This is a genomic window from Nibrella viscosa (genome assembly GCF_039541875.1).
In the GTDB taxonomy this organism is placed as follows: Bacteria; Bacteroidota; Bacteroidia; order Cytophagales; family Spirosomataceae; genus Nibrella; species Nibrella viscosa.
This window is the reverse complement of the sequence record NZ_BAABHB010000003.1, coordinates 698,109-755,779: the sequence shown is the minus strand read 5'-3', so window position 1 is coordinate 755,779 and position 57,671 is coordinate 698,109. Positions and strand designations below refer to the sequence as shown.

Annotated in this window: 44 protein-coding genes and 1 pseudogene (2 of these 45 cut by a window edge); 28 read left to right on the top strand and 17 right to left on the bottom strand. The window is 55.7% G+C overall.

The genetic code is table 11. The features are described 5' to 3' along the window. The 5 genes from ABD931_RS11760 to ABD931_RS11740 form a co-directional block, all read left to right on the top strand. Positions 1-572, top strand: partial view of a hypothetical protein gene (locus tag ABD931_RS11760; protein ID WP_345267231.1) — the 3' portion only. The gene continues 376 nt to the left of window position 1, outside the view; the window shows 572 of its 948 coding nt (coding positions 377-948); the start codon falls outside the window, past its left edge; its stop codon occupies positions 570-572. Between the two features lie 184 nt (positions 573-756). Next, positions 757-2,235: a PP2C family protein-serine/threonine phosphatase gene (locus tag ABD931_RS11755; RefSeq protein ID WP_345267229.1), complete on the top strand. Its 1,479-nt coding sequence runs from the start codon at positions 757-759 to the stop codon at positions 2,233-2,235. Beyond that, entirely contained in the window at positions 2,232-6,302 is a 4,071-nt protein-coding gene (locus tag ABD931_RS11750) for an FtsW/RodA/SpoVE family cell cycle protein (protein WP_345267227.1), read from the top strand. The genes ABD931_RS11755 and ABD931_RS11750 overlap by 4 nt, the downstream gene beginning before the upstream one ends. Before the next feature lie 177 nt (positions 6,303-6,479). Beyond that, positions 6,480-7,268, top strand: a complete 789-nt coding sequence (locus ABD931_RS11745; RefSeq protein WP_345267225.1) for an FHA domain-containing protein — start codon at positions 6,480-6,482, stop codon at positions 7,266-7,268. Between the two features lie 95 nt (positions 7,269-7,363). Further along, positions 7,364-9,049, top strand: coding sequence for a serine/threonine protein kinase (locus ABD931_RS11740; protein WP_345267223.1), 1,686 nt, complete (start codon positions 7,364-7,366; stop codon positions 9,047-9,049). A 10-nt stretch (positions 9,050-9,059) separates the two neighbouring features. Here the strand turns inward: ABD931_RS11740 and ABD931_RS11735 are convergent, their stop codons facing one another. Next, a complete protein-coding gene (locus ABD931_RS11735; protein ID WP_345267221.1) occupies positions 9,060-9,692 on the bottom strand; it encodes a DUF2306 domain-containing protein in 633 nt (210 codons plus the stop codon). A gap of 134 nt (positions 9,693-9,826) precedes the next feature. Here ABD931_RS11735 and ABD931_RS11730 point away from each other — a divergent pair, with 134 nt between their 5' ends. The 6 genes from ABD931_RS11730 (at position 9,827) to ABD931_RS11705 (ending at position 19,914) form a co-directional block, all read left to right on the top strand. After that, on the top strand, positions 9,827-11,110 hold the full coding sequence (locus ABD931_RS11730; RefSeq protein WP_345267219.1) for a PQQ-dependent sugar dehydrogenase: 1,284 nt from the start codon (positions 9,827-9,829) through the stop codon (positions 11,108-11,110). A 280-nt stretch (positions 11,111-11,390) separates the two neighbouring features. Beyond that, positions 11,391-15,467 (top strand): sensor histidine kinase, encoded by a 4,077-nt coding sequence (locus ABD931_RS11725; RefSeq protein ID WP_345267217.1) that lies wholly within the window; start codon positions 11,391-11,393, stop codon positions 15,465-15,467. Between the two features lie 128 nt (positions 15,468-15,595). Further along, positions 15,596-16,273: a hypothetical protein gene (locus tag ABD931_RS11720; RefSeq protein ID WP_345267215.1), complete on the top strand. Its 678-nt coding sequence runs from the start codon at positions 15,596-15,598 to the stop codon at positions 16,271-16,273. A 164-nt stretch (positions 16,274-16,437) separates the two neighbouring features. Then, positions 16,438-17,544 (top strand): sensor histidine kinase, encoded by a 1,107-nt coding sequence (locus ABD931_RS11715; RefSeq protein WP_345267213.1) that lies wholly within the window; start codon positions 16,438-16,440, stop codon positions 17,542-17,544. Between the two features lie 3 nt (positions 17,545-17,547). Then, complete coding sequence (locus tag ABD931_RS11710; RefSeq protein ID WP_345267211.1) at positions 17,548-17,934, top strand: response regulator; 387 nt, start codon at positions 17,548-17,550, stop codon at positions 17,932-17,934. A gap of 12 nt (positions 17,935-17,946) precedes the next feature. Further along, positions 17,947-19,914 (top strand): response regulator, encoded by a 1,968-nt coding sequence (locus tag ABD931_RS11705; RefSeq protein ID WP_345267209.1) that lies wholly within the window; start codon positions 17,947-17,949, stop codon positions 19,912-19,914. Positions 19,915-19,923: 9 nt separating this feature from the next. On the opposite strand, the gene ABD931_RS11700 is transcribed toward ABD931_RS11705, so the two are convergent. Beyond that, complete coding sequence (locus tag ABD931_RS11700; protein ID WP_345267207.1) at positions 19,924-20,571, bottom strand: START domain-containing protein; 648 nt, start codon at positions 20,569-20,571, stop codon at positions 19,924-19,926. 507 nt (positions 20,572-21,078) lie between these two features. On the opposite strand from ABD931_RS11700, the pseudogene ABD931_RS29435 reads away from it, so the two are divergent. The 3 genes and pseudogenes from ABD931_RS29435 to ABD931_RS11690 form a co-directional block, all read left to right on the top strand. Further along, a pseudogene (locus ABD931_RS29435) lies at positions 21,079-22,002 on the top strand (DUF8426 domain-containing protein); the annotation flags it as partial. Between the two features lie 183 nt (positions 22,003-22,185). Then, on the top strand, positions 22,186-23,088 hold the full coding sequence (locus ABD931_RS11695) for an McrB family protein (RefSeq protein WP_345267205.1): 903 nt from the start codon (positions 22,186-22,188) through the stop codon (positions 23,086-23,088). After that, positions 23,069-24,391: an McrC family protein gene (locus ABD931_RS11690; protein ID WP_345267203.1), complete on the top strand. Its 1,323-nt coding sequence runs from the start codon at positions 23,069-23,071 to the stop codon at positions 24,389-24,391. The genes ABD931_RS11695 and ABD931_RS11690 overlap by 20 nt, the downstream gene beginning before the upstream one ends. An 11-nt stretch (positions 24,392-24,402) precedes the next feature. On the opposite strand, the gene ABD931_RS11685 is transcribed toward ABD931_RS11690, so the two are convergent. The 6 genes from ABD931_RS11685 to ABD931_RS11660 all read right to left on the bottom strand — a co-directional run bounded on the left by ABD931_RS11685 (position 24,403) and on the right by ABD931_RS11660 (position 31,054). Continuing rightward, positions 24,403-25,137 carry an SDR family oxidoreductase gene (locus ABD931_RS11685; protein WP_345267201.1) on the bottom strand — a complete coding sequence of 245 codons (735 nt, stop codon included), beginning with the start codon at positions 25,135-25,137 and terminating at the stop codon, positions 24,403-24,405. An 8-nt stretch (positions 25,138-25,145) separates the two neighbouring features. Beyond that, entirely contained in the window at positions 25,146-25,691 is a 546-nt protein-coding gene (locus tag ABD931_RS11680) for an SRPBCC domain-containing protein (RefSeq protein WP_345267199.1), read from the bottom strand. Next, complete coding sequence (locus tag ABD931_RS11675; protein WP_345267197.1) at positions 25,673-27,109, bottom strand: BamA/TamA family outer membrane protein; 1,437 nt, start codon at positions 27,107-27,109, stop codon at positions 25,673-25,675. The genes ABD931_RS11680 and ABD931_RS11675 overlap by 19 nt, the downstream gene beginning before the upstream one ends. Before the next feature lie 75 nt (positions 27,110-27,184). After that, entirely contained in the window at positions 27,185-27,763 is a 579-nt protein-coding gene (locus ABD931_RS11670) for a Crp/Fnr family transcriptional regulator (protein ID WP_345267195.1), read from the bottom strand. Between the two features lie 47 nt (positions 27,764-27,810). Then, a complete protein-coding gene (locus ABD931_RS11665) occupies positions 27,811-28,524 on the bottom strand; it encodes an START domain-containing protein (RefSeq protein WP_345267193.1) in 714 nt (237 codons plus the stop codon). After that, entirely contained in the window at positions 28,517-31,054 is a 2,538-nt protein-coding gene (locus ABD931_RS11660) for a TonB-dependent receptor (RefSeq protein ID WP_345267191.1), read from the bottom strand. Before ABD931_RS11660 ends, ABD931_RS11665 begins: the two co-directional genes overlap by 8 nt. A 162-nt stretch (positions 31,055-31,216) precedes the next feature. On the opposite strand from ABD931_RS11660, the gene modA reads away from it, so the two are divergent. The 3 genes from modA to ABD931_RS11645 are packed head-to-tail and all read left to right on the top strand — an operon-like array spanning position 31,217 to position 33,548. Beyond that, positions 31,217-31,996 carry a molybdate ABC transporter substrate-binding protein gene (modA, locus tag ABD931_RS11655; RefSeq protein WP_345267189.1) on the top strand — a complete coding sequence of 260 codons (780 nt, stop codon included), beginning with the start codon at positions 31,217-31,219 and terminating at the stop codon, positions 31,994-31,996. Continuing rightward, entirely contained in the window at positions 31,993-32,673 is a 681-nt protein-coding gene (modB, locus tag ABD931_RS11650; protein WP_345267187.1) for a molybdate ABC transporter permease subunit, read from the top strand. The genes modA and modB overlap by 4 nt, the downstream gene beginning before the upstream one ends. After that, the gene (locus ABD931_RS11645) at positions 32,670-33,548 is read left to right on the top strand and encodes an ABC transporter ATP-binding protein (protein WP_345267185.1); all 879 of its coding nucleotides are present in this window, start codon (positions 32,670-32,672) and stop codon (positions 33,546-33,548) included. Before modB ends, ABD931_RS11645 begins: the two co-directional genes overlap by 4 nt. Here ABD931_RS11645 and ABD931_RS11640 read toward each other — a convergent pair. Both ABD931_RS11640 and ABD931_RS11635 read right to left on the bottom strand, forming a co-directional pair. Next, positions 33,528-33,860, bottom strand: coding sequence for a winged helix-turn-helix domain-containing protein (locus ABD931_RS11640; RefSeq protein WP_345267183.1), 333 nt, complete (start codon positions 33,858-33,860; stop codon positions 33,528-33,530). The two genes, ABD931_RS11645 and ABD931_RS11640, sit on opposite strands and share 21 nt — an antisense overlap. Before the next feature lie 50 nt (positions 33,861-33,910). After that, the gene (locus ABD931_RS11635; protein WP_345267181.1) at positions 33,911-35,314 is read right to left on the bottom strand and encodes a sensor histidine kinase; all 1,404 of its coding nucleotides are present in this window, start codon (positions 35,312-35,314) and stop codon (positions 33,911-33,913) included. Positions 35,315-35,544: 230 nt separating this feature from the next. Here ABD931_RS11635 and ABD931_RS11630 point away from each other — a divergent pair, with 230 nt between their 5' ends. After that, positions 35,545-36,942, top strand: coding sequence for a PQQ-dependent sugar dehydrogenase (locus ABD931_RS11630; protein ID WP_345267179.1), 1,398 nt, complete (start codon positions 35,545-35,547; stop codon positions 36,940-36,942). Between the two features lie 64 nt (positions 36,943-37,006). Here the strand turns inward: ABD931_RS11630 and ABD931_RS11625 are convergent, their stop codons facing one another. The 7 genes from ABD931_RS11625 to ABD931_RS11595 all read right to left on the bottom strand — a co-directional run bounded on the left by ABD931_RS11625 (position 37,007) and on the right by ABD931_RS11595 (position 46,894). Next, positions 37,007-38,020, bottom strand: a complete 1,014-nt coding sequence (locus ABD931_RS11625) for a hypothetical protein (RefSeq protein WP_345267177.1) — start codon at positions 38,018-38,020, stop codon at positions 37,007-37,009. An 86-nt stretch (positions 38,021-38,106) separates the two neighbouring features. Beyond that, entirely contained in the window at positions 38,107-40,122 is a 2,016-nt protein-coding gene (locus ABD931_RS11620) for a HAMP domain-containing sensor histidine kinase (RefSeq protein ID WP_345267175.1), read from the bottom strand. Between the two features lie 67 nt (positions 40,123-40,189). After that, the gene (locus ABD931_RS11615) at positions 40,190-40,945 is read right to left on the bottom strand and encodes an SDR family NAD(P)-dependent oxidoreductase (protein WP_345267173.1); all 756 of its coding nucleotides are present in this window, start codon (positions 40,943-40,945) and stop codon (positions 40,190-40,192) included. A 1-nt stretch (position 40,946) separates the two neighbouring features. Beyond that, positions 40,947-41,396 carry a hypothetical protein gene (locus ABD931_RS11610; protein WP_345267171.1) on the bottom strand — a complete coding sequence of 150 codons (450 nt, stop codon included), beginning with the start codon at positions 41,394-41,396 and terminating at the stop codon, positions 40,947-40,949. A 119-nt stretch (positions 41,397-41,515) separates the two neighbouring features. Next, positions 41,516-44,749: a S8 family serine peptidase gene (locus tag ABD931_RS11605; RefSeq protein ID WP_345267169.1), complete on the bottom strand. Its 3,234-nt coding sequence runs from the start codon at positions 44,747-44,749 to the stop codon at positions 41,516-41,518. Between the two features lie 162 nt (positions 44,750-44,911). Further along, complete coding sequence (locus tag ABD931_RS11600) at positions 44,912-46,549, bottom strand: catalase (RefSeq protein ID WP_345267167.1); 1,638 nt, start codon at positions 46,547-46,549, stop codon at positions 44,912-44,914. Between the two features lie 24 nt (positions 46,550-46,573). Then, entirely contained in the window at positions 46,574-46,894 is a 321-nt protein-coding gene (locus tag ABD931_RS11595) for an HPF/RaiA family ribosome-associated protein (protein WP_345267165.1), read from the bottom strand. 195 nt (positions 46,895-47,089) lie between these two features. Here ABD931_RS11595 and ABD931_RS11590 point away from each other — a divergent pair, with 195 nt between their 5' ends. From ABD931_RS11590 to ABD931_RS11545, 10 genes are all read left to right on the top strand, one after another. Further along, on the top strand, positions 47,090-48,091 hold the full coding sequence (locus ABD931_RS11590) for a bifunctional heptose 7-phosphate kinase/heptose 1-phosphate adenyltransferase (protein ID WP_345267163.1): 1,002 nt from the start codon (positions 47,090-47,092) through the stop codon (positions 48,089-48,091). A 171-nt stretch (positions 48,092-48,262) separates the two neighbouring features. Next, entirely contained in the window at positions 48,263-49,402 is a 1,140-nt protein-coding gene (locus tag ABD931_RS11585; protein WP_345267161.1) for an FIST signal transduction protein, read from the top strand. A gap of 3 nt (positions 49,403-49,405) precedes the next feature. Next, complete coding sequence (locus ABD931_RS11580) at positions 49,406-50,935, top strand: ATP-binding protein (RefSeq protein ID WP_345267159.1); 1,530 nt, start codon at positions 49,406-49,408, stop codon at positions 50,933-50,935. 29 nt (positions 50,936-50,964) lie between these two features. Beyond that, positions 50,965-51,336, top strand: a complete 372-nt coding sequence (locus ABD931_RS11575; RefSeq protein WP_345267157.1) for an Hpt domain-containing protein — start codon at positions 50,965-50,967, stop codon at positions 51,334-51,336. A gap of 138 nt (positions 51,337-51,474) precedes the next feature. Then, positions 51,475-52,740, top strand: coding sequence for an AGE family epimerase/isomerase (locus tag ABD931_RS11570; RefSeq protein WP_345267155.1), 1,266 nt, complete (start codon positions 51,475-51,477; stop codon positions 52,738-52,740). A 111-nt stretch (positions 52,741-52,851) separates the two neighbouring features. Next, positions 52,852-53,925: a fatty acid desaturase family protein gene (locus tag ABD931_RS11565; RefSeq protein ID WP_345267153.1), complete on the top strand. Its 1,074-nt coding sequence runs from the start codon at positions 52,852-52,854 to the stop codon at positions 53,923-53,925. 135 nt (positions 53,926-54,060) lie between these two features. After that, on the top strand, positions 54,061-55,443 hold the full coding sequence (locus ABD931_RS11560; protein WP_345267151.1) for a glycosyl hydrolase: 1,383 nt from the start codon (positions 54,061-54,063) through the stop codon (positions 55,441-55,443). Continuing rightward, complete coding sequence (locus tag ABD931_RS11555) at positions 55,440-56,273, top strand: sugar phosphate isomerase/epimerase family protein (RefSeq protein WP_345267149.1); 834 nt, start codon at positions 55,440-55,442, stop codon at positions 56,271-56,273. Before ABD931_RS11560 ends, ABD931_RS11555 begins: the two co-directional genes overlap by 4 nt. Positions 56,274-56,294: 21 nt before the next feature. After that, positions 56,295-57,440 (top strand): Gfo/Idh/MocA family protein, encoded by a 1,146-nt coding sequence (locus tag ABD931_RS11550; RefSeq protein ID WP_345267147.1) that lies wholly within the window; start codon positions 56,295-56,297, stop codon positions 57,438-57,440. An 83-nt stretch (positions 57,441-57,523) separates the two neighbouring features. After that, positions 57,524-57,671, top strand: partial view of a 3-ketoacyl-ACP reductase gene (locus ABD931_RS11545; RefSeq protein WP_345267145.1) — the 5' portion only. 623 nt of this gene lie beyond the right edge of the window; 148 of the gene's 771 nt are visible here — the first part of the coding sequence; it begins with the start codon at positions 57,524-57,526; its stop codon lies beyond the right edge, outside the window.

The window sequence follows — 57,671 nt, the reverse complement described above, 5'->3', positions numbered from 1 at the left end:
GGGGTGACATCGGGTTTATCGGCCGACTGCTCCCCGGCAGCAGCCCGAAAGAAGAGAACCTGCGGGTAACGTTTATTCCCCGCCAGACGGGTATTGCCGAGACGTTCGACATCAGCCAGAATATCCTCCAGGGCTTTACCTTTTATAGCGAAGGGTATTATGAGGTACCCTACGCCGAGGAATTGCACTACGACGAAAAGCAACTGAACAACAGTGTACAGGCCGGTCTGGCCCGGCTGGAGACAATTGTGCCCGACAAAGCGTATTCCGGCAAAAAGATAGAGTTTCTGATGAACAGCGATGATCTTGTGGTATCGGGGCAGGATGAGACCCGCGACAGTCCGGACATTTTCCGCATCCCGTCCGACTGGGTCAATACCCCACACCTGCGCATCCGGCACAACAAAGCAGACAATACATTCTACCTGGCGTCGTTCGGTGAGAAAACCCTTGTCAATGAGAAGGAGGTTCCCAGAAGCGACGTAAACGCCCCCTCGTGGGTTGAGTTGCCCATCAACTCCCGCATCGTGCTGAACGGCATCGTCGGAGTCAATATATTTAAATCAGTTTGAAGTCTGTAGTTTGAAGTTGGCTCCGCTTATTAAACTTTATGGTGGCAAGCAGAGCAACTACAGACCGCCGGGTGGCACCGTTCAAACCCCAAACCTCAAACTTCAAACTAAAAAATGTCCCTAGCCCTACTCGGTATCTGCGCCCTGCTGTTAGTGGTGCACTTTGTGGAAATACGAAATACGCATGAGCGGAATGGCTGACAACTTCTTTGGGTTAACCGATACCGGACGCGTCCGGGACAACAATGAGGATGCGTTTATTGCCGAACCCATCGGGAACGGCCGGTATGTTCTGGCCTGCGTGATTGATGGCGTAGGCGGATACTCAGGCGGTGAGGTGGCGGCCGCCATTACCCGGCAGTCGATCCTCGATGACGTTACAACCGTACCCGATGATTGGGTAGCTCAGTTGCGCCGGGCACTAATTACGGCTAACCAGAAGGTGTATGCCGAAAAGCAGCAGGTGCGCGAATACAACAGCATGGCCTGCGTGCTGACGCTGGCGGTGGTGGATATCGAAAATAACCTGTTTCACTACGCGCACGTCGGCGATACCCGGTTGTACCTGCTGCGCGACGATACGCTGGTCAAGGTAACCAAAGACCACTCCTTTGTGGGCTTTCTGGAAGATACCGGCCGCCTGACCGAAGAAGCCGCCATGAACCACCCCAAGCGGAACGAGATCAACAAAGCCATCGGCTTCGGGGGGGAGATCAACACGCAAGAGGATTATATTGAAACGGGTCAGTCGCCGTTTCTGCCGGGTGATCTACTGCTGCTGTGCAGCGATGGTCTGAGCGATCTGGTCAACAAAGGTGAAATGACCGCCATTCTGCGGGCCAACAGCTCGCTGGCCGAAAAATGTGCCCAACTCATAGCAGCCGCTAACGCCAAAGGGGGCAAAGACAACATTACGGTGGTGCTGGTCCGCAACAATAAAGCGCCGGTGTTGCAGGAAGCGACTCGGCCGGCGGAAGTGACCAAAAAAAACGACGAGCCGTTCGTTGAAACGAGGCCCGTTGACGCCGTCACGGCCGCGCCGGCTCAGACGACCCAAACCAGCCAAAAGCCGGTATCAAAACCTCAGCCGAAGCCGAAAAGCAGCCGGGGGATTATTACCCTGTTATCGCTGCTGTGCCTGGCTTTCCTGGGCACCACACTGTACCTGCTCTGGCAGAACTGGCAGCGTGACCAAGCCGAAAAATGGCAGGAACGGCCAGTACCCGATCCTCAGCAGCAAAAACTTCAGCAGGCGATCAACACCTTCACGGGCGATACCCTGATGCTGGCGGATACGGCCTACCCCCAGCCGATCAGGCTTATAACAACGTTGCGCATTATGCGGGACTCGCTGTATATCAAGGCACCCGACAACCTCGTCCTGGCAGGTGACAGTACGTACAGCGAGCCGGCCATTCAGTTGTCGGCGCAGTGCCGGTATATTGTGCTGGATAATATCACAGTAGATGGGTTTCAGGTTGGTATCTCGGCACCGAATAGTGCACTGCATCTGAAGAATGTCCGGTTCCGGAATTGTCTGGTACCGGTGCAGACTCAGTTTTTATTTCGCGATAATCAGTACGTAACGGGTCCGTTACCGGTTACCTTGTTTCGGACGGACTCGGTGCCGGTGGGGAGTGGTAAAGCAGTAAAGAAATTATGATCCAGGAATTGCCCCGGAAGACACAGACTAGCGGCCGACGAATCGAGCGGACATTTTTAATCCTGATCACGCTCGTACTGGGCTGGCTGTTCGTCAACCTATATACCGAATTGCAGCGCGGCTTTCAGGACGTAGGCAAGCGCCTGGCCGACGGCACGATGGTCAACCTCAACAGCGACAAGATCGGGCAGCGCATCCGTACCCTGCTGGAGCGGGGCTTCTATTTTGAGGATCGGCGCGACATCAACCTGATCCAGTCCGTGATTGCCGACCGGCTCAACCCCGCCGAAGATCCCATCGACAATATCGGTGAAGTCAACAAGCGCAAGTACTACGTACTGGCCGAAGATGCGGCCACCCGCGGAGGCACTTATTTCCGCCGGCGGGTAGCGGCTTCCCGCTCCCTGCTGGGATATACCGGCAAGGATTCCATACGCTTTGTGCAGGAGCGCAGCCGCCCCCCCCAGTTACCGGCCGCTACCGACGTAGGACTGGGAGCGCACAGCATCACCGGCAACATCATCAGCGAAACCGACCAGCCGGTGCCGGGGGTACTGGTGCGGCTGGAGATGATTCTGCCGCAGGATAGCGCCTACAGCAATCAGGTGACGGAAGTAGACCGGCTGAAGACCGAACAAGGTACCGGCTTTACCAAGACCTACGTGCTGGATTCGCTGGGGAACCGGCAGCTCACCAGCCTGACGGCCTATGCCCGTACCGACGCATCCGGCAACGTTGCCTTTCAGCACCTGCCCGACGACAAAGCGTTTGAAGTGTTGCCGCTGCAACCCAACTACCAGTTTGGCGTTACGCAGGGCGTGCAGGAGCTTAACCGCGACAAAGCCTTCACCTTCCGGCAGGCCCCGCACACCCTCCGGCTGCTGACCACCCGGGATTTTAACATCCTGAAGAAAGAGAAATCGCTGATTGTCCGGACGCCGGGCGAGTTTAACCAGTGGTACTGGATCATTGTGGGCAGTTTCTTCGGCTGCTTTCTGCTGCTGCACCTGCTGCTGAGCGTGCGTTTCCCGGATGCCGATCAGTTGATTCTGCCGGTGGTAATGACCCTGACCGGCATTTCGTTTCTGGCCCTGCTCAGCTTGCAGGACCCGCTCCGCGACCGCTTTCTGGCCCAGAGTACGCTGACGTATTTTGGCCTGGGCTTTCTGGTCATTCTGCTCCTTCAGTTTTTCAACCTGCGCCGGTTTACTGCCGACTCCGGTGTATACCGGATGTTTGTCTTCCGGGGTCTGTCGAAAGCCGCTCATGGCTGGCAATGGGCTGCGCTGGCGCTGGGACTGCTGGCCCTGACAATCGTGTTCGGGACGGGACCGCAGGGCAGCGGGGTAAAAGTAAACCTGTTTGGTTTTCAGCCGAGCGAGTTTGTCAAGTTCGCCATTGTCCTGTTCCTGGCCGGTTTCTTTGCCGCCAACGAAACGTTTATCAGCGAATACCGCACCTGGCAAAAACGCAGTTCGTTTCTGGCGGTGGTGCTGGTGGCTATTCTCGCGGCTATCCTGCTGTTTCTGGTGCTGGGTGACCTGGGACCGGCCATCGTGGTTTGTTTCACCTTTATTATCCTCTTCTCGTTTTCGCGGGGCGACTTTCTGTTCATGGCGGGTTCGGTCGTGGCCTACGTGCTGGTCTCCTGGCTGGTGGATCAGGTCTGGCTGGCTACAGCCATCACGGCCGCTATGGTACTGGTTGCCATGCGGGTGATCCGGAAACAGTTCAGCGAGTCGGCGGTGATGGCGCTGGTAGTCATGGCCAGCTTTCTGCTGCTCGACCAGATTCCGTACCTCGACCAGCTCATACCCGGTCCGGTGCAGCGCCTGACCGACCGCAAGGCTATCTGGCAGGATGCCTGGAACAATGAAGTCTACGGCGGTGACCAGGTAGCCAACGGTATCTGGGCTATGGCGAGTGGCGGACTGACCGGTCAGGGTGTCGGCGAGGGCTTTGCCAAAACCATTCCGGAAGCGCATACCGATATGATTCTGCCGGCTATCGGCGAGGAGTTCGGCTGGGCGGGTATTGTATCCATCTTTATTCTGTTTCTGCTGTACCTGCACCGGTCCATCCTGATTGGCCGGCAAACCGGAGCGCCGTTTCTGTTCTATGTCTGCGCGGGCATCGGCGTCAGTACCTTCGTACAGTTTCTGCTGATTGCGGGTGGCTCAACGGGTGCCTTACCCTTATCGGGCGTATCGCTGCCGTTTATCAGCTACGGGGGGTCATCGCTGATTGCTAATTTGCTGGCGGCCGGTTTTCTGCTGTCGGCGTCGTCGCTGCGGGGTACGGCCGTGCAGATGACGTATATCGCCGGGCGGCAGGACCGTAATCTGGTACCGGCGCTGGCGGCTGCTCTGGCGGGCATTCTGCTGCTGACCGTCAGCGTATCGCGCTATCTGTTCAACAACAAAAAATGGGTGGTGCAACCAGCCCTGGTGGCCGACCGCAGCGGTAGCCGGATGTTCAGCTACAACCCCCGCATTACTATATTTATGAACCGGCTCCAGGCCGGCACCCTTTACGACCGACAAGGGCGTATTCTGGCCACGAGCAAGCCGGAACTCATTCGGCTGCAGCGCAACACGCTGGCGACCGCCGGTGTGACCAATTACAACCTGGACTCCGCCCTGCACAAACGGCTCGACCGCTATTATCCCTTTGCCGAACACATGTTCTTCTGGACCGGCGACGCCAACACCGGCGTGTTCAACGGCAGCACCAACGGTTATTTTGCCGAGTACGAACATGCTGCCGAACTCCGGGGTTTCGAGACGCCCACGAAGAGTTTTCCGGTAACCGCCACCCGCTACCGCGAAGACCGGTTCCTGCCACGGGGTGTGCGGGAGATGACCGTTACCCAGCGCGACTACAGCGCCCTGGCTCCGCTGCTGCTGGCGGGCATCAACAGCAAAGAAGTGGAACAGTTTAAGAAACGAAACCGGGATGTGCAGCTCACGATGGATGCCGACCTGCAAACCAGTCTGCAAAAATCGCTGGCCGTGGACGATACCGTCAGAAAGAGCCGGGCGTCGGTGGTGATTATGGATGCCGGCAACGGCGATGTGCTGGCGTCGGCCATGTATCCGCTGCCGCCCATCACCAACTGGGATCAGCTCACCATGACAGCCGCTGAACAGAACCGGCTGGCCGGCTGGATGACCACCGCCGACCTCGGTTTTACCTATGCCTCGCAACCGGGCTCAACAGCGAAGGTAGTTACCTCGCTGGCAGCTTTGAATAAACTGGGACTGGCGGCAACGAAAAAGAATTTCGTGGTACACCCCCACGAGCGGATTCGGACCAAAGGATTCGAGCCGGACGAGACGGGCCTGATCAGCCTGGAACGGGCCCTGGTGAAATCCAATAACGTCTACTTCATCAAGATTGCCAACGAAGAGCATCTGGAGGAGGAAATGGCGAAACTATACCTGAAAACCGGCATGTTTCTGCGGGGCGTCGGCGGGTATTTCTACGAAAAAGAACCGGTCGAGAAAGCGCAGGAAGAACGCTGGTGGGATCTGTGGCGACGGACGGAGTTCAACACCAGGCCCCGTTACAACCCCAACAACATCCGGCGCACCCGCGCTAAAGGCATCTCGGGTATGTCGTGGGGCCAGGGCGAGCTGATTGCCACCCCGGCGGCCGTGGCCCGGCTGGCCGCCGGCATCGCCAACGGGGGTATGCTGGTGCCCAACCGGTTTGTAATGAAAGTGAGCAACGCGACGCAGCCGGTGAAGCCACCGGTGCAAATCGCCAATGACCCGCAGTATGCCGCCATCCTGAGCGACTATATGCGCAAGCAGAGTGCCGGTAAAGTGGCGCAGTTAGGCATTACTGTGGCCGGTAAAACCGGTACACCCGAACGCATCTGGAAAACCAACCGCATCAACGACGGCTGGTACGTATTCTTCGCACCAAAAGCCAACGGCCCCGGTCATATTGTTACCTGCGTCCGGCTGGAGTCGACCCGCGGCTCCAGCAATGCCGTCAAACTCGCCGGCAAACACGTGGTGCCGCTTTTGCTGCAAAAGGGTTATATTAAGAGCTTTGAATGATTTCGGATATGGGATTTCGGATTGGGGATTTGTGGTTTAGTAATGTATAGCCATTTTCATTGAAAAGCTTAATGATGAAGCCATATTCAATCCGAAATCCCCAATCTCCACAGCGTAGCGACGCCCGGCGTCGCTACGCCCGACCAAAATCCGCAATCCCAAATCCCCAATCCTTTTATGTTTAATTTCTTTAATAAAAAAGCCGATAATGGTCCGAAGGATGTAAAAGCCATTCGGGATACGCTGCTGCGCTTCATTAAAGAGCAGTTACAGAAAGCCGAAGGTGGAGAAGGCCACGCCATTAAAGGCTTGCAGCTTTACATAGCCCCGCCGGCCGACGAGCAACATTTATACGAGGCCGCCGTCTATCAGGCCGATGAAGGGCGGTTCAGGGCCGAAATCCAGAAAATCGCTGACGATTTCGCCATCGATCTGCCCGAGAACTGGACGTATGAGACCAATTTTGTGGATAGCCTGCCGTCTGAAGGCCGAAAAATACCCGGTCTTGACGCGTCGCTGTACATCAATACCCGCATTGCTGCGATGCATAAAGTGTCGACAGCCTATATCCGGGTCCTGAACGGCGAGGCCGAAAAAGAGGAATACACGCTTACGTCTACCGGCGGTAAAATCAACATTGGCCGGGAGAAAAAAGTACAGCAGGCCGACGGCTTTTTCCGGGTAAATGCCATCGCCTTCCCGGCCGACAGTTCCCACGAAAGCAACAAATTCATCAGCCGACAGCACGCCCATATCGAGTGGGACCCCGAATCGGCCTCATTCATGTTCTTTGCCGACGAAGGGGGCGTTCCCCCCCGAAACAAGATCAAGGTCCGGTCGGCCGCCGATGAGCAACCCGTCAAGCTCCATTCCACGCAGGTCGGCCACCGGCTTCAGGAAGGTGACCAAATCATTTTAGGCGAATCAGCAGTTTTGGAGTTTAGTTACTCATCGGGTGTCGTTTAAGGTTTAACGTTTAAGGTTTGAGCGGGGCCGCCCGGCGGTTGCTTCGCCATTTGAACGTTAAACGTTAAACCTTAAACCTCAAACGACTTTCAATTATGGCTAAAGTATTCACGATAACGGAAGGGCTGGAGAATATGGGTGCACTGCGCACCGGGGGGCAGGGCTCGGTCTATAAGGGCCGGCGCATTGGGGAGATCATTACCGCCGTGAAACTGCTGCCGACACCCATTCATACCGAAAGCACCGACGATAAAAATTACCGCGACTTCCAGAATGAAGTCGACAAGCTCAAAAAGGTAAACGAGCAGCCGAACCCCAACGTGGTCAAGATCCTGAACTCCGGGCTGACGGAAAGCGGTTCGTTTCCGTTCATCGAAATGGAATTCATCGAAGGCCCCGACCTCGAAGAACTCCTGAAACCACCGCACGAGCCGGTGTTCAGCATCCGGGAGGTGATGAAAGTGGCTGATCAGCTGGGCAATGCCCTGGCGCACTGCCATAAAGTAGGCGTACGACACGGAGATATCAAAAGCAACAACGTTAAGTTCAACATCCACACCGGCAACTATGTGCTGCTGGATTTTGGGCTGGCGGTGATGTCGGATGAGCAGCGCCGGACCAGTCTGCGCCATGCCGGAGCTATTGAATTTATGGCTCCGGAGCAGAACGAAGGGCAGATGCTGTTTCAGACGGATGTGTACAGCTTCGGGGTGGTGCTGTACGAGATTCTGGCCGGCCGGGTGCCCTTTCCGCTGACGGACAAAGGCGAAACCGCCCGCAACAACGTAATGGTGGCGCATATGGAAACGCCCGTGCCGGATGTGCTGGCGCTACGCCGGCAAAACCTGCCCGCCAGTTGGGCCGACGACCGCAAAACGAGGGAAATGCAGGTACCAGACTGGCTGCTTACGGTTATCGGCAAATGCCTGGAGAAAAAGCCGGAAAACCGGTATCGGAACGGTATGGAACTACACGAGGCTATCGTCTCCGGGAGCACCCTGGCCTTACAGCGCAACGAAGCCGGGGCCGCCAGTGCTACCGTCCTGCAAACCGAGAATGAGCGCCTGCAAAGCCAGATCCGGCAATATGAAGAAACGACGACCCGGCAGCAGCGTGAAATCGCCCGACTGAACGAAACCCTCGCCCGTGAGGAGGCCGACCGGAACGGATTACGAAATAGCCCGGTAACTTACGCACCGGAGCCGAATGATGACTCATCGGTGATTCGCATCCCCAAAGCCACCTTTTTTGCTGCCCTGCTGGTGCTGGTCGGCCTCGGTGCGTTTGCCGGGTACAGAATGTACGCCGACAAACCTGCTGGTGGGGCCAGATCGGCGCTTTCATCGCGGGATACAAGTACAGCAACGGATACGCCCGAACAAACCACTGGTGGCTATACGGTAGAAAACGAAAGTGCGCGGGATGCCGGCAACCAGGCCCGGCCAACGGAGGAAGCCACGGATACCCGAACAAACACGCCGGCTACGCCACCCGCCCAAACGAATACCACACCGGAGCAAACAACTGAGACATCCGACAACGAATCGGACGATAACAGCGAGGTACGACTATACACCGTGAAATCTGATTATGCGCATTTTCACACGGAGCCGGACGCCAGTACCCGACAGCCTAACATCCACATCAACCGCTGGAATAATGCCCGGCTCCGGCCGCTGGACGATCGGAACGGGTTTATCCGGGTAGAGTACACCAATGATCAGGGGCAAACGACCCGTGGCTGGCTCGATAAGCGGGACCTCCGGCAAATAGAGGAGTAGGTAACCCGGTCTATGCATATTCCCGGCGAGGCCTCCGTGCCGATTGGCGGCTCAGCCACCATTCGACCACCAGCAGATTGGGCACCCAGCACAACCAGGCCACAATGGGGTAAGCCGTGGAAAAAGGCAAATGCAGCAGCGCCAGTTCGACCGGCAGAATGATGCGCAGCGTAACCGCAGCCAGTGTGGTGGCGTAGCTCCGGTACATCCAGCGCCGATGCGTTTCGGTCTGTCCCTGCCGAATGGCCCGGTATGCCCGAAAGGTAGTGTAAAACCAGGCTACCGCCAGCAGGGCAAAACCGGTGGCCGCCACCCAACCGGTACTGGCGAACCCGGCGGCATAAAATGCGCAAACGCTCCCGACCAGTATGCTACCTACATAAACCTTGCCCAGGCTTCGGTGCAGTTGCCGCCGGCGATTTCGGATGCGGGTCGAGAACTGGAACGGACCAAGCGCCAGGGCCACCGCTCCCAGACCAATGTGCGTCCAGAAGGCAAGCCGCCACAGGCTATTGTCGAGGGGCTTCTGCCGGAGAAAGCCGGGTTGGTACGAAGGCACAAAATAGGTCAGGGCGTACAACACCACCCCGAAAATGAGCAGTAAGGCCAGATAGGTGCCGGTTTTCTGAAAGAACGTCAACATGGCAGTGGATGATTAACAACCTAATTTACCACAAAAATTCCGTTTCAAACAGGCGGCTGGTCATTCCTGCTTTCAGATAAAGGTTAGAAAATGACATGGGCCTACTTTGGTAAGCAGTGTACTTAACCCTGATCATGAACCAGACCTATTTGCGTACCGCGCTCCTGCTGACCTTACTGGCAGGTTACCAGGCACCCAAGGCTTTTTCGTCCGACGATAAACCTACCTCAGCCAAAACCCCTAAAGCCAAACCGGCTCCTGAAATAAAAACGCCCGCCGGTTTCTCGGCTTCTATCATCGCCGAGAACCTGGGACCGGCCCGGCATGTCGTCGTCAGCAAAACAGGCGACATTTACGTTAAACTATCCAAACTGAAAGACGGCAAAGGCATTTACCGCCTGCGCGATACCGACAAAGATGGGGTCATTGACGAACGAACCGGCTTCGGCGACTATCCCGGCACCGGCATCTACCTCAAGAACGGATACCTGTATACTTCGTCCAACACCAGCGTCTTTCGGTATAAGTTAAACGACAAAGAGGAGGTACTACAGCCCGACCAGCCTGAAACACTGGTAACGGGTCTGCTGGCGAAAGGCCGCGACGAGTCGAAGTCGATTGTGGTGGATAACCAGCAAAACATCTACGTCAACATAGCGGCCTACAACGACCCCTGCCGCGAACCCGGCACCGGCAAAGGGCTGATGCCCTGCCCCACCCTGGATTCGGCCGGTGGTATCTGGCAGTTTCGGGCCGATAAGCAAAACCAGACCTACGGCGACGGCCTCCGTTACGCTACCGGCCTGAAGAATGTAGTCGGGCTGGACTGGAACGCCAAAACCAACACCCTGTTTGTGATGCAGCACGGCCGGAACCAATTCCACGATTTTTATCCGCAGTATTATACACCTGAGCAAAGCAGCCTGCTACCCGCCGAAACCATGTACGAACTGCACAAGGGCGACGATGCCGGCTGGCCGTACATTTACTACGACCAATTTCAGAAAAAGAAAATACTCGCTCCCGAATACGGCGGTGACGGCAAAAAGACCGGTGGTGCCAAAGCCATCAATCCCGTAGCGGCTTTCCCGGCTCACCTCGGTCCAAACGGCCTGTTGTTCTATACCGGCACCATGTTCCCCGAGCGGTACCGCAATGGTGCGTTCATTGCCTTTCATGGCCAGTCGCCGGAGCTGAAGAAGGGCTATATGGTGGCGTTTGTGCCGTTTAAAAACGGAAAACCCTCAGGTCCCTGGGAGATCTTTGCCGACAACTTCTCTGGTATCGACCTGGCCAAACCCACCGGTCCGGTGCAGCACCGCCCCTGCGGCCTGGCACAAGGTCCGGACGGCTCCCTCTACGTCACCGACGACCTGAACGGAACGCTCTACCGGATTTCCTATTCGCGTCCGCAGTAACGTTCGTTTTAACTCCTGGAAGGAAGCAGTATATAACCTGATTGCCATTAATACCCTACCCCGGAGGACCAGCCCAAAAGCATGGTCCTCCGGGGTAGTTATTTTTAGGGAGCAACCTTTGGTTACCGCCACCCATTTTACCGTCACCGGCCAGCCCCTTCTTAACCAATTCCTGGCCGGTATTCAATTCTAACGTTTTCCTAACGCCCGTTTTTAGGTGCTCCGCCACAGGCATACGTACATTTACCTGTCACCGTCACTGCTTAATCTGCCGGATACCATGCGCACCCTACTCCTACTGGTTCTGCTGACGCTGCCTGATCCTGGTTACAGCCAAGCCCCGAAACTTCGTTTCGACCAGCTCACCACGGCCGATGGGTTACCCGATAACTCGGGATTCTCTCTGCTGCAGGATCGCCTGGGCTTTATCTGGGTGGGTACTCAAAACGGACTGACACGCTATGACGGTACGGAAATGACGGTATACCGTTACGAGGAGCATAACCCCTACAGTTTAAAGGCCCGCCTGATCACAACGTTGCTGGAAGACCGGAATGGCGACATATGGATTGGTGGAGAAGGATTGTACCGCTTTGAACGATCTACCCATCGCTTTTACGATCATACGCCAACTGGTGCCGAATCGCCAACGGAGCCAGGTCCGTGGGTTTGGTGCCTGCATCAGGACCGGCAAGGCCAGATCTGGGCCATCTGCATGAACTATAAACAACAGCATCTGGTGCTGAACCGGTTAGACCCCAAAACCGGCCGGTGGACCTTTTACCGCCATACAGGCCAGCACTCATCGGGTCTGACCCATTCGGCCATTTACGATCAGGGTTTTGAAACACTCCGAGAACTATACGGTCTTGAAGAGGACAGGCAGGGCAACATCTGGGTCATTACGACCGACAAAAACAAACCCGGCAGCACGTCAGTGCTGCATCGCCATAACCGGGCACAGGATCGCTTTGACATCTTCCGGCCTCAGCCATCGGGTTCGACACCGGCTACCCTTGCGCAACCATCTGCGCTACGAGCAGACAGCCTCGGAAATCTGTGGGTGGGAACGCTGGGAAATGGGCTATTTCAGGTTAATACCCGCACCGGGAAAATCATAGCGCACTACCACCAGAAATCTGCTCCGAAACAACGGTTAACAGCCGATACCGTGCTGGCACTCTATAAAGATAAAACAGGAAGCTTATGGGTAACCACCTCTCGAGGCCTCGACGAGTTGAATTTTACAACCGGTCAGATTATTCATTACCAACCAGAACCGACTAATCCTCACACGCCCAGTGGCCTGGTTTTGGTACCTCTTCAGGAAATGCCTAATGGCGATATGTGGTTTGTTTCGCCGAAAGGACTGGATTGTTTCGTGCGCCGGCACCATCACTTCATTCAATACCAAAATAATCCGACAACACCCAACGGACTCTTGTTAGGTGGTGGCGTTTACTCCTTTCTGGTAGACCGGGCTGGTTTAGTATGGATTGGCACCTGGGGCGAAGGTGTTTTAAAACAGAAGCACAGGCCTATTTTTACTCGCTACACCCGTGATACTACCTTAAAAAATACCTTTTCAGACAAAATCATCAGGTTTGTTTACGAGGCCCCGTCCGAACCGGGTATACTTTGGATCGGTACAGGAAAAGGCCTGGACCGCTGGAACAAAAAGACGGGAGTCATTACCCATTTTCAACATGAACCGGATAAGCTCTCCTCCCTGGGTAAGGGGCAGGTTACATCAATTGTCGAGGATGCTCAAAAACGCCTTTGGATCGGCACCTGGGGTGGCGGACTCTGCCTGCTGAACCGCCAGACAAATACCTTTACCCGCTTTACAAATGATATACCCAAGCCTGCTGGGCTAAGCAGCCTTTATATCTCGTCTGTACTGGCTGATCAGGAAGGCACGCTCTGGATTGGCACCTATCAGGGAGTAAACTGCTTTGATCCCGACCAGGGGCGAGTCGTCAAAACGCTCTACAAAGCAGACACTACCCATCATCCCGCCCTCCTGCGCCTGCTGGATAGCCTAACGGCCTCGGCTCAACCGCCGGCTGCTATCTTACGTCCTGATTCAGGTCCTGCTAAAACGCTTTCCTTTACCTGGCCCAAAAAAGGTGCTGTTCTGGTCATGGCCATGGGACAGCCAACGTCTTCGACCCGTCGGTGTTATGGTTGGATCGAAGACAGTAAAGGGCGGGTAATCTGGCAAATGAGCCACTCACGCAGCCGATACGCAGGAGGGGCACCCGATAACAGGCTTCAGGTAGAATCACTATCGTTACCGGCCGGCAACTACCGGTTATGCTATTGGTCTGCCCAACCGAATCCTTCCGGAAACTGGCCTTTCCCACCGCCGGATCGACCGGCCTGGTGGGGTATTCAACTGTTACCACTCTCCCCTGCTCAGCACAGACAGTTGGAGCCATTAACCCGAAAGTGGCACCTCGACGGTTTACGGGAGGATAATATACTAAACCTCATGGAACATCCGAAAGGAGCGATCTGGATTGGAACGAACAACGGAGGGGTAAGTAGGTATCAGCCTAAAACAAACGTCCTGAATACGTATTTTGATTACACAAAAGGCCCAAATAGTATTGCCGCTCTCGAAAAAGATACCTCCGGGCAAATATGGGTGGGAGACTACCACAGCGGCTTATTGAAATTGGCACCCCGGCAAGGCGTAGTGCAACATTACAAGGCGGGTCTGCCCAGCCCCTCGGTGCATACGATTCAGCGCGATAGCCAGGGACGTCTGTGGGTTAGCACCCACAACGGCATTTGCCGATTTGATCCGGCTACCGGGAGTTTGCGCAGCTTTAATCCTGCCCAGGGTTTTCCGGATATACGGTTCTACCGGCGAAGTACCAAAGGCCCCGATGGCACCCTCTACTTTTTCTTTGGGGGATCAGAAGGCTTTATTGCCTTCCATCCCGATGCGATACAGCCGGATAGTGTGCGGCTCAATGTGGTGTTAACTGATCTGGATATTTTCAACACGCCAGCCTCAATTGGTCCGCAACAGCCTCTACAAGCCCACATCTCGCAGGCAGATCAGGTTACGTTAGCGTATGATCAAAATGACCTGACCTTCCGCTTTACGACGCCTTATTTTACCGGTGCAGCCCAGGTTCAGTACGTATACCGACTGGAAGGGTATGACCAGAACTGGACCGCACCCAGCACAATGCGGCAGGCCCGCTATACCGATCTGAGTCCCGGTACCTACACCTTTCAGGTCAAAGCCGCCAATGCCGATGGGGTCTGGAATGAACAGCCTACATCAATAAAAGTAGTTGTCTATCCGCCCTGGTGGCAAACCTGGTGGGCGTATCTCCTCTACGGGATAGTCCTGGTGAGCAGCCTGCGGGGGTATGTTCACTTCCGCTCCCGCACCCTGCGCCGGCAGAACCGCCTGCTGGAAGAGCAGGTCCGACAACGAACAAGCCAGATTGAACACCAAAAGGAAGAAATCCTTGCCCAGAAAGAAGAGATACAAACCCAGCGAGACCATCTGGAAAACGCCCTTACTGAGCTCAAAGACACTCAGAACCACCTAATCCAGAAAGAGAAAATGGCATCACTTGGGGAGCTCACTGCCGGCATTGCCCATGAGATTCAGAACCCCCTCAACTTTGTCACCAACTTCGCCGAAGTGTCGGTAGAGATGATTGATGAACTCAAAGAAAAGGTCCGAGCCGGGCGGCCCTCGGATGTGCTGCCGCTGGCCGACTACCTCAGCGAGAACCTGCAAACCATTACGGAGCAGGGGCAACGGGCAGCAGCTATCATCCGCAGTATGCTCGACCATGCCGGTACGCCCTCCGGTGAGAAACAACCCACCGACCTGAATGCGCTGGCAGATGAATACCTGCGGCTGGCCTATTACGGCATGCGGGCTAAAGACCAGGGGTTTACTGCCGATCTGCGGCTGAATTTAGACCAGGCTCTTCAGCCCATCAGCGTAACACCACAAGACATGGGCCGGGTGCTGCTCAACCTCTACAACAATGCCTTCTATGCCGTGCAGCAAAAGCAGCAGCAACAACCCGACTACCAGCCTCAGATTGACGTGACAACACAGGTGGAGAAGGGCAAAGTAGAACTGCGCGTAAAAGATAACGGCACAGGTATACCGCCGGAGATCATCAACAAGATTTACCAGCCCTTCTTCACCACCAAACCTACGGGAGAAGGCAGAGGCTTAGGGCTAAGTTTGAGCTATGATATTGTGACCAAAGGACATGGTGGCGAGATGCGGGTAGAAACTGAGCCTTGTACGGGTACCGAGTTTATCGTGATCTTACCCTATAGTACAACAGATTCCGCTGCACTGGGTTAGCCCACGCCCTCCGTTGCATTTTGTCCCAAATGCAAAAGCAATTGGCCGAAAAGTAAAAGTCGATTACGTTGTTATGCCGTAGGTTTGTCTACGTCAAACACATTGTTGAACCTCAACTGCTTACAACTATGTCTTCCTCTAAAACAATACAGGCAACAGGTCTTTTCCTTTTGGTGGCGTTGTACCTGCCCTCCCTCACTACCGCCCAACCGAATACCTACTTTTCGCAGTCTGCTGCGGCCGAAAAAGGATACTGGAAGTTGTTTACCGATAACCAGAGCCGCAGCACCCACGTCAGGTTTTTCGATGCGCAGAACCAGCTCGTCTACGAAGAAGTCCTGGCCGGTAAGTACATAAAACTCACGGATCAGAACGTAGACCGGCTCAATCAGCTCCTTGATCAGGTTATGGAGAGCCGGCTGATTGCCGCCAGCCTTAAAGCAACTCCACTGGAGGAAACCATTATCCACAACCAACCGGTAGTCTGGTCCGGCCCCTCGCTGAAACCCGAAGCTACGGCAGCGGTAAAACTCAATAATCCGTTGAATTACAATATACGATTGAACTCGCATCTGACGGAATACCAGAATAAACAAATGCTTCGGGTGCAGGTAGAAAATCCGGAACGCTACCGGCTGGCTGTCAGCGTACGGGACAAGAACGGACAGGCCGTTTATTGGGAGCCGGTTACCCAAAGTAACTGCCTTGTCAAGCTTAATTTGTCGGAGCTGAAACATGATTCGTATACCCTGGAGGTCACAACTCCCAACCGGAACTACTCGTACATCCGCCGGATCGAGCTATAGGCAATTTTTAGGTTAGGGATAACCTTAGTTTCCACTCAGCATGTGACCAACTGGCTGCATGCTGTTTTATTTGTACCTGAACGGGATTATGGCAGCTATGGCCAGACGCGCGCTATCAGCAGTTCAGGATGATAAGAATTCTTAGCCTTTAAATCGACAAGCAAATGAAGTCTATGGTCGTAGTACTAGGCATTCTGGTCTGCGCAAGCTGCGTTTCGCCGGCTCAGACGCCTGCAGTGGCCTACCAGAGAAACCCATACGACAAGGCACGTCTGGAAGTCGAAGCAGCGCCAGACAACAGGCAGCAGCTATGGCTAATCGGCACACTGGGGTCCTTCGTAGCCTTGGTTGGGGTAACCTTTCTGCTGTACCGAACGAACCGGCAGCGACAAACCCTTAACGCATTGCTGCAGGGGCAGCAGACCAACGTCCAAACGCTGCAAACCCAACTGGCGGCCGCCGGCGAATCCCTGCGGACTATCCAGGCCCAACTGATCGAAAAAGAGAAACTGGCCTCGCTGGGGGAGCTGACCGCCGGCATTGCCCACGAGATTCAGAACCCGCTGAACTTTGTGAACAACTTTGCCGAAGTCTCCATCGAACTCGCCGACGACCTGGCCGGGGCGGTCCGGACCGGCAACCACCAGAAAGCCGGCCTGCTGGTCACCGATCTACAGGAGAACATGCAGCAGATTGCCCAGAGCGGCCGGCGGGCCAGTGCCATTGTGCAGGCCATGCTCGAACACGCCCGCAGTGGCGCCGACAAAGCCCAGCCTACCGACCTCAACGCCCTGGCCGAAGAGTTTCTGCGGCTGGCCTACTACGGGCAGCGGGCCAAAAACAAGGACTTTGCCTGCGCCCTCCAAACCAGCCTTGCCCATGAACTGGCTCCGGTAAACCTGGTGCCCCAGGAAATCGGCCGGGTGCTGCTCAACCTCTACAACAATGCCTTTTATGCCGTGCAGGAAAGGGCAAGGAGCAGGGGGCTTGGGGCAGGAGAGTACCAGCCGCAGGTCAGCGTCAGCACCCAGGCCGAAAACGGCAAAGTGGAGCTGCGGGTGTCGGATAACGGTACGGGCATCCCAGCGGATATTGTCCCTAAAATTTTTCAGCCGTTCTTCACCACCAAACCTGCCGGGCAGGGTACCGGTCTGGGTTTATCGCTGAGCTACGACATTATTACCAACGGGCATGGCGGTACCATAACCTTAGACACGCAGGAAGGCAAAGGCACCACCGTCAGCATCTGTTTACCCGCAAAACTCCTCTGAACCATGAAGATTTTAGTTATCGATGACGAACTCCCCATCCAGCGCCTGTTTGAACAGCGGTTCCGGTACGAAATCAGCCGGGGAAACCTGGAACTCATCTTTGCCCGCTCCGGCGAAGAAGCCCTGACCAAACTGCCCGATGCCAGCGTGGTGCTGATTCTTTCCGACATTAATATGCCGGGCATGAGCGGGCTGGAACTGCTTCGGCAAATCCGGATCCTTTACCCGCAACGCCCCCCGGCCGTGGTGATGATAACGGCCTACAGCGACGAGCAGAAACGGCGGCAGGCTGCGCTTTACGGGGCCGATGACTTCCTGACCAAACCGCTTAACTTTACCCTGCTGCGCGACCGGCTGACCGACTACACCACGCCCATCAAAACACCGTAAAACTGCTCCGATATGCCTACATCTATTCTGGTTGTCGACGATGAAACGCCCCTGGAGTCGTTAATGCGGCAGCGCTTCCGGCACAAAATTGAGGATGGCACCTATACCTTCCGCTTCGCCTTCAGCGGAAAAGAAGCGCTGGCCGCCATTGAAGCCGACGCGGCCATTGATGTGGTGCTGCTCGATATTAACATGCCCGACATGAGCGGATTAACGCTGCTCAACCACCTGGCCGAGCAATTGCCAACCAGCCGGGCAGTCATGGTGTCGGCGTATGGAGACATGAACAACATTCGCACGGCTATGAACCGGGGCGCGTTCGATTTTGTGACCAAGCCGATTAACTACAAAGACCTCGAACTGACCATCGAAAAAACGGCCCGGCACGTAGCGCAACTGCGCGAAGCGGTACGGGTAAAAGCCGTAGCCGACCTCAAAGCCCGCTTTTTCGATAACATAACGCATGAGTTTCGCACTCCGCTCACGCTGATTATCGCGCCCACGGAATCGCTGCTCCAGAAGCACCGATCCGACGAGCACTCCCGGCGCAGCCTGACCACCATCCGGCGCAACGCCCATAACCTGCTCCACCTGATTAACCAGCTCCTCGACCTGGCCCGGCTGGAAGCCGATAGCCTCCCCGTAACCGAGTCGCGGGTGAATGTACTGACGTTCGTCCGGCATATGGTCGACTCCTTTCAGGAGGTGGCCCGCCAGAAAACGATTCAGCTTGATCTGGACACCGACGGTACCGCGCCCGACATGGCGTTTGACGTCGATAAGTGGCAGAAAATCCTGGCCAACCTGCTGTCGAATGCCTTGAAGTTTACCCCGCCGGGCGGGAGGGTAACGCTGTCGCTGCAGACGACACCGGCCACCGTTCGGATAGCCGTGAGCGATACCGGCATCGGCATTGCCGCCGAACACCTGCCCCACATCTTCGACCGCTTTTATCAAGTGGATTCGTCGCTGATCCGGACCTACGAAGGCTCTGGCATTGGCCTGGCCCTGACCCACGAACTGACCCAACTGCTGGGTGGTCAGCTAACGGTCAGCAGCCGGCCGGGCATGGGCACCACCTTTACCATTGAGTTACCCGCCCGACCGGCTTCTGCCCACGAACCCGCAGCCGATCTCCGGCTGTCGGCCCTGGAATCGGTTCCGGTACTGAGCCAACCTGAAGCCCTGCCCCCTACCGGAGACAGCGAATTACCGCTGCTGCTGCTGGTGGAAGACAATGCCGAACTGCTGGCGTTTCTGGCTGAATCGCTGGCCGGCTCGTTCCGGGTATTAACGGCCCCCAACGGCGAAGAAGGTCTGGCCCTGGCACAGCGCGAATTGCCGGATATTGTAGTAAGTGATGTGATGATGCCGCTCATGACCGGCTACCAACTGACAAAGGCGCTTAAAACCAATCCCGTCACCAACCATATCGCCGTGGTGCTGCTCACCGCCCGAACAACTCCCGAAAACCGCCACGAAGGCTTATCGCAGGGTGCCGACGATTACCTCAGCAAGCCCTTCGACCTGGATGAGTTGCGGCTGCGGCTACGCAATATCATTGCCCACCAGCAAGCCCTGCGCGACTACTACAGCCAGCAACTGGGTAACCCTACTGTGGTCAGCCCCACGGCACCCGCCGATGCCTTCCTGCAAACCCTGTACAGTTTCATGGAGCAGCACCTGGACAACTCCGACCTACGGGCCGAACTGCTGGCCGACGAGGTTGCCATGAGTCCCCGGTCCCTGGCCCGTAAGCTAAATACACTGCTGGGCGTTAGCCCGGCCCGGCTGATTCGTCAATACCGGCTGCTCCGGGCCACCGAAATGCTGCGCGCCGGACGGCCGATCACCGAAACCGCCTATCTGGTCGGGTTTGAACACCCGGCCAATTTCACCACCGCCTTTAAAGAAATTTACCACCTGACGCCCAGCGAATTTGTGGCCAATGGGCGGCCTGAAACGTTGCCGAAAAGCTAGTGCTAATAATCAGGGCTGCAAAAAGCTGAATGTTTTGTTCTGGTAGCGGGGCAGACCCAGACTCTTCTGTAGGGAATGAAAGGAATGGTACGGTCCCACGGCCGCTACCATGTTGGTCAGCCAGGGCGGAATTTCACCGCCGGGGTCAACTTTAAAGAAATAGTCGATGTGGATGTGCCGGCTGTCGACCTGGCGTACGGTCCAGACGGAATGCCAGAAGGGAATGCGGACGATACCCGGTTTGGGAGGCAGCCCGTCGGGCACGTTGCGGGCCTCGATGCGCAGCACTTTGGTGACCGGGTGCTGCTGAAACGTCATGCGCATAACCAGATCGCGGTTCGCCACCGGCCAGGGCGAATCGCTTTCGTTGTAGTAAACCACCTCATTGTCGCGCTCCCACCGAATCGGGTACGATTCTTTGGTGCGGTACACAACATGCTTGAAGTTTTCGATGTCCGACAAATACGCCACCAACTGACTCAGCGTCCCCTCCACCTCACAGACCACCCGGATTTCTTTGAGCTTTGCACCTTCCAGATGCCGGGAGTACACTTTGATGCCGTTCTTATCCTTTTCCAGCCGCCACTCCTCCCCCGACTGACCGCAGGCAATCCGACTCAGCAAGACCAATACAAAAACAACAAACGGCAAGTACATAATTAACCCCTCAGGAACGCAGCAGACGGTTTTCTGCCCACAGTCCGAAATTAACAAATCTTCATTAATTGAATAGTATGCGAACGGACAGAAGCCGTTCGCTGATGCCAAAAGTAGAATTTCAGACATTTTTTTATGGCCTGCCCGTTTTTCTTTTCCGGGCGCAGCGTTGTACATTACCGTTCGCACGCAACCGGAACCGGAGGGTAATGGGATCGTTGACCGGTCAAAAAGGCTTGCCCCTACAGGGCAGCGCAGGGATGAACGTCTCTGTACCGGCTACAAACCGCTGACCCCTACGGGGTACTATGAAGCACCTATTTACCCCGTAGGGGTCAGCGGTTTGTAGCGACTGCCGATTCCTGTCCCTTCTGCTGCCCTGTAGGGGCAAGCCTATAATGCCCGCTTAAATCTATAAAATCAGTTAGAGGCCAGCAGTTATTTTCGGAGGAAGCCTCCGAATTATCCCTATATTGGCTTACCCTTATTCATAGAATTAACCGAACGATGCCCGTTGCCGATTACCACCGTCAGATTTTCGATTTTCTGGAAGACTACCGGCGAACCTACCCGGATAAGAACCTCACGTATGCCCTCCGACAAAAAGAGCATGCTGAACGGCCCAGAACCAAGTTCTTCTTTACGGGCGATGCTGAGCGCTATATATACGTGGGGATATATGCGCCTAATAATAGCAATACAAAGACAAGGTGTATTGGTCTGGTCTTTTATTACGACGATCAGCGCGATCTGATAAAAAGCGTTGCCTTATCAGTCGTATATGATGACCCGGCTCTTGCTGCCGACTCGCCTATTTACGAGGAAATACTCAATCGCCTGGGTCGTGAGAAATTCAGGGAGTACTTTCCAAAACGGGTTGAGCGGTTTTATGATTTTACTGATTGGCGGGATTGCTTCCAGTTTTTCCTGGATATGGATAAACCCATCATTGATGAGATCATTCGGAAGCATGGAAAGGAAAGCACATTTATTATCCCTCAAGAGAACCTAGAAAAGAATTTAGCGTACATCAGAGAAAGTAAAGCTAAGGCCGATGTAGTGAATAAGGGCGTATTTCAGACTTCTCATACCTCCCGCTCCTTTTGGAAATATAAACCTCATCCGCTGGCCGGCAAGTTACCTGAGGATTTGCAGAAGCCGTATATCGGTGTCAAATTCGATTCTTGGAACCCTGGCGATCTAAGAACGTATAGCTCTACAAGTGAGTTGGAAAACCATTTGGGTGTAGAAAAAAACAGCTCTACTTATTTAAAGGACGCCCTGAAGTTTAGAAATGCAAAAATGGGAGATGTGATTTTTGCCAGTAATGACCTTAATTCTGTTCTTGGTGTTGGCATTATTACTGGTCCATACGAATTTAAAGAAGGTGACACAGTGCAACACATTCGCTCAGTTGAGTGGTTGGCCGAGCAGCCATGGAAGTATGATGGAGAATCTATCAAAGACCGTTCAAATCTATTTTCCACCCATTGGTTTGTTTCCACAACGTTAGGCCCTCAAATTCTTCGTGAGTACCTTAAAGCTTATCCGCAGTACCTTCCAGTTTTCAGGGAGCGAGGACTTTTGGAAGAAGGGCCTTTAGAAGAACCTCAGATGAATCTTACTCCAACAACTAACTATCCCAAAAACATCATCCTCTACGGCCCGCCCGGCACCGGCAAAACGTATGGCACCATTGACCTGGCGGTGGACATTGCCGACGGTAGAAAAAGCGAAAATCACCAGGATAACAAAGCCCGTTTTAATACGTTGCTCGGCGATCAGATCGAGTTCATCACCTTTCACCAGAACTACACCTACGAAGACTTCGTAATGGGTATCAAGCCTGATTTGGACGATACCGGAACCGGCCTGCGCTTCCGTCGGCACGAAGGCGTTTTCTACCGTATCGCCAAACGGGCGCAGCAGAACTACGAAGCCGGTTGGCAACAACCGGGAGCGGCTTCTATAAAAAACTTTGTCCTCATTATCGATGAGATCAACCGCGCTAATATGTCGCGGGTATTTGGGGAACTAATAACGCTGCTGGAAGACGATAAGCGGCTCGGTGCCGAGAACGAACTCCGCCTGACGCTGCCGTCAGGCGAACCGTTTGCCGTGCCGCCCAACCTCTACCTGATCGGCACCATGAACACCGCCGATAAGTCGCTGGCCCTGCTCGATATTGCCCTGCGTCGCCGGTTCGAGTTTATCTACCAGAAACCAGAACCAGGTGTGCTGGATGAGCCCGCCAGAGGAGTGCTGGAACGGCTGAACCAGGCCATCCGGGCGCACCACAAACCCGCTGATTTTCTGATCGGCCACGCGTATTTCATCAATAAACCGGCCGGGCAGCTACCGCATGTGTTCAACAACCGCGTTATTCCGCTGCTGATGGAGTACTTCAACGGCCGGGCCGACGAAGTCAGAACGTTGCTGAAAGAAGCCGGTATCGACGCCGAAAAAGACTCGATCACCGATCAACTGACCGTCAGCCATGTGGGTGAACCCGATTGAGCTGATCGAGCACCAGCGGAAGCCGGTCCCCCAGGCATGGTGGGAGCAGTTTGCCGGATTGAGCCAGTACCTGGATGAGGTCTGGCAAACCCGGACGATCTTCTCCGACGATGATCCGGAAGAAGCTGGCTCTACCCGCCAGCGCTTCCTTGACTTTGGCCTGGATCAGGGCCACCCGACCATGCAGGCGAACCAGTATGTGGGCTTTATCCAGTACCACGGGCTTACTCTCCAGATCCTGCCCAAGCTGTTCGGCACCGGGCAGGCCGACGCAGCGTTCCGGCACCTGCTGTGGTGGCTCCACTACAGCCGACGCATCCGGTTTCCATTTGCCGATCTGCTGACCGGCTCCGAAACGGTGGCCGATTTCCCCGAAGCCCTGATCCGGTACTTTGCCCGCATCACCCACAATCTGGTGAGTACGCAGCCCTACCACCAGTACGAAGAAATCACCGAAACCATGCCCTACCTGCGCGGACGGCTCAACACGCCGGCTTACACCCAGCGCAGCCTGAGTACCGGCCACTGGCACCAACTGGTCTGCGACCACGAGCCGTTCCTGTTCAACAACCGGCTGAACCAGATTATCAAGTATGTGTGCCGACGGCTGAGCCATTTGTGCCGTCCCGATACCCGGCGCGACCTGGAACGGGTAATTTTTGTGCTGGATGAGGTCGACGATATTCCCTGCGCGGCTCAGGACTGCGACAGCATCCGGCTAAACCGGTTCTTTCAGGAATACGCCCATTGCCTGGATATGTGCCGGTTCTTCCTGGCCAACAGCTACCTCAACCGACAGGATGCCCACCAACGGCATTTCTGCTTTCTGGTGCCGATGGATGTGGTGTACGAAGATTTTATCACCGAAGTAACCCGGCTGCATTTCGGCAAACCGTACAGAGTGCAACCGCAGGCTTCGGACTGGCTGACGGATCAGCGGGTTTTTCAGATTCGTAACGATCTGCTGCTAACCAACCGGACAACCGGCAAACAACTTATAGTCGATACCAAATACAAACGCCGGGATCTCCAGCCGGCCGACGCCAAACAGGGGATCAGCCAGACCGATCTGTACCAGATGGTCAGTTACGCCCTGCGCCGGGCCACCGATCAGGTACTGCTGCTGTACCCCTGCGCCTACGGCAACGCGCCGGCCGCGCCGGTTCAGTTTACGGTTACGTCTGGCCTGCTCAACACCACGTCCCTGCACCTTCGGGCCGCCGACATTGCCATTACCGGCCCCAGCCGGGAGCAGATGGTGCAGCAGGTCATTCAACAGTTGAGCCATGTGTTTAACCTTTAGTCCGCAATACCCTATCCGTCTCTTAGCAGCCGGTCGGCGAGGGCGGGACTGATGCGTTGAAGCAGCCGCAGCAGCCCTACTTTGCCAATGTTTATTTCGCTACGGTCACGGGCGAATTGGCGGAGAAACTCTTCCACCAACTGCTCCGGACTGATTTTGCTCCGGCCCCGCCCGGCCGTCATAGGCGTATCGACCAGGGGAGGAATCACTTCCATCACCCGTACTGATGTACCACTCATCTGGTAGCCCAGGGCCTTCGAGAAGATGTGTAACCCCGCTTTGGTGGCGCAATACACCGGAGCCGAGCGTTTGGGTACCAGCCCTAACCCCGACGAGACATTGACGACAGCCGCTTTAGGCTGCGTCAGCAACAGGGGTAACAATAACGAAATCAGGTGCAGCGGAGCCGTTAGGTTAACGGTAAGTTCGTGCGTGATGCGGCTCAGGTGTTCACTGCTCTCGGCAAAGGAGTAAGTGTACTGCACCCCCGCGTTGTTGATCAGGACATTTAGCGACGGGTACTGCTGTTCAACAAGCATCACCAACCGTTCTATATCCTGCGCGCTGGCCAGATCGGCCTGCACCGGATGAATGCGGTCCGACCGGCGGGTTAGTTCAGCTAACTGGGTCGGGTTGCGCCCTACGGCAATGACCGTATTGCCCAGCTCAGAAAACCGGGTAGTGAGTGCCAGGCCGATACCCGACGTTGCCCCCGTTATCAGCATCGTATTGCCTGTTAGGTCCATAGTAGGTTTCAGTAGGTTATTGAGCCGCCGACACCAGTCGAAGGCTGGGTACGTTCACTGTAGGCTTTAAGTTGATGAAGCCACTTCCGGGAGCCTTCACGCAGGCTGCGCCGGAAGCGTTGTTTCAGCAGGCTGACCAGCAGGCCCCGCTGACTCTCTTCCGACACCACCAGCGTACCGCCCTCCGGTGTAGGCTGGAAGTGCCAGTAGTGGCGTACCGTTACGCCGTAACGCCGACCCTGCCAGCCCAGCGTTTGCCTGGGCGTCACCGTCAAAATTGTGGAGGTAAGCCGGAGTTTAGTGGTACGCCACCGAAACAATTCGTTGGCCCGAAGGTCGGTTGGCGGTTGCGTTTCCCGAATAAAGTCATAGCGTTCCGGCCAGCCCGCTACGTCTGATAACGCCCGCCACACCACGTCGACCGGTGCGTTGATCTGTACGGTGTCGCGCGTTTGGACGGGGGCTGTCTGGTTAATTTGGGCCGCAGCTTGTTTGAGCAGACCAGCCAGCAAAAGGGTAAGCCAGGCTTTAGCGTTTAATTCCATCGTGTCCATATGTCTTTTTGTAAGTTGATAAAGAAATTGGTTTGCCCCAGCGTGTTGCGGCTCAGGTTAAACCGAACGACAGCGTTGTACCATGTATTGATCTCCAAACCAATACCGGCCGAGCGCAGCCAGCGGTTTGTCAGTGAATTACTGAGCCGGTCGGGGTAGCGGTTGTATACATAGCCCCAATCGGTAAAGGCAGTAAGGTAGAGGTTCAGCGGCAGGGTGTTAAACTGCCGCCATTTAATGAAACCCAGCGGGAAGGTGCGCCGGAATAGTTCCCGCTTGATATTGGCCCGCCCCGACACGTAGGCCGACCCGTTGACGACGTAGAGGTCGTAGCCCCGCAGCACGTCTTCTTCGTATCCGATGCCGCGCAGCAGGTTGTAGGGTACATCAGGGTTGGTGAAGGCTTTGGCTTTCAGCATGTAATTACCGAACCAGTTTCGCCCCAGCGGGTAATAATCGGCGTAGGCCAGCCGAAACTGCCAGCTCTCGAAATCGTCGGTGGGCAGCAGCCCCATCCGGCGCAGATCGGCAATAAACGTACGGCCTTTCAGCGCAAAATTGATGTTGTCACGCCGGTCGTAGCGATACGTGTAGCCCAGCGTCATAAACCGCTGCGTCGTCTGTTCGGGCTGAAGGTAGAACGGGTTCAGCTCACGCAGGGACTCACTGATGGTGGTTTGCTGGTAGCCCAGATCAGCGTAGTGGAAGCTGTAAAAACCCTGCCGCCGGCGCAGCTTTAGCCGCCCCTCAAACTGCCGCAGCAGCGCAGCATCCTCATATATAAAATTTAATTGATTACCGATGGTGTTGTAGGCTACGTTGGCCAGTGTCTGGTAACGCAGTTGACTAAACAAGCCCAGATTCCGGCCTTTGGTCAGGTAAGGTACGTTGTAGTTTAGGGTGAACCGGTCCGTAAAACCGGTTTCAAAGACAAACTCCAGTTTCTGCATTCGCCCAAACAAATTCTCGTGGTCAATAAAGGCACCGTAGTTGAGCCGACGAAAATCGCTGCCCCGATCAATCCACTCGTTCAGATTCCGGTCATTCAGGCGGGCGTAGGGAGCCGCCCAGATGTACCAGTTTTCTTTAACGACAACCTGTAGGGCGAGGGTTGTTGTATCCGCAGAGGTCCTCTGGGCAGTGTCGACCTGCACCTGGGCCGACACAAACAGCTGGGTGTTGAAAATACGTCGGGCGTTGGCCTGCAGGCGTTCGTTCAGCGAGGCAAGCCAAAGCGTATCGCCCGGCTGAACGTCCATCTCCCGGCGGATGATAAAATCTTTGGTGCGTTTGTTGCCCGTTATGGATATTGATTCGACCAGCCGGTACGCCCTCCGTTGGATGGTATCGGCCTGATCGGCCTGGCACATACTGTCAACCAGCAGACTTAACAGGCACCCAAGCAGACAGGTTTTCATAGGCATAGCTCTGTTGATGAAGCAACAAAGCTATGGAACCACCGGGCGACCAGTCATTTACAAATGTTGAGCGATTCAGGCGCGGGCAAAGATTTTTGCCCTGATGCGCGACAACTGAGTGGGCGTGATACCGAGGTAAGATGCCACATGGTACTGGGCGATGTGCTGTTCCAGGCCAGGGTACTCGGCCCGGAAGCGCAGGTAGCGTTCGTCGGCGTTCAGCAGAGCCAGTTCCAGTTCACGCTGTTCCTTAAAGACGAAGTAGCCCTCGGCCAGTTTGCGGGCGAAGCGCTCCCAATCCGGATGAGTATCGTAGAGCCGCGTCAGGGCCGGGTAATCGGCTATGAACAGCTCGCAGTCCGACAGGGCCTGAATATAAATCTGGTTGGTTTGGCCCGTAACCAGCGAGCTGAACGCCCCCACAAAATCGTCGGCCATGAAAAAGGTTTTGGTATACTCCAGTCCGTCTGCGTCCCGGTAGAAAGCCCGCAGAATGCCCTCGGCGACATAAGCCGCAGTGTGTTCGACGCGGCCGGCCAGGGCAAAATACTCGTTTTTGACCAGTCGTTGTGGCCGGAATAATTCGGCTACTACGTTCCAGGTAACTTCCTGAATGGGCGCTACGGCTTCGATATAACTGCGCAGGCGGTTCATATTTGTAAACGTGGGATTGCGCTAACGGCGTTGTTCCTGCCCGATTGCTACAACTGTAAAAAGGGGAAAGTCTTGCCCTGGTAGCGGGGCAGGCGCAGTGTCTCATTCAGGGACAGGAACGACTGGTACGGCCCCGTTTTGGCGATCAGATCGATAACGCCGGCCGGAATTTCTCCGCCCAATTCGGCTTTAAAGGTGTAGTCAATGTGCAACTGCTTATCGTTCAGCGGACGCACGGTCCAGACCGCGTGCCAGTAGGGTATCCGGACAACGTTCGGCTTTGGCGGCACCAGACCGGGCACCTGCCGGGCCTCCACCCGCAGCACTTTGGTGGCAGGGTTCTGCTGGAACGTCATCCGGGCCACCAGATCGCGGTTGCTCACCGGCCAGGGCGATTCTATCTCGGTGTAGTAGATGAATTCATTATCCCGCACCCGGCGGACCATCCGGGCCGATTTGGTCCGGTACACCACCTTCTCGTAATTGTCGACATCGAACAAATAGGCCACCAGTTGGGGGATGGTTCCTGGTACGTTGCAAACTACCCGTATCTCTTTCGGCTGATCTCCCTCCTGCAGCCGGGAATATACCTTAATACCATTCTTGTCTTTCTCCAGTTTCCAACCCTCCGCCAATTGCCCGAAAGCGGCACCGATCAGGCTGAAAAACACCAACACACTCGCAATACGCATACCCGCTTTGATAAACATACGAACACCTCTCTGCTTAAACGACAGAACCCGGTGCAGTTGTTTACTCAAACACCGCAGAGAGGTAATAAAATCCACCAACACTCGGACCGGCCACGAAGGTGTAGTAGGGCCGGTTCAGCAGATTGGTGCCGCCGAGCTTAATCGTTACGCGCTGACGGATTAACGGGTAATTGACCTGCGCATCGAGGTTGTGGATGGCGGGTACCATGCCCGTAGCCAGCGCCGACTGCCACAGGAATGCGCTCTGGTATTTGTAGTTGACGCTGAACCCGATGCCGTAGCCGAGGTTAGCATTGGACAGGCCGGCGTTGGTAATCCAGCGGGGCGTGTTGAATGCTTCTTCCAGGCCGTCACCGCTTTCGGTGCGGTCGAGCCGGGCGTAGGAGGCATTGCTCATCACCACCCAGTTACCCACGATTGCGTAGCGCATACCGATGCTGCTGCCATAATTGTACACCGTGGTTTTGGAGTTAGTCCACAGGCGATAGCGGTCCTGCAGGCTGCGGTCGGCCAGATAGTAGGCGATCGAGTCCGGGTTGTTGCGTTTGGGAATGTTGACCTCTACCTGGGCCATGAAGTTCCGGTAACTATTGTAGTAAAAATCAGCGTCGATGTACAACTTTTTGCACAGCCACAGGCCCTTATAGCCGACCTCAAAACTGTTGACCTGCTCGGGCTTCAGGTAGGTATAGGTGTTCTTTTTGAGCAGGTCTTTGTTCTTTTGGATGGCCTGTTCGGTGGTCAGGCGATTGACATTGACATCAGCGTTGATGGCGTTCTGAAAAGCGTCGATGGAAGTGCGGAAATAAGAATTTTCGAAAATACCCTGCGACATCACCGGCAGCCCCCCTACCCGCTTCACCCCGCCGGAATTTACGTTGGAAAAGGCTTCGAACAGCGACGGGAAGCGGTAGCCGTTCTGATACGATACCCGCCAGTGGTGTGTTTCCGTTGGGGAGTATACCACCGATAGCCTGGGGTTCAGCCGGGCGGCAAAGTACTGGTTCCTGTCCATGCGCAGCGTAGCGCTGAGCTTTAGCTTTTCCTGCCAGAACGTACGAGTGGCCTGCACAAAACTGCCAAACTGCCGGTAGGTCAGGTCGCGGTCGGGTTCTACAGGGTTAATAAAGTAGTTGCCGTCGGGGTAGACCTGGTACTGCCGGTAATTGACGCCCAGCAGCAGGTTCAGTCCGGTTTTCTCCCGCAGCGACCGCCACAGAACCCGCGTCGGCTCCACCTGCCCATCCACATGATACAGCCACGAGCGCACCCGCAGGGCCGCGCCCAGATCCCAGTTGTTGATATCCCGCAGCTTCGTCACCAGGTCGTCGAATGCCGGGGTTCCCGATTGCGGACGCCCCTGGTCCGCAAACTGACGGGCAGCCAACAGGGCGGCCGGGGCAGGGGCTCCACCGGCAACGGAGTTCCGGAACTGCGTAGAGAAGTCGGCAAACCAGACGTTATCGGATTTATAGGAACGGTCGATGTTCTCGGCCATCGAGCGCAGGTTGTAGGAGTCGCCGGTATTTTCACTCGTGCGGTAGGCTTTTAGAACTACCGAAGGCGAGGTCAGCGTCAGCGCATGCTGGTCGAGCCGGTAATTATCGAGCCGGAAGCGGTTAGTGCGCTGGTAGACGTTATCAAGCGTGGCGGCCCGGTACCCGTAAGCGAGCTCCAGCGTGGGCGTGAACCGGTAATGCACAGCCAGATCTCCGCGCAGATTCAGCAGCCGGTAATCGGTTACCTGCTCTTCGGCATATCCGGTGCGGGATACGACGTAGCGCTGCCCGTTGAGGGTGAGCGCCCGCCGGTTGGGGGCTTCGTCGCCGTAGACGTTAATGGCATCGCGGCCGGGATTATAGTCACCCAGCAAACCGAGGGAGGTATTGGCATTGGGGTTCAGGTCACCCCTATTGCGGGCCATCCAGTCGTAGCCGGTCTGGTACACCAGATTCACCTTAACCGCCAGCCGCGATTTTATCACATGCGCAAACCGCAGCGCCGTCTCGCTGGCCACCTGCGGCCGGATACCGGTTTCACCAATGTGGTTCAGAGCCGTCCGCTGACTGGCGCTGAAGCCCGCCGACTCAAACGGGCTACGAGTCAGGATATTAGCCAGCCCGTTAAGCGCATTAAGGCCATATAAGGCCGAGGCCGTACCGGGTATGATTTCTACTCGCTGAATGTCCAGGTCCGAGGGTGCCAGCGCTCCGGCAATGGGTGCGCCGATATGCGGAGCCTGGTTATCCATCCCGTCGACTAACTGCACAAACCGCACGTTGGTGGTGTTGGCAAAGCCACGGGTGTTATACACCTTGAAACCCATGCTGGGCGTCAGTAACTGAACACCCCTCAGGTTCTCGATGGCGTCGAAGAATGAGGGCTGCGCCGACTGCCGCATCTTCAGCACGTCGAGCACGTCAATACTCACCGGTGAGCGGAGTACACTTTCGGCTACCCGCGAGGCTGAGACAACAACTTCCTGTAGAGCCAACTGACGCAGCGAATCGGCTTTTGGCCGGATGGTATCGGCCAGCGCAGTCAGAGCCAGAAAAACAGAAAGTACAGGTGTCAGCATTCAGCAACAGCTTTATAGTCGCTCAAATATAACGACTCGTTATTCCCGTGCAACTATAACGGGTTAAAAAAGCACAATACGCTGTAGTGCGTCATATTGTCTTAATTTATCGTTATGTTTGAGCAACCATAACGGCAACCATGCCTTAGTAGCTTATCCACAATGCCTTTTTTTTACGTCCTGTATCTGTTTTTAGGGATAGCATTCGTGCCGCACAGCCCGGCCCAGCCGACGGCTAAGGGGCAGGAGATCACTATTGCTGCGGCTTCGGATCTGCGATACGCGATGGATTCGCTGGTTGCCGCATTCAAAAGCCGGCAGCCGGCCATTAAAGTCAATGTCATTTACGGCTCATCGGGCAAGTTCTTTCAGCAGATCAGCCGCAGTGCGCCCTTCGACCTGTTTTTTTCGGCCGATATCGACTACCCCCGGCAGTTGCAGCAAAAAGGCTTGACAGCCTCATCCATTCAGACCTACGCCATTGGCCGGCTGGTGCTGTGGAGTCCCACCCTCGACCCGAACGCGAAGGGCATGAAAACCCTGCTCGACCCCGCTATCCGGACTGTTGCCATTGCCAACCCGCTGCACGCGCCCTACGGCAAACGGGCCGAAGAGTCACTGAAGCACTACGGCCTGTACAATCAGGTGAAAGACCGGTTTGTCAAAGGTGAAAATATTGCGCAGACGGCCCAGTTTGTCTCCACGGGAGCTGCCGACATCGGCATCATCGCCCTGGCGCTGGCCCTGAGCCCACCCCTTAGAACTCAGGGCCGCTACTACCTGATACCGGCCAAGGCCCATACCGCCCTCGAACAGGGGTATGTGGTACTCAAACGCGCCCAGGGCAACAAGGCAGCCGCTGCGTTTACCGCCTTTTTGGTTACGCCCCAGGCCAAAGCCATCCTGAAACAGTACGGCTTCGCCATGCCCAACCAACCATGACCGACGATTTTAGCCAAACGCTGCTGTTAACCCTGAGCCTGGCCGGACTGACCACCACCATCCTGCTGGTTATCGGAATTCCGCTGGCGTACTGGCTGGCCTACGGCACATTCCGCCTGAAACCGCTTATCGAAGCGGTGGTCAGTCTGCCCCTGGTGCTGCCCCCGACGGTCACCGGCTTTTACCTGCTCATTGCCTTCAGCGAAGACAGTATGCTGGGCTACTGGCTGGTCAATACGCTGGGCGTCCGGCTCAACTTCACCTTTTCGGGCATTCTGGTCGGCTCCCTCTTTTACAGCCTGCCGTTTATGGTTCACCCCATCCAGGCCGGTTTTCAGAACCTGCCGGCTTCGCTGCGGGAGGCCTCGCTGACGCTGGGGAAGTCGACACTCACCACCCTGGGGCGGGTGCTGCTGCCCAATAGCAAACCGGCGCTGCTGAGCGGTATTGTCCTGGCCTTTGCGCACACCATCGGTGAGTTTGGGCTGGTGCTGATGATCGGGGGCAATATTCCGGGCAAAACGCGCGTAGCCTCCATCGCCATTTACGATGAAGTGGAAAGCCTGAACTACGACCGCGCCAACGCCTACGCCCTAATCTTGCTGGGAATGACCTTTTCCATTCTGGTGCTGCTGTTCTGGTACAACAAAAAGCTGCGAACGCGGACCTTTCTATGACGGAAGTGCACGTAACCAAAGCCCTGCACTCCGCCCAGGGACCCATTGAACTGGATGTTGCCCTCACCATTGAGGACGGCGAATTTGTGGCCTTATACGGACCTTCCGGCGCGGGCAAAACCACGGTGCTGCGGATGCTGGCCGGCCTGGACCGGCCCGAGTCCGGCTATATCCGGTCGAAAGGGCAGACCTGGTTCGATCACCGGCAGAAGAACTGGGTGGGGCCGCAGCGCCGGGCGGTGGGCGTGGTATTTCAGGATTACGCCTTGTTCCCGAACATGACCATCCGCGAGCAGTTGCGGTTTGCGTTGCCGGATAAACAAAACCTGGCCCTGGTAGATACGCTGCTGGAGATGATGAGCCTGACCGAACTGGCCAACCGCCGGCCGGGCGTTTTATCGGGCGGGCAGCAGCAGCGGGTGGCGCTGGCGCGGGCGGTGGCCCGGCAACCCCGATTGCTGCTGCTGGACGAACCGCTGTCGGCCCTGGATACCGAAACCCGGCTGCGGCTACAGGAAGAAATCAGCCTGGTACATACACAATTTGGGCTGACTACGGTGCTGGTGAGCCACGACAATGCCGAAATCATCCGGCTGGCCGACCGGGTCATTGGCTTACAGGCGGGTAAAATTGACCGGCAGGGCAAACCTGCTGCCGTGTTAGGGCCATCGACCACACCGGTACCGTCCGGCCGGCTGGGCACCGTTATCGGCATCCGGCCGGAGGGCGATCAACTTCGGCTGACGGTATCGGGGGGGGATGTTGTCACGGAGGTGCTGGTGCCGGAAAGCCCGGTGCAGGTGGGGGATCGGATTGTGGTTCTGGTAGAGGAGGGCAGTGCGGTTCAGCCCGCGTTAAAACGGAATGGCGGCTGACTCCTGTTGCAGAAACTCCTGAAAGCGGGCCTGTAGTTGCCGGTAATACTGGAGGTACTGTTCGCCCTCCGGCGTTACCAGGGCACCCCCGCCCCGCTCCCCGCCGGTCTGGGTAATTACCAGGGGCTGCGGAGACTGCTCGTTCATAGAGTGCACCAGTTCCCAGGCTCGCTTGTACGACATCTTCATCGCTTTGGCCGCCTGGTTGATCGATCCGGTTTGCTGGATATGCTCCAGCAGTTCCATGCGGCCGATGCCCATAAACCGTTCGTCGCCTTCCAGCCAGATCCGTCCGTTCAGTCGTAGCTTCATAGCCGCAAAGAAAACGCTAATTCGGCAATTCTCCGATGGATATACGATAATCAGGCCGTCCGACAGGGCAGGTGAATAATGAATTCGGAGTACTGGCCCGGCTCGGTTTCCACGCTCAGGTCTCCGCCGTGTCCTTTAGTGACGATGTCGTAGCTCAGCGAGAGACCCAGTCCGGTGCCCTGACCCGTAGGCTTGGTGGTAAAGAACGGCTGGTAGATTTTGTTGATGATCTCCTGCGGAATACCCATTCCGTTGTCTTTCACGCGGATTTCGACCTGATCAACGTCCTCTTCCGACGCAGCATGTTTAATCTGAGTGCTGACCGACACCTGGGGCTGGTAGGCTAACGTGCTCCGTCCGTTAGCCAGGGATTTTGCCTTCTCCTGGGTTGCATAAAAAGCGTTGTTGTACAGGTTGAGCAACACCCGACCCATCTCCTGCGGATCTACTTTTACTTTGCCCAGGCTCGGATCAAGGTTCATCCGCAGGTCGGCGTTGAAGCTTTTGTCTTTGGCCCGCAGGCCATGGTAAGCCAGTCGCAGATACTCATCGGCCAGCGCGTTCAGGTCGGTCGGCTCTTTCTGGCCGCTGCTGAACCGGGAGTGCTGGAGCATACCTCTCACAATGCTGTCGGCCCGCTTGCCGTGATGGGTGATCTTGGCCAGACTATCTTTCAAATCCGTCAGTATCTCTTCCTCCAGTTCCTTGTCTCTATCCCCCTCTCCTTTTTTCCGTTCTTCCTCCAGTTCCTCCACCAATTCCGCACTCACCTCGGCCAGGTTGTTCACGAAATTGAGCGGGTTCTGGATCTCGTGGGCGATGCCGGCGGTCAGCTCTCCCAGCGAGGCCATTTTTTCCTGCTGAATCAGTTTGGTCTGGGTAGCCTGCAAATCGGCCAGGGCGTGTTCCAGTTCTTCTTTCCGGCGGGTAATTTCGGCGGTGCGCTCCTGCACCATCACTTCCAGTTCGTCTTTTTTGGCCGCAATAATCCGGGTATTTTCTTCTTCCTGCAGCCGCTTTTTCCGCTCCTCCTCCAGGGCTTTCTGCTGTTTCTGGGTTGTCCGCCACATCACAATTACCCAGATCACTGCAAATACGCCCCCAGCCTGTACATAATCCTCAATGGTTTTGTACAGTTCGTGACTCCAGAGATTAACCCCGGTAGCCACTAGTGCCAGACCCGCATACAAGGCCACCGCATATAACATCAGCCGGACCGACCGGAACTCTTCCAGCACATAAGCCCCCCCTACAATGGCTAAAAGCAACAGGCTCCATAGCCAGCTGGTAACCATATCAAAATTGGTAAGTACATCCACCACCAGAATCGCGATAACCACATTTCGGGCCATAGCCAGTCGGTTATCCCATTCGGGTAGTTTAGGTGAATCCCGTAGGGACTGCCGGAGAAACCGAAGCAGAAAAAAGGCAATCAGAAACGCAATGATGTTCATAAACTCAGTCCATTTCTCCGCAAGGGAGTACGATACCGGCTCAAATTAATTAATTCGCCGAAAATTTACCAGAATTTCTGCGGGCTTACCAAACGCTATATACGCCGGCAGGGCAGGCTGTAGTTGGCAGTTATCAGGTACCTTATTGGGTCTCTGACCTGATAAAGCTTAGACTGCCGTACAAAACAATTGACCGCGCTTAGGTGGTTTACGGTTCAACAGCCCTGGACATGATAACACTGACAACCGCCGGCAACATACTCCTTTGCGGCCTGATAGCGCTCCTGACGCCTTATTCTACGCAGGCCCAGCAGCGCCCGAAAGCCCTGCGTCCGGGCATCACCATCGAAAAGTTTATGTCCGTAGGTCCGGGCTGTGTGCGGTTGCTACAGAACCCCGTCAGCAAAGACTTCTTTTATACCACTTTCCCCGGCGAGGTCTACCGCGTCCGTACCCAAACCGGTAAGCCGGTAGCTACCCGGATATTCACGGCGAAAGACCATGGCATTACCCGGCTGCAGGGGGCAGCCTTTAACGACAATACGCTGTTTCTGGTCGGAAACATCAGCGTCAACAACGGCAGGGGTACTAAAGGCCGGATGGTGCGGTACCAGTTCCAGCCATCGGGCAAAGGCGTTATGTCGGTGGTCTTTATGACGGAGGAGATTGGCAGTACCAAGACCCTGTACGACCACGGCTTCAACGGCATCGCCATCAGCCCCGACGGCCGATACGCCTACGTCAGCAGCGGAGCCCGCACCGACCATGGCGAGGTGCAGGACAACGACGGCCATTACCCCAACGCCCGCGATGAGCCGCTGACTGCCTGCATCCTGCGCATCCCAACCAATGCCACTAACCTGCTGTTGCCCAACGACGGTACCAAACTCAAAGCCGCCGGCTACCTGTTTGCCGAAGGTATCCGCAACGCCTATAGTCTGGCTTTTGCGCCCAACGGCCACCTGTTTGCCGTCTCCAACTCCAGCGACTACGATCACCCCGAAGATATGTTCTGGCTGCGCGAAGGTCACCATTACGGCTTTCCGTGGGTGATGGGCGGTGTAGACAACCCGCAGCAGTTTCCGGACTGGGATGCCGACCCCAAAAAAGATCCGTTTATCAATACCCGCAGCCACGCCCACACCGCCAGATACTTCCATAACGATCCCACTTTCCCTAAGCGGCCGACAAAAATCACCCCTTCCGTCCAGAACCTCGGCCCCGACGCCAACCAGTACCGTGACCGGACCACCGGCAACATCAAGGACGCCGATAAAGAGGGAATTACGCTGGGAACCTTTACCGCACACCGCTCCCCGCTGGGGTTAGTCTTTGACCGGGACAGTGCCGTTGGCGGCAACATGACCGGCGACGGCTTTGTGCTGAGCTGGAGCAACGGCCGGAAATCACCCCTGATGCGCCCCATTGCCCTGGACGGCGAAGACCTGATGCACCTGAAGCTGAGCTACCGGCGCGAGACCGATAACTATGTGGTGCAGACCACCAAAATCGCGCAGGGCTTCAACAGCCCCACCGATGCACTGCTGATCGGCAACGTTATCTACGTCCTGGAGTACGGCAATCCCTCCGGCAGCATCTGGAAAATTACGCTGCCCCGCGCCAGGTAAGTACAACGGTTTTGCAAACCGTTTTCCGGCCCACCCATACAACGGTTTACAAAACCGTTATACTTTACGGCAGGGTGTAAAACTGATACGTCAGCGTCCAGGTGAACGTCTTGCCCGGCTCTACCCGTACCCCGATATACGGCTCCGGCGACAGATTAGCCGGGTTGGACCAGAACGCCAGTTTCGACAGCGGCCGGTCGCCGGTGACGCGCACGCCGGCTTTGGTTCTGGTGTTCTCTACCCGGATGTCGTAGTCCTTAGCCGTACTGCCGAAGCCTTCGAGCAGGGTATAAACCGCGTCGCCTTTCTGCTGCGGCCGCAGGTAGACCAACTGCTTGTCGCGGGTTTCCAGCAGGCCCTCTTTGGGGGTGGTGGCCCGCAGCGTAAACGGAAATTTCACCACAAAGTCCGGCCCGGTCGGCTGGTTATCCAGCATAAAAAAGTTGTGGTCGTATACGTTGGTCTCCAGCACGCGGGAGCCGGTATTTTCCAGGCTATGCTCCAGCAGCAGTTCAGGCTTTCCTTTCACCAGACGGACGGTCTTGCGGTAGATGTAGGAATGGCCATCCTGATCGGTCAGGTAATGCGCAAACTCCACCCGATCGGCGGCCGGGTTCACCGTCCATTTACCGGGGTTGACCAGTTCATAGGGCGAAGCGAAGTGGTACGCCTTCTCGTCGATTCGGCGCAGTACGCCAACGCCGATTTTGAGGAAGGTTTCGCCCGGTTTGGCCGATTCATAGCCGATAGCGCCGAACTCCTCTACCGGGCCGCTCACGGCATCGTGTATCTTGGGATCATACGGCCCGAACCATTTTCCGAAGTAGCTATGCCCCTTATGTTCCAGGCTGGCGATCAGCCCCGACCAGTCGAAACGGGTACCCCGGTAGTAGCCCTGCTGCTCGTCGGGCAGGTATAGTTTGGCCTTAATAAGATCGCTGGCAATTTCGGCCTGCGGAACGGCATCCGGCCGGGCCACGTCAGGCTGGGCCACGTCAGGCCGGGCCACGTCAGGCTGGGCATCCACGCGCCCGATCAGGCCAAGCAACAGACATAGGGGGAGTAATAACTTTGTCATGGGCGGGTAAGGGTATACGGTTTAGCGGAATTACCCGGCAGATTTAGCGATAATTCTGCAAAAGACAAACAGCCGGCCACCGACGATTACCGCATGATAGCGGCATTCTCCTCGGTATAAACCGGCAGGCGGATGATAAATTCGGAGAACTCGCCCGGCACAGTATCGACCTGAATCGCTCCGCCATGCCCTTTGGTAACAATATCGTAGCTGAGCGATAACCCCAGACCGGTTCCCTCTCCGGCAGGCTTGGTCGTAAAGAAAGGCTGATAGATTTTGCCGAGCACGTCGCTGGGTATGCCAGGCCCATTGTCGCGCACCCGAATTTCAACGGTATTATCCGGTCGCCCGTCTGCCTGTCCGGCAGAGGTTCTGGTCTCCAGGCGGGTACTGACCAGAATCTGGGGCAGATACCCGGCCTCGACCGGCTCCGGCGCGGCACTCCCATTCAATCGCTTCAGCTTTTCTTTGGTGGCGTATAACGCATTGTTGTACAGATTGAGCAGCACCCGGCCTATATCCTGCGAGACCACTACTACCTTACCCAAATCCGGATCGAGGTCAAGGAGCAGCTCAGCCGTAAACGTCTTGTCTTTGGCCCGCAGGCCATGATAGGCCAGCCGCAGGTATTCACTGGCCAGCGCATTGAGGTCAGTAGGCGCTTTCTGACCACTCCCTATGCGCGAATGCTGCAACATCCCCTTGACAATACCATCGGCCCGTTTCCCGTGAACCACAATCTTCTCCAGGTTTCGCTCCAGACCGGTGAGCAGCGTTTCCTCCAGCTCCTCGTCCCGCAGTTCCCGGCCACGCTCCTCCCTCAGCTCACCAATCAACTCGACGCTAACCTCGGCCAGATTATTGACAAAATTGAGGGGGTTCTGAATCTCATGGGCAACGCCGGCGGTGAGTTCACCCAGCGAAGCCATTTTCTCCCGCTGCACCAGTTGGTCCTGGGTAGCGCGGAGGTACTCCAGCGACTGCTGGAGTTCGCTGGTCCGTTCGGCTACTTTTTGCTCCAGCGTCTCGGCATACTGGGTAAGCCGGTCGCTGGCCCGTTTGAGCGACTCAGTCATTTCGTTGAAGTTCCGGGTCAGAATACCAATTTCGTCCGATGAATTTACGGGAACATGGGTAGCCAGGTTACCGGCATTGACCTGCTCAACACCGGCCAGCAGGCGCTTTACAGGCTGGGTCAGGCTAGCCTGGAGAATGCGCGGCAAAAGCAGCCACACCAATAGGGTAGCGCCCAAAAAGATACCAAACAGTTTGATAAGACCATCCTGCTGCAGGAGCCGTGCCGGCAGGTCGGTGGGCACCAGGGGTGGAAAAAAAACCAGGGTAACAATCAGCAGCAGGGTGGTCATAGACAGGAAGGTAAACCCAACCAGTTTCACCTGGAAGTTGGCCGGTAATACCGCGAAGGTAATGTACACCAGCACTTCGGCAATGTTGCCCAGCCAAAGCAGAATGAAATAGGAGTAGTAACCGGCCGGCGTATAAAAGCCGGAGATGATGGCAATGAGGCACGGCAGAATAAAACCCAGGCCGATGATCGTGGCCAGATACGTATGTCCCCTGGCCGCTCTGGGATTGCGGACTTTCAGTTTCCCTGCCTTACGCAGACAGATCAGCATTGTCCAGATGTTGGTAAACAGCCCGTATAAAAAAGCAGCGACCTGCATAGTCACCTCATCGCTCCCGTGCCGGAACTCATTCCAGATGTTAAATCCAACAAAGCCTGCCGAAAGAAGAACCATGAACCAGAAGACCATTCGCCGTTCGCGGAGAAACGTATCCTCCAGAAACAGATAACAGACCTGGGTAAAGGTGATGAGTACGCCGGAAAGCGCGGGTGCAAACCAGGCCGATACCTGGAGCTGATAAAACAGCGACCCCGTGAGTGACGGATGGAGACTGTACCGGATCATATCCCCGAACTGCCAGAACGTCTGTAACGCATAAAATACCGCCATCCAGTTGCGAATCGGCGTTGGGTCGGCAATGCGAATCACATACAGGACCATACCGCCTGTGATCAGCACCATGATAAACGCCATGATGGAGTGGGTATGCAACAGAATCAGATCAGCCGGGTTCATGTCAGTTAACGACAGGGCGAAGAAAAGGCATCGGGTAACTAAGGTACGTAAAATTAGCAAAAGCAAGTTACTGAATTGTCCACCCGCCGTCAATCATCAAGGTTTCGCCGGTGATGAGACTTGCGGCCGGCGAGGCCAGAAATACCACCGGGGCGGCCACCTCCGCTGGCTGGCCAATCCGCCCCAGCGGAATACGCTGCCGGACAGACGCCCGAAAGGCTTCATCATCCAGCCACTTCCGGGTGCCGGGCGTTTCAATAAAGGTGGGGGCAACAGCATTGACGGTGATGTTATACGGAGCCCATTCCAGCGCCAGGCATTTGGTCAGGTGCGAGATGCCGGCCTTGGTCATGCAGTAGACCGATTCAGTGGGCAAAGCCACAAACCCGGCCTGCGAGCCGATGTTGATGATACGGCCCCGGCGCTGCTGCATCATAATCTTCGCTACGGCCTGTGCCGTAAAGAAGGTCCCCTTCAGATTTACGGCGAGTGTATAATCGAAGTCTTCCTCTGTTACATCTTCGGCTTTAGCGGGAAACCCAATGCCGGCATTATTGACCAGAATATCAATCCGGCCGAAGTGCCTGTAGCCGGCATCTACGGCCTCCCGGATCTCAGTCAGGTGGGCGGTGTTCATCTGCACGGGCAGGACGGCCCGGCCCATCTGCCTGATCTCTTCGGCCAGTTCGTCACCGGTGTTCCTGTCGCGAAGGCCCAAAATAAGATGGGCACCCGCTTCCGCCAGCGCTACCGCACAGGCTCTGCCGATGCCTTTGGCCGCGCCCGTTACCAGCGCGACCTGCCCGTTTACATCATGTTTCATATCACGCAAACTCCTCATCCAGCAGTTCATACGTCCCTGCAGCCACAACCCCGCCAAGCAGATACCAGGCAATGGTCATGGCCATGGTTTCGCGGGTCCGATTGGTTGGTGCTTCGCCCAGCTTCAACGGACCCGGTAAAGTCAAAGCCCCCACGCCGGCGAGTGCGCCCAGCGCTGAACCGAACAGCAGGGTGTCTTTGCCTTTACTCAGACCCACCAGGCTGTAGTATAAGGTGTTGGAGACCAGGTCGCCCCCCAGCGCCATCTGGTGCAGGGTATCTTCGTCGGGCAGTTCCTTATCGGCAGCTTCAAAGCCTTTGGCGATGGCCCGCATACCCAGGATGTCGGCACGGGGCGCTTCGGGCACAAACCGGCGGACGGTTTCATGAAGCAGCGTTAGCGCAACGGCACCCGCCAAACCGCTGAGCAATGACTTTTGTACATTATCCATATGAAAATCCGTATTAACGTACTGGTAATAACCAGACACTCTCCATGTCTGTTTAAAACAAAAGGCCTTGCGCTCATCCGATGTGATAAGCGCAAGGCCCGTATGCCTGCTTCTACGGACTACCGGGGTCGCTTTGTGGCACTCAGCAGCAGCGAAAGCCCGCCCGCCGGTCGGTCGTTATCGCTCAGCTCCGTTACGTCAAGCTGGTAGTCCTCCTGCACCCGGATTCCCTTATCTGTACCCACGATAAAGGGAATAGCACCGATGTTCCGGAATCGGATGCGGACTTCTTTTCTATTCTCCAGCCAGAACACCGGCTCCTGATTATACTGCCCCGGCTTCAGCCCTTTGAGTTCTCCGCTCCGGATACCCTGGGTGATAAACTCAACGGCCGTTCTGTTCAGGAAGCGGATATAGCGGTTGACCGGGATAGCGGTGTTCTGCCGGATAACGACGGTGGTGAACTTCGCCCGATTTCGCAGGTTACCCACCACGCCGGCCCAGGCCAGTGCCTTACCGCTATCGGCATCGTCCGGGTACACAATGCGCAGGTTTTTCTGCGCCAGGTTGTTGTTATCCCAGATAAAGCCGCTTGGCGGGGTAAAACCGTCGTGCGGAGTGATCTCCACCAGCAGACACGGATGCCAGAATACCTCCGTCCCACCAATAAGTACCTTTTTGGGCGGAATCAGCGCCGAATTCCACCGCACATTAACGGCACCATCGGTCCCGGCCGCCAGGGAGCTGACGCTGCTCTCCCCGATCAGATACGTACCCGGTACCAGCGGGCTCGGAATGGGATCGCTAGGACGGGTGGTAGGAATAAAATTGGTCGGGTACAAAAACTGCGAACCCCCAAAATGAGTCAGGTAAATCCGGACGCGGAACGGGTACGTCGGCCGTGTACCGATATTTCTGAACCGGGCATACACCCAGTTGTCCTGTCCGGCCAGCACATCCTGGTGTACGGTATTGGCGTCGGTTGCGTAACTGGCCGGCAACGGATTCGGATCGGTGGCCGGGCTGGTATTCCGCACCCAGATATCCACGCCGTTCCAGAAAGTACCCGTCGACGGCGCGAGGCCGGTATCCGCCATATTGTCGCGAATGTGAATATCCCGCCGGAAGTCGTAGTCGCGGGCGGCCTCCACCGCAGCCGCCACATCGATACGCCCGTAGCCGTACAACTGGCTGAAGTTGGGCCCGGCATACAGTGGATCCGTCGCTATGCGCCCGGCGATATCAACCCAGCGGTGTTGCGGATTGGTATTGCCGGTATCGAGCTTTACGGCGGTACTGCGGATAATCTCCCGCACTTCTACCCAGGTCAGGTTGGCGTTGGCCGACAACACCAGGGCTCCGAGGCCGGCGCATACGGGCGTGGCGTAGGAGGTGCCCCCGAAATTGGTGGTGTAATCGGCCGACGAGATAAAGGCCGGGGTGCCCGAAGGCTGGTTATTGAACAATGCCGGCGATACCGTGATCTGATTCGTGGCCGCATTGATAGCCGTAATACGCTTGGCTTCGGTCTGGTTAGTGCCGGGATTCCGGATCAGCACCGCCTGCCCCACGGCAACCCCGGCCACCGAACCAATAGTCAGGTTGGTAAACCCTGCATTGGCATTGGCGGCAATAGACGTGGTGATGGTTGGTCGACCGGGCGCGTTGGCATCCGTGCCTGAGCGAATCGTGGCAGTAATGGCCCCGTAATTCAGGGGTGGATTGTGCTGCGGGGCCGAGCCGACATAGGCATCGTGGCTGGGCGCACAGAAATCGATCATCGGCCCGAAGCAACTGTAATTGGCAATGACCTCCGTAGTGCCGTCGTTGTCCAGGGAGGTAGCCCCAATGGCGAAGGTACGCTCGTAAGCTGCCCACGGCCGGTTCAGGGTAAAATCAAAATTGTTATTGACATTGCCAATGGAGAAAAACAGCAGTACGCCCTTACCACCCCGTCCATAGGTCGTCAGGAAGTCGAACGTATCTTTCATCAGACCGGAAATGGGCATTCCTACGCTGACCCCAAAGCTGTTGGTAATGACATCGGCACCCCTGGAGAGCGTAGCCGGAAAGCCGGCAAAACTGCTGTTGGGGTTAAAGCCTGCGATCCAGACATACATATCGGCGAACCTCAGCTCGGAGCCGGACCGGCGAATACCCATAACCTTGCAGTTGCCCGCAATACCCGAATTACCCTCGTTGACCCCCGCCAGTACCGATGCGTTATTGGCCTGCCCCGCAGCCGCGCTCGCACAGCATGTTCCGTGCGTATCCGTTACCCCAATGGCACTGTTATTGGCCACCATACTGCCAAAATCAAACAACTGAAACACCTTACTGCTGCCGTCGGTGAGGGTTCCGCTAAACTCAGGGTGGCTGGCATCGACCCCGGAATCCACCACCGCTATCATTACGTTCGGGTCGCCGAAGGTCCGGTTGACGCCAATGTCCTGCAAGACCTGCCAGGCTTCAGGCATGCGGATGATCGGGTGATCCCATTTCGAGGGATACAGCCAGTCGGTGGGGGTAACCAGGTCGTTTTCCACTGTACTGTGGGTATCAGGCTCCGCGTAGTCGACCAGTCCCTGCCGTACCAGTCTGTCGCAGATATCCAGCAGCGAATAATCAATGTGGCCGTTGAACCGCAGCTCAAAGGTATTTCCGGCATAGGGAAGATTCCGCACCACCTGTAGTTGATACTGCCGGGCAATGTCGGGCACCTGCTTCACGTCTATCGTATTTCTGAACTTGACGATCAGCCGGTTGGTCAGCAGGGTTACGTGCTTTTCGGAAAGTTTCAGCACCGGAGCCACTGTCTCGACATACTCAAGCGAGCGCAGGCGCTTCTGTACTGTTTCGGCCGGCTGCCCGTTCATATCGAATACAAAAAAACCGTTATTGGTTACGTCCTGGTGAACCCGTACGGCCGTCAGTGACAACTCGCGGGCCACCTGCCGCAGGCTGGTCATCCATTTACGTCTGGTGTCCGGAGCGGCATCGCGGATAACAACCCCGATCAGGTTGGGCCGGGGTTCAAAGGGAACCTTTACAGTGCCCCGGTAAAAGAACGGCATTTCTTTCTCCCCCAGCACAAAGGTCTCACTGCCTCCGGCACCTCCAATGGCTACCTCGCGCTGCTGCGATTGCAGGGTCGGGTGATCCACGGTAATGGTGTACTCTGCATGAGGCACAAATTTAGTGGCTTCATAGTACCCCGACATCTTGTTGAACGCAATGTCTACCGGTCGCTGGGTAGTCCGGTCGGCTACCCGTACGCGGGCATCGGTCAGTTTGTTGCTCTTGTGATCAAATACCCTGATCTGGATTCGCGGGTCCTGGATTCTGGTTTGCATAGTGTTTGATTTTTAAACTGATTGTGCAAACTCATTTGTCGTAAAAACAGACCCGGCAGGAACAGCAGCAGTCAGGTAACACCTGCCCGTTTATTAAACGGTAAAAAGAAAGGCCACCCGACGAGCAGGTGACCTTTTCCCTAAGCTACCGTATGCCTTACATCAATACGGCTTCGCCGGATGACCGGTTTCTTCGGCCTCCTTTACACCTTCATTAGCCGATGTAGCACCGATGGGGCCACTCGTCTGCTGGTTGTTGGCGCGGGCCTGCTCCAGCCCTTCGCGCACCCGCCGGCCGTAGTCTTCGTCGCACTGCGTGAAGAGCTCGACCATGCGGTCCTGAATCCGACGGTCGGCCGGAGCCAGCGTATTCACCAGGTTAAAGATCAGGTCGTCGCGCTCCCAATCCTCAAACATCCGGTACCGCTCGCCGGCCTGCTTGAAGTCGTTGGTGCGGTCGATCTTCTGCCGCACCACATGGCCCTGCACATACGGCGTATGGTCGGCACCGCTCCTGGGTGCCTCCTGTAGTCCACCCAGCATAGAGGGTTCATAGTTCACGTGCGGGTTCTGCGCCGGACCGGCATCGACGTAGTACGCCATCTGGCCATCGCGCTGATTGGTAGCTACGTGCGTTTTCGGCCGGTTGATGGGCAGTTGCAGGTAGTTAGGCCCAACGCGGTAGCGCTGGGTGTCGGAGTACGACAGGGTCCGGCCCTGCAGCATTTTATCGTTGGAGAAATCCAGCCCATCCACCAACACCCCGGTTCCGAAGGCGACCTGCTCTACTTCGGCAAAATAATTCACCGGGTTGCGGTCAAGCACCATACGGCCCACCGGCATCCAGGGAAACTGATCTTCCGGCCAGAGTTTGGTGTCGTCCAGCGGATCAAAGTCCAGTTCCGGATGCTCCTCGTCGCTCATGATCTGCACCAACAGCTCCCATTCCGGATAGTCGCCCCGCTCAATGGCCTCGTACAAGTCCTGGGTAGCGTGATTGAAGTTCTTACCCTGAATCTGCTCAGCCTCAATTTGCGTCAGGTTCTTGATGCCCTGCTTCGGTTCCCAGTGGTATTTCACCAGCACACCCTGTCCGTCGGCATTCACCCATTTATAGGTGTTTACGCCGGAGCCCTGCATCTGCCGGTAGTTGGCCGGAATACCCCAGGGCGAGAACAGGAACGTGATCATGTGCATGGCTTCCGGCGTGTGGCTGATAAAGTCAAAAATGCGTTGCCCATCCTGAATATTCGTTACCGGATCAGGTTTAAACGCATGCACCAGATCGGGGAACTTCATGGCATCGCGGATAAAGAATACCTTCAGGTTATTGCCGACCAGATCCCAGTTGCCTTCTTCGGTATAAAACTTGACGGCAAAGCCACGCGGGTCGCGCAGCGTCTCGGGTGAGTGTCCACCGTGGATCACCGAGGAGAACCGCACAAACACAGGTGTGCGTTTGCCTTTTTCCTGGAATAGTCTGGCGCGGGTGTATTTGGCAATGGGTTCGTCGCCCACCATACCGTAGGCTTCAAAATAGCCGTGCGCCCCGGCTCCCCGGGCGTGAACCACCCGCTCCGGAATCCGCTCCCGGTCAAAATGCGTGATTTTTTCGATAAACTGGTAGTTCTCCAGCGTGGCCGGTCCCCGGTTGCCCACCGTACGCATACTCTGGTTGTTGGTAATCGGATGGCCCTGGCGGGTCGTTAAGGTCTGATCACCTTCTCCCCCCTGCTGAGCATGTCCGTTGGGCTGACCATTGGCCTTACCGTTGCCGGCCTTTTTGTTTTGATCTTCCATAACTTTGAGCAATTAAAAATGGGTTTATGACCGGGCAAACTGCTTCTCCAACTGGCGCTGTAGTTTATCGGCCACGCTGCTGATGAGGGCACCCCAGTTGTCGCCGGAATCTTCGGCAAAGACATCATTGCCGGGTACGCCGTATTTTACCCGGTACGATTTATCGTTAGGGCCATGACTTTCCTCAAGTCGCATATACACCTCGGCGGTAATTACGTCGCCGGAATAATACCGGCGCAGTTTGGCAAGGGATTGCAGGATTCGATCCCGCAAGCCATCACTCAGCTCAAAATCCACCGCCTGAATATCTAATCGCACATCATCTAAACTTTCCTGCTTACTCATAATTCCTGTTGTTTTCGTAGTACTATCTTCCTCACCAAACCGGTCGGAAACCGGCCTTCGTATGCTTCTAATAAAACCGAATTGCTGATTTTTGTTTGGAAGAATCTGTACGGAACCGGGAGAAGGCAAGTTTTTCAGCCAAAAAGATAGTTTATTTGCCCATTTCCGAACCAGACCTACAACCCATCGATCCGGATGACCGCTTCCGAACTCTCTACGCTTTTCAACCAGTTCTCTTCCCTTCGTGCCGGCGTTATTGGCGACTTCGCCGTTGACCTGTACTTTGACCTCCAAAAAATTACCGGCGAAATCTCCCTGGAAACCACTAAAGAAGTCTACTGGGGCCGCTCTCCCCAATCGTCGCCGGGAGGGGCCGGCAATGTCGTAGCCAATCTGGCCGCTCTGGGAGTAACCAATATCACCGTTTTTGGCTGCACCGGCAACGACCTGTATGGCCGGGAAATGCGCTATCTGCTCCAGGCTGCCGGTGCCGACACCCGGTTTATGCTGTCTGCCGCCACCAACTGGGACACCTGTACATATATCAAGCCGATGGCCGGGCTTGATGAACAAAACCGGATCGATTTTGGCACGCATAACAGCCTGGCAGCCGACGATTTTGACCAACTCCTGGCTACGCTGGCCGGTCACCTGCCCCACCTGGATGTACTCATTATTAATCAGCAGTTTCTGCATCCGTTGCTGACGCCTGACCGGATAAGCCGCCTGAATACAGTGATTGCCCGGCACCCTCACTGTCGCTTTGTGGCCGACCTGCGCCACTGTGGCAATACCATTCGGGGGGCCACGCTTAAAGTAAATACCCGGGAACTGGCCGACCTGCTGTCGGTACCGCATCCGGAAACACCGGATACGCCCTGGTGTCGCGAACACGGCAGCCTGCTGAGCCGGCATACCGGGGGGCCGGTAGTCATTACCAGAGGAGAGCGGGGCATTGCCTATATCAATGACAGACTGATGGAGCTGGTAGATGGTATCCGCCTGAGTGGTGAACTTGATACCGTAGGTGCGGGAGATACGGTAGTGGCAACATACGCTGCCTGCCTCGGCGTTGGTGCCCAACCTCCGCAGGCCATCGAAACAGCCAATCTGGCGGCTGCGGTGACCGTGCAAAAACTTCGGCAAACCGGCACCGCCACATTGAACGAAGTCCTGAGCCTGCTGTCGGCCGATTAATTACCAGCCTGTCTCTTTTACAAATTACCCGATGCAGACAGGTATACATCGATTCCCCTTTATAACCATTAGCAAATTATTATAAATTTATTTTCTACAATTTCTAAAAAAAATAAATCAAAAATATAAATTGCATTCAAAACCCTACCAGGTAGATAACACCGCGCTGCCATGAAAATAAATCAATCTGTTTTTCAGGATCAGGCATGGAGGCCTGTTTCTGAAACACCGGGCTTTAGCCCTCTCCAGGTTCAACTAGTGCTGGCTTTCGGAGAACGCAAACTTCTCGAAACAGAAAACGTATACGACTACCTGCGCGAGCTGTACCCGGCCGCCGATATTATCATCAATTCCACTTCCGGCGAAATCTACCAGAACCAGATCAACGACGATTCGATTGTGGTAACCGCCATTGAGTTTGAAAAAACCAACATACGCACAGTCCAGATCGACATAAACAATTATACCGAAAGTTACCAGGCCGGATTACAGATGGCTATGGCCCTGGACGCCGATAATTTATCCGGCATCTTTATCATTTCTGACGGTGGCCGCGTAAACGGCAGCGACCTGACCGAAGCCCTGAATCAGCACCTGAAACGAAATGTACCGATAACCGGTGGCCTGGCCGGCGATGCCGCCCGGTTCGAAAAAACATTGGTGGGCCTCAACCAGAATCCGACCGTAGGCAAAATTGTAGGCGTGGGGTTGTACGGTAATCAGTTACGGATCGGTCATGGGTCGGTTGGTGGCTGGGATGTATTCGGTCCGGAACGGGAAGTAACCCAATCGGAGTATAACGTGCTGTTTCAGATCGACAACCAGGAAGCCCTGGACCTCTACAAAGCGTACCTGGGCAAATATGCCGACCGGTTACCTGGTGCCGCCCTGCTCTTCCCCCTGTCGATGCGGGCCACAGCCGACTCACAGCCGCTGGTGCGTACCATTCTGTCTATCGATGAAATAACTAAAAGTATGACCTTCGCCGGCGATATGCCTAAAGGAGCGCTGGTCCGGTTTATGACCGCCAACCTCGACCGGCTGGTCGATGCCTCGGCCACTGCGGCTAATACGTCACTGACTCAACTGGGCTTTACCCCCGAACTGGCCATTCTGATTAGCTGCGTCGGCCGGAAGCTGGTACTCGGTCAGCGGACCGAAGAAGAAGTAGAGGCCGCCCGTGAAATATTCGGCGACAAGCCGGTGATGACCGGCTTTTACTCCTACGGCGAAATTTCCCCGTTGACGCCCAATGCGCAGTGTGAACTGCATAACCAAACCATGACCGTCACCGTCTTCTCCGAAAATTGATCGATGACTACCGCTACTCTCCACAAACTGCTATCGAGGCAGATGAATAAGTATCTGTCGGAAGAATGCCTGCAGCACGAGCGTTTTCAGAACTTCGTCAAAGCCGTCAATGAATCGTACCATAATTTCGACCGGGACAAAGAGCTTTTCGAACATTCCTCGTTTATGAATGAACGCCAGTACGCCGATATTAACCAGCGGCTGAAAGAAGAAATCAGCCAGCGCCGGCAGTCGGTGGAGAAGCTGATTGAAGCCATCCGGTCGATGGAGAGCGCCGAAGACGCCGACAAACTAGATGCCGATCCGGATGATAACCTACTTGGTCTGGTAACCTACCTGCAGCGGCAGATCGAGCAACGGAAAAAAGTAGAAACCGAACTGCGTACGGCCAAGGAAGAAGCCGAAAAGGCAACCCAGGCCAAATCAGATTTTCTGTCGATGATGAGCCACGAAATTCGTACTCCCCTGAACGGTATCGTTGGCATGACCTACCTTATGCTCCAGGAGGAGGTGCCCCCCAGCATCGCCGAAAACCTCAATACGCTCCAGTTTTCCATTGAACACCTATACGCGCTGATCAACGACATTCTCGATTTCAGCAAGATTGAAGCCGGCAAGGTCGACCTGGAGGAGATTCCCTTCGACCTGAAACAGCTTGTTTCGAACATCAAGCGGGCTCACCAACTGAAGGCGGAGGAAAACGGCAACCGGATCCGGCTGATGCTGGACGACGATATTCCCGATACCCTGCTGGGCGATCCCCTGCGTATTGGTCAGGTACTATCCAACCTGGTGTCGAATGCCAATAAATTTACCCGCAGCGGCACCATCACCATCGAACTATCGCTGCAGCGCAAAACCGCCGAACACGCTAATGTGCAAATTTCGGTGCAGGATACCGGGGTGGGTATCGCCAAAGAAAAGCACAGCACAATTTTCGAGATGTTCACCCAGGCGAATTCGGCAACCACCCGGAAATTCGGCGGTACGGGCCTGGGCCTGGTCATTACCCGCAAACTGCTGGAACTCCACGGCAGTACTATTGAACTGGAAAGCGACGAAGGCAAAGGCGCGAAATTTTTCTTTACCCTCAAGCTCCCGATCGGCACCGCTATCAAACAGAACTTCAACCCGGTTGATACGCTGAACGAGCAGACGCTGAAGGGGGTCAAAATCCTGCTGGTCGAAGATTATCCGGTCAACGTAAACGTAGCGCTGAAATTCCTGGGTAAATGGGGAATCGAGGTGGATGTAGCCGAAAACGGTCTGATCGGGCTGGAGAAATTTCTGGCGGGCCGGTATGATCTGGTCCTGATGGACCTTCAGATGCCAATTATGGATGGGTATACGGCCACAGAAAAAATCAGGGAGGCCGGCTCTCAAACGCCTATTATTGCCCTGACGGCCTCGGCCACCTACAGCAACAAAGACCGGGCAATCAGCGCCGGCATCAATGATTACGTCACCAAACCGTTCAACCCCAAAGAACTGTTTCAGAAAATTGCTAAATACACCCGGCGCGTTCCTGCCTAAGCTGCCAACCCATAAATCTGTAAGCTTGTATGCCCCCATTTCCTAAAAACACACAGCGGGAACTGGACCACGAGCGGCTGTACCAGTTGCATGGCGACAGTCGCAGTATGCTCCTGATCGCTCTTGATATGTTTCTCGACGAAGTACTGGTCGACTTTTCGGTCCTGGAGAACGCTGTACGGTCGCAGAACCGGGAAGAAATAGCCGACATGGGCCATAAGCTTGTCCCGTGGCTGGGTATGGTTGGCCTCACCCATCTGGAAACCCAACTACGCCAGCTGGTGGCATTGGCAAAGAGCAATGCCGATTCCACAGCCATCACTCACTCCTGGGAGGTGTTTAAGACTGAACTGGACCATATGATTCCGCTGGTAGAAGCCGAACGCCGGCGCCTGAATTAAGCCCGCTCACTCCTCCCCCACCACTGCCTAACCGAATTGCGGCAAATACCCCCTTTCTCATAGGTTCAGAAAAAGTATTTATTTACCTTTAATCCCGACAACCTATTATCCTGAACCTGCTACTCCCTCTTTGCCCGCATGGACAAGGACAAAATTCACCAGCTCCGGCAGGAGGTATACACACACCTGACCGAAGAGCTATTACCCTTCTGGACCACCCGCTGCATCGACCAGCACAACGGCGGCTATATCACCCATTTCGACCAGCACGGACACGACACTGGCGAAGACGAAAAGTCACTGATTGCCCAGACGCGCTGCCTCTACACCTTTGCCTCGGCGCACCGCGCCGGCTACGGCAACGGCGAACTCGCCGACCTCGCCCGGCACGGTGCCGATTACCTGCTGGAACGGATGTGGGACCCTGAACATGCTGGTTTTTACTGGATGACCAACCGCCGGGGCGAGGTGCTGATTGACGAAAAGATCGTGTACGGCCACAGCTTCGCCATCTACGCCCTCAGTGAATACACCCTGGCCACCGGCGACCAACGGGGTATCGACTACGCCGGAAAAGTCTTCGACTTGCTCCAGAGAAACGCCACCGATACGCATTACGGCGGGTATTTCGAGATGTTTCACCGCGACTGGACCCTGAAAGGCCCCGGCCCGGCAGGGGGCGACCGCAAAACACTGGATGTACACATGCACCTGATGGAAGCCTACACCACCCTGTATGTGTGTACCGGTCAGGAAGTACACCGGCGTAAGCTGCTGGAAGTAATCGAGCTCCTGGTCCGCAAGATCATGCACCCGCAGTACGGCACCGGCATTCCGCAGTTCCGGCCCGACTGGCAGGTAGCGCCCCAGATCAAGTTCGACATCATCTGGGGCTGGGACCGCTTCACCGAAGACGGCGTTAAGCACGAAGCCGAAGACAACACCAGTTACGGCCATAACGCCGAGTTTGCCTGGCTGCTCATCCACGCCCTTGAGGTGCTGGGTATCTCCTACTCCACCTACAAGGATCAGTTAATAAAATCGTTCAACCATGCCGCCGATAATGGAGTTGATTGGGAGTTTGGCGGCGTGTTTGTGGAAGGCTCCCATGCCGGTGCCGTCTACGACCGCGAAAAAGAGTTCTGGCAGCAGGCCGAAGTTTTAATCGGTTTTCTGGATGCCTACCGCTTTCTGGGCGACGAAAAATTTGCCCGCGCCTATGAGAATGTTCACCGGTTTGTCTTTGATAAGATGATTCTCCACCATATCGGCGAATGGTGGCCCCTGATGAACCGCGAAGGCACCGGACCCATCTGGACGCACATGAGCCATTCCTGGAAGATCAATTACCATACCGTCCGCTCCATGATTCAGGTAGTCAAAAGGCTGGATGGGTTGCTATGACTGTAGCCCGGAATTACATTCCGGGCTACACGATAATTAACCCGAAAACGGAATGCAATTCCGGTTTACATTTCGTTTACCTAGTACGTTCATTTTACCCCTGGATATCTTATGAAAGTTCTCTCAACGCTGAATGACCCTGTTTTTGTCCCCAAGCCACTTACTGGATTAGACCAATTTTTTTTACGATTTATTAAAGACGAACGTGACTTACCCTTTGCCTATTTAACGCTTAAGATTACGCTGACCCTAATCCCCCTGGGTATTCTGCTATACATGCCGTTTGTCACGGGCTGGGTCTGGTGGGCCATTGCCGGTGTGTATCTGGTGCTGAACAATCTGGTGTTCAAGGGGCCGTTTGGCTTAATGTTCCATTGCACCAATCACCGCCAGTTTTTTAAGTCGGAGTACAAATTCATGAACCAGTACCTGCCGTGGGTAGTGGGGCCGTTTTTCGGGCAAAGCCCGGAGACATACTACGGCCACCATATCGGCATGCACCATGTGGAGAACAATATGCCGGAAGATGGCAGCAGCACTATGGATTACAAGCGGGATAGTCTGCGGGAGTTCTTCCGCTACTACGCCAATTTCATGATTCTTGGCCTGAAGGAGCTGCTGGGCTACCTCGATCGGAAAAACCGGAAGAAAGTAGCGCGGCAAACCCTGATTGGTGAACTAAGCTTTTACGCCCTCTGTCTGGTGCTGGGCCTGGTCAACTTCCCGGCTACGCTGGTCGTGTTTATCATTCCCTTCTTCATTTTCCGGCTGATTACCATGCTGGGCAACTGGACGCAGCACTCGTTTGTGGACCCGGCAGACCCTGGCAATCCGTACAAGAACAGCATCACCTGCATCAACGTCAAGTACAACAAGAAGTGCTGGAACGACGGCTACCACATTAGCCACCACTGCCGCCCGGCCATGCACTGGACCGAACACCCCGGCTTTTTCCTAAAAACCATCGATAATTACGCCAAAAACAAGGCGGTGGTATTCGACGGGCTGGACTTCCTGAAGGTCTTCTTTTACCTGATGAACAAACGCTACGATGTACTGGCCCGGCATGTGGTCAATATCAACGGCACGTTTCAAAGCGACGAGGAGGTAATTAATTTGCTGAAATACCGCACCCAGCGAATTCCTGTACCCAGCGCCGTTTCGGAAAAATTAGCTACCGCGTGATGGATAAGCCACCGGATGGATAAGTAAAAAGTCGATGACATCTGCTCTTTAGTGGTATATGAACAGCCGCTCCTCTGCCGGGCGGCTGTTCATTGTTCGCTTGCCGCAACCAACCACCTTGTCAGATTCCATCGAATGATTCAGATCGACTACGCCTTACAATCTGCCGATTTATCCAAAAAACTCGCCCGCTTCTGGGAGCTATCCGGACAAAAAATTCAACTGATCGAGAGCCAGTACGACGTTTCCAAAGGCTCACCTGTTTTTACCGTACAAGGCCGGTACACTACCCGCGGCTGGACCGAGTGGACGCAGGGCTTTCAGTTCGGCTCAGCCATTCTGCAATACGACGCCACCGAAGACGAATCCTTTCTGGAGTCGGGCCGGCAGAAGACGCTCCGGGTCATGGCCCCGCACATCAGCCACATCGGTGTTCATGATCACGGGTTCAATAACGTCAGCACCTACGGCAACCTGCTGCGGCTGATGCAGGAAGGCAAGGTTGGCTTCAATGAGTGGGAAAAGAACTTTTACGAACTGGCCCTGAAAATCTCCGGAGCCGTGCAGGCCAGCCGCTGGACCACTACCAAGACTGGCGGCTACATTCACTCTTTCAACGGCCCGCACTCCCTCTTTGTCGATACCATCCGCTCCTGCCGGGCCTTGATGCTTAGCCACCGGCTGGGTCACGTGTTTCAGGCAGAGAACGACGTAAAAATCAATCTGCTCGACCGGGCCTTACAGCACATCAAAGCCACCGCCGACTACTCGGTTTTCTACGGCGAAGGCCGCGACTCCTACGACATCTGGGGCCGTACCGCCCACGAAAGTATATTCAATACCAAAGACGGCAATTTCCGCTGCCCCAACTCGCAGCAGGGCTACTCCGGCTTTACGACCTGGACCCGCGGGCTGGCCTGGGCCATGTGCGGCTTCCCCGAAGAACTCGAATTCCTGACCACGCTGGACGACAGCGAACTGGACTTCTTCGGCGGCCGCGAGGCCATCGAAGCGTATATGCTGAAAGCCGCCCGTGCCACCTGCGACTTTTATATCGAGCATACACCCGTCGACGGTGTTCCCTACTGGGATACCGGTGCCCCTAACCTTTATAAACTCGGCGACTACCTGAGCCGCCCGGCCGATCCGTTCAACGAACACGAACCGGTAGATGGGTCAGCGGCTGCCATCGGAGCGCAGGGCCTATTGCGGCTGGGCCGGTATCTGACTCGCAAAGGCGATATAGAAGCCGGTCAGCGGTACTGGCAGGCGGGTCTGACAGTACTAAACACCATCCTTGACGAACCCTACCTCAGCACCGATCCGAATCACCAGGGCCTGCTGCTGCACTCGATCTACCACCGTCCGAACGGCTGGGATTATGTGCCCGAAAGCAGTAAAATACCGTACGGGGAATCGAGTATGTGGGGCGACTACCACGCCCGCGAAGTAGCGCTGTATCTCCAGCGTATCATTAACAAAGACCCTTATTACACCTTTTTCGGAGCCTTACAATGAGCGCCAACCCCCTGACCGACCTATCGCGGCTCTGTGTGCATACCATCACCACCAAGCCGTGGACCATTGAAGAAGCTGCTATCCACTACTCGAAGATGGGTATTGGCGGCATCACCGTCTGGCGCGACACCCTCGCCGGACGTTACATCCGCCATACCGGGCAAATGCTCCGCGATGCCGGCTTGACAATCGTTTCGCTCTGCCGGGGTGGCTTCTTCCCCAACGCCGACGCAACCGGCCGGCAGGAAGCCATTGACGATAACCGCCGGGCCATCGAAGAGGCCGCCGAACTGGGCGCTCCCCTTATTGTATTGGTCTGCGGAGCCGACCCGCGCCAGCCCCTGACCGAATCCCGCAGACAAATTCAGGATGGCATCATGACCGTGCTGCCCCAGGCCGAAGCGGCCGGGGTAAAGCTGGCGATTGAGCCCCTGCACCCGATGTATGCCGACAACCGCTCGGCCATCAACACCCTGGCGCAGGCCAACGATATGGCCGAAGCCATCAACTCACCCTGGGTGGGCGTGGCGGTAGACGTATACCACCTCTGGTGGGACCCGGCACTGGAGCAGGAGATTGCCCGCTGCGGCCGGAACGGCAATCTGTACGCCTTCCATATGTGCGACTGGAAAACGCCCACTGCCGACTTCCTGCTCGACCGGGGCCTGATGGGCGAAGGCTGCATCAACGTCCCGCAGATTCGCCACTGGGTCGAAGCAACCGGTTTCAACGGCTTCAATGAGGTGGAAATCTTTTCGACCACGCATTGGGCCAAAGACCAGCACGTTTTTCTTGAAGAAATTAAGCAGGCGTACCTGCACCATTCATAATAACCAACCTAATTTACCCCCATGCACGTACACAACGTAGGTATCATCATGAACGGCGTAACCGGCCGGATGGGTACCAACCAGCACCTGCTGCGCTCCATTGCCGCCATTATGAAACAGGGTGGCGTAAAAGTGGGTGCCGATGAAGTGATCATGCCCGACCCGATTCTGGTCGGCCGCAATGCCAATAAGCTGGCGCAGTTGTGCGAACAGTCCGGCGTTCAGAAGTTCACTACTAACCTGGATGAAGCCCTGGCCGACCCGAACAATAGTATATACTTCGACGCACAGACGACCGGCCGCCGGGCCGATGGCGTACGAAAAGCCGTAGAAGCCGGCAAGCACGTATATTGCGAAAAACCCACGGCCGTCAGCACCGAAACCGCGCTGGAACTGTACCGGCTCTGCAAAGACGCCGGACTGAAAAACGGCGTGGTGCAGGATAAACTCTGGCTGCCGGGCATCATGAAATTGAAGCGACTGATCCAGAATGACTTCTTCGGCAAAATCCTGTCGGTGCGGGGTGAGTTCGGCTACTGGGTGTTTGAAGGACATACCGTTCCGGCCCAGCGGCCATCGTGGAACTACCGCAAGGAAGACGACGGGGGTATTATTGTGGATATGCTTTGCCACTGGCGCTACGTACTGGACCAGGTGTTTGGTAAAGTAAAAGCCGTTTCCTGCCTGGGTGCCACCCACATTCCGGAGCGCATCGACGAGCAGGGGCGTCCCTATAAATGTACCGCCGACGATGCCGCCTACGCTACCTTCGAGCTGGAAAACGGCATCATCGCCCAGTTCAACTCATCCTGGACCGTGCGCGTTCGGCGCGACGACCTGCTGACCTTACAGGTCGACGGTACCAAAGGCTCCGCCGTGGCCGGTTTGCGCGAGTGCTATATTCAGCATTACGGCAATACCCCCAAACCCGTCTGGAACCCGGATATTGAGCAGCCGATCAAGTTCTTCGAAGGCTGGGCGAAGGTTCCGGAGCAGGAGCTTTTCGACAATGCGTTTAAAGCGCAATGGGAACTGTTCCTGAAGCATGTAGTGAAAGATGAGCCGTTCCCCTGGACACTGTACGAAGGGGCCAAGGGCGTTCAACTGGCTGAGAAAGGGCTGGAAAGCTGGGCAAAACGCTGCTGGGTTGACGTACCGGAGCTATGAGCAGGGGGCTTGGGGCAGGGAGCATGGGGTTTTGGTTTTACCCCCTGCCCCAAGCCCCTTGCCGCTAAACACAATCACCAACCATGAAAAAAATAGCGTTTGTCACCGGCGGTAGCCGGGGTATTGGGTTTGGTATTGCTGAACACCTGGCAAAAAACGGTTTCGACCTCGCCATTAATGGTGTCCGACCAGAGGAATCGGTTACCGAAGCCCTGAACCAGTTGCGGCAAT

Excerpts from the sequence above, each read along its gene's own strand:
- ABD931_RS11630 (WP_345267179.1), top strand. The coding sequence starts at position 35,545 with ATGATAACACTGACAACCGCCGGCAACATACTCCTTTGCGGCCTGATA.
- ABD931_RS11735 (WP_345267221.1), bottom strand. The coding sequence starts at position 9,692 with ATGTTGACGTTCTTTCAGAAAACCGGCACCTATCTGGCCTTACTGCTC.
- ABD931_RS11620 (WP_345267175.1), bottom strand. The coding sequence starts at position 40,122 with ATGAACCCGGCTGATCTGATTCTGTTGCATACCCACTCCATCATGGCG.
- ABD931_RS11675 (WP_345267197.1), bottom strand. The coding sequence starts at position 27,109 with ATGAAAACCTGTCTGCTTGGGTGCCTGTTAAGTCTGCTGGTTGACAGT.
- modA (WP_345267189.1), top strand. The coding sequence starts at position 31,217 with ATGCCTTTTTTTTACGTCCTGTATCTGTTTTTAGGGATAGCATTCGTG.
- ABD931_RS11580 (WP_345267159.1), top strand. The coding sequence starts at position 49,406 with ATGACTACCGCTACTCTCCACAAACTGCTATCGAGGCAGATGAATAAG.
- ABD931_RS11700 (WP_345267207.1), bottom strand. The coding sequence starts at position 20,571 with ATGTACTTGCCGTTTGTTGTTTTTGTATTGGTCTTGCTGAGTCGGATT.
- ABD931_RS11720 (WP_345267215.1), top strand. The coding sequence starts at position 15,596 with ATGTCTTCCTCTAAAACAATACAGGCAACAGGTCTTTTCCTTTTGGTG.
- ABD931_RS11555 (WP_345267149.1), top strand. The coding sequence starts at position 55,440 with ATGAGCGCCAACCCCCTGACCGACCTATCGCGGCTCTGTGTGCATACC.
- ABD931_RS11710 (WP_345267211.1), top strand. The coding sequence starts at position 17,548 with ATGAAGATTTTAGTTATCGATGACGAACTCCCCATCCAGCGCCTGTTT.
- ABD931_RS11605 (WP_345267169.1), bottom strand. The coding sequence starts at position 44,749 with ATGCAAACCAGAATCCAGGACCCGCGAATCCAGATCAGGGTATTTGAT.
- ABD931_RS11575 (WP_345267157.1), top strand. The coding sequence starts at position 50,965 with ATGCCCCCATTTCCTAAAAACACACAGCGGGAACTGGACCACGAGCGG.
- ABD931_RS11615 (WP_345267173.1), bottom strand. The coding sequence starts at position 40,945 with ATGAAACATGATGTAAACGGGCAGGTCGCGCTGGTAACGGGCGCGGCC.
- ABD931_RS11565 (WP_345267153.1), top strand. The coding sequence starts at position 52,852 with ATGAAAGTTCTCTCAACGCTGAATGACCCTGTTTTTGTCCCCAAGCCA.
- ABD931_RS11715 (WP_345267213.1), top strand. The coding sequence starts at position 16,438 with ATGAAGTCTATGGTCGTAGTACTAGGCATTCTGGTCTGCGCAAGCTGC.
- ABD931_RS11570 (WP_345267155.1), top strand. The coding sequence starts at position 51,475 with ATGGACAAGGACAAAATTCACCAGCTCCGGCAGGAGGTATACACACAC.
- ABD931_RS11725 (WP_345267217.1), top strand. The coding sequence starts at position 11,391 with ATGCGCACCCTACTCCTACTGGTTCTGCTGACGCTGCCTGATCCTGGT.
- ABD931_RS11560 (WP_345267151.1), top strand. The coding sequence starts at position 54,061 with ATGATTCAGATCGACTACGCCTTACAATCTGCCGATTTATCCAAAAAA.
- ABD931_RS11635 (WP_345267181.1), bottom strand. The coding sequence starts at position 35,314 with ATGAACATCATTGCGTTTCTGATTGCCTTTTTTCTGCTTCGGTTTCTC.
- ABD931_RS11740 (WP_345267223.1), top strand. The coding sequence starts at position 7,364 with ATGGCTAAAGTATTCACGATAACGGAAGGGCTGGAGAATATGGGTGCA.
- ABD931_RS11585 (WP_345267161.1), top strand. The coding sequence starts at position 48,263 with ATGAAAATAAATCAATCTGTTTTTCAGGATCAGGCATGGAGGCCTGTT.
- ABD931_RS11690 (WP_345267203.1), top strand. The coding sequence starts at position 23,069 with ATGTGGGTGAACCCGATTGAGCTGATCGAGCACCAGCGGAAGCCGGTC.
- ABD931_RS11610 (WP_345267171.1), bottom strand. The coding sequence starts at position 41,396 with ATGGATAATGTACAAAAGTCATTGCTCAGCGGTTTGGCGGGTGCCGTT.
- ABD931_RS11755 (WP_345267229.1), top strand. The coding sequence starts at position 757 with ATGAGCGGAATGGCTGACAACTTCTTTGGGTTAACCGATACCGGACGC.
- ABD931_RS11750 (WP_345267227.1), top strand. The coding sequence starts at position 2,232 with ATGATCCAGGAATTGCCCCGGAAGACACAGACTAGCGGCCGACGAATC.
- ABD931_RS11660 (WP_345267191.1), bottom strand. The coding sequence starts at position 31,054 with ATGCTGACACCTGTACTTTCTGTTTTTCTGGCTCTGACTGCGCTGGCC.
- ABD931_RS11745 (WP_345267225.1), top strand. The coding sequence starts at position 6,480 with ATGTTTAATTTCTTTAATAAAAAAGCCGATAATGGTCCGAAGGATGTA.
- ABD931_RS11645 (WP_345267185.1), top strand. The coding sequence starts at position 32,670 with ATGACGGAAGTGCACGTAACCAAAGCCCTGCACTCCGCCCAGGGACCC.
- ABD931_RS11550 (WP_345267147.1), top strand. The coding sequence starts at position 56,295 with ATGCACGTACACAACGTAGGTATCATCATGAACGGCGTAACCGGCCGG.
- ABD931_RS11730 (WP_345267219.1), top strand. The coding sequence starts at position 9,827 with ATGAACCAGACCTATTTGCGTACCGCGCTCCTGCTGACCTTACTGGCA.
- ABD931_RS11590 (WP_345267163.1), top strand. The coding sequence starts at position 47,090 with ATGACCGCTTCCGAACTCTCTACGCTTTTCAACCAGTTCTCTTCCCTT.
- ABD931_RS11595 (WP_345267165.1), bottom strand. The coding sequence starts at position 46,894 with ATGAGTAAGCAGGAAAGTTTAGATGATGTGCGATTAGATATTCAGGCG.
- ABD931_RS11685 (WP_345267201.1), bottom strand. The coding sequence starts at position 25,137 with ATGGACCTAACAGGCAATACGATGCTGATAACGGGGGCAACGTCGGGT.
- ABD931_RS11600 (WP_345267167.1), bottom strand. The coding sequence starts at position 46,549 with ATGGAAGATCAAAACAAAAAGGCCGGCAACGGTAAGGCCAATGGTCAG.
- ABD931_RS11640 (WP_345267183.1), bottom strand. The coding sequence starts at position 33,860 with ATGAAGCTACGACTGAACGGACGGATCTGGCTGGAAGGCGACGAACGG.
- ABD931_RS11695 (WP_345267205.1), top strand. The coding sequence starts at position 22,186 with ATGAATCTTACTCCAACAACTAACTATCCCAAAAACATCATCCTCTAC.
- ABD931_RS11625 (WP_345267177.1), bottom strand. The coding sequence starts at position 38,020 with ATGACAAAGTTATTACTCCCCCTATGTCTGTTGCTTGGCCTGATCGGG.
- ABD931_RS11705 (WP_345267209.1), top strand. The coding sequence starts at position 17,947 with ATGCCTACATCTATTCTGGTTGTCGACGATGAAACGCCCCTGGAGTCG.
- modB (WP_345267187.1), top strand. The coding sequence starts at position 31,993 with ATGACCGACGATTTTAGCCAAACGCTGCTGTTAACCCTGAGCCTGGCC.
- ABD931_RS11670 (WP_345267195.1), bottom strand. The coding sequence starts at position 27,763 with ATGAACCGCCTGCGCAGTTATATCGAAGCCGTAGCGCCCATTCAGGAA.
- ABD931_RS11680 (WP_345267199.1), bottom strand. The coding sequence starts at position 25,691 with ATGGACACGATGGAATTAAACGCTAAAGCCTGGCTTACCCTTTTGCTG.